The organism is Halodesulfovibrio sp., from assembly GCF_025210605.1.
GTDB lineage: Bacteria > Desulfobacterota > Desulfovibrionia > Desulfovibrionales > Desulfovibrionaceae > Halodesulfovibrio.
In genome coordinates, this window is the sequence record NZ_JAOARI010000002.1 from 230,686 (window position 1) to 288,356 (window position 57,671).

Below are 57,671 nucleotides of genomic sequence, written 5' to 3' on the forward strand. Positions count from 1 at the left end.
CTATCGGAATAGCATCCGCCACAGGAATAAGAGCTGCTGATTGCATTAAATCTCCTTCAAAAATGCACTGCACTAACACTGTAAACTGTTTCATGCAGCTTTATTTGTTTTTTCTCTTTTTTGTTCTCTTGTTTTATTCTATCAAAGAGGGTACGTGCCGCTACAGCACTTGTCGTTGGTTTCATTGAACCCACAAAAGTGTCGTGTACAAACAGCAGTGCGGTGGACTGAAACCCGCGCAGCATTTTGCCGAAAAAACAACGCATCCCCTTGTATTTCTCGCGTGTGTTTCAAAGGGCTTCTAATAATATGTCGATGTCACATGGTATACTACTATGTATTGTCTGTATTCATATGAGATTTGAATACTCTTTTCAGTCAAAACACATGATGTAACTGAAAAAATCAATGCATATTGTATCCATACAGCATCAAAAGACTCTTGATTGCATGCTCAGGCGTTGAGATTCAACCAGAGGAAAGAATGACTAACACTGTTTTATTATTCGACATTGGGAATACCAATATTAAAATTGGTATTACACAAAAAGAAGATCTCGCCACAACATATGTCTTACCCACAGACCCGCACCAGACTTCAGATTCTATCGGGTTTCGTATTTTAGACATTCTCTCACACCTGTCTGTCTCTCCCGATGAAATCAGAGCATGCATCGGCAGCTCTGTTGTCCCTGATATGAACCCGATTATCCGCAAGGCAATTAAGCGCTATCTCAATCAGGAATTGCTGCTTGCGCCGGAAGATATCCCGATTCCATTAGAAAATCGGTACACAAGACCAGAACAGGTTGGAGCAGACCGCCTTGTTGGTGCGTATGCAGCCCGCAGGCTTTACCCTGATGCACGCTCCATCGTGTCTGTTGATTTCGGCACTGCAACAACATTTGACTGCGTGCAGGACAACGCCTACCTCGGTGGACTTATTTGTCCCGGCGTAAAATCCGCTGCTTCTGCTTTAGCAAGTAACACTGCAAAACTTCCACAAATCAGCTTGGAAGTACACAGCGACATGCCCGTATTCGGGCGCAGCACATCAACCAGCATTAACCATGGTTTTATCTTCGGGTTTGCATCAATGACGGAAGGGTTATGCAAACGCCTTTCCGGCACTCTTGAAGGTCCTATGCAAATTGTAGCAACTGGCGGTTTTGCAAAAGATATCGCCCGCGTTACAGAATGTTTCGATCACGTCCGCTCTGACCTTTTAATGGAAGGTCTGCGGTTGTTATATTTGGAAAATGGCATCCGGTAATGAGCCACTGCCATAATGTTTTTGGCTATTTGTTAGAAAAGAACGGTCAATTGACCGGACTACAAGGAGTTATAGAATGAGTACTATTGTTTCCGTATGGGCAAGAGAGATTTTGGATTCCCGCGGCAATCCAACTGTTGAAGTAGAAGTTTCCCTCGAATCCGGTCATTCCGGTCGTGCAGCCGTACCATCCGGTGCATCTACAGGCACACGTGAAGCGCTCGAACTTCGTGACGGTGACAAAAACCGTTACCTCGGTAAAGGTGTTGAAACTGCTGTTAACAACGTAATGGGCGAAATTGCAGAAGGCATCATCGGTCTCGACGCAACTCGTCAGGTTAACATCGATAACATCCTCATCGAGCTTGACGGCACAGAAAACAAAGAACGTCTCGGCGCTAACGCAATGCTCGGCGTTTCTCTCGCAGTTGCCCGTGCAGCAGCAAGCTTCCTCGGTCAGCCTCTGTACCAGTACCTTGGCGGCATCAACGCTAAAGTTCTGCCAGTACCAATGATGAACATCATCAACGGTGGCGAACACGCACCTAACAACCTCGATATTCAGGAATTCATGATTATGCCTATCGGTGCTCCTACTTTTGCAGAAGCACTTCGCATGGGCGCAGAAGTTTTCCACGCACTTAAAAAACTTCTCTCCGCAGACGGTCACGTAACTTCTGTTGGTGATGAAGGCGGCTTTGCTCCTAACCTTTCCAGCCACGCTGAAGCATTCGACTACATCATGAAAGCTATCGAAGCTGCTGGTTACGTTCCTGGCAAAGAGATCGCTCTTGCTATCGACGCTGCTGCTTCTGAATTCTACAAAGACGGCAAGTACGTTCTTTCCGGCGAAAACAAATCCCTTTCTTCTGAAGAAATGGTTGAGTGGCTCGCAGAATTCACTGAAAAATACCCACTGATCTCCATCGAAGATGGTCTTGCAGAGCAGGATTGGGACGGCTGGAAAGTTCTTACCGATCGTCTCCCAAGCACACAGATCGTTGGTGACGACATTTTCGTAACCAACCCTAACATCCTTGCTGAAGGCATCGAAGCAGGTTGCGGTAACTCCATTCTGATTAAACTTAACCAGATTGGTACTCTTACTGAAACCCTCGACACCATCGAAATGGCTAAAGGCGCTGCTTACTCTACCGTTATCTCTCACCGTTCCGGTGAAACTGAAGACAGCTTTATTGCAGACCTCGCAGTTGCTGTTAACTCCGGTCAGATTAAAACAGGTTCCCTTTCCCGTTCCGACCGTCTTGCTAAATACAACCAGCTCCTGCGCATTGAAGAAGACCTTGATGATGATAGCATCTTCTTCGGTCCTTTCATGGCAGCTCACTTCGGTCTTGGTGACTAATCACCACATCGAAGATCACAACAGTAAAGCCGGAGCGCATCGCGCTCCGGCTTTTTTTATGCGATAAAACTGTTACAAGAATTAATGCAAGTACAATACACAATAAGTTCATGCAGTACAGTCGCACTCAAGAGTAGTACAAAAACACTGCACAGCAAGTCTATTAAGCATACCTACCTTACAGTCTTCTTTACCGAATAGATACTAACCATATGTAATCAGTACAAAAATAAGAAGCACGTCACCCTTTTATGCTACACTTTTTACTATAAAAACAGTCAGCAACAATGTGCATGGCAGATCAAGCTACTATAAAAAAATCGTATTTCAAACTGTTCTACCTTCATAGTGTTAAAGGCAAAATACATACAACTATACATACTTACACATGCATGAGCGCAACATAAAATCATTTTTCTTATATAACGTATCAACTTGTACGTATCATTTACTATTGTTTGATTCTAAATCCATCTTTCAATTGCACGATATCATGCTGAATTATAATAAAAATACATAGTATAAGAGTAAATATAATACGAAAATAAACAAGTAATAAGACACATTGCAGACGCTATCGTATATACAACATCTAGATCACACGACGATACCGGAGGAGTATATGAGGCAATTCGCTACGGTTGTTTGCATTGTTACCATTCTATCTCTCATCACCGCGTGCTCAATTTTTAGACCTGCGAATCAAAGCCAGCCTCCAATGACGACCGCTGCTGCTTTGTGGCAGTATATTACGACAGAAGATTTATACACAGAGTGGGAGCCATTCGGAGATACTGAAGGGCTGCTAAAGGGAGCACCGCCGCATGGTCCTAAAATAAAGATTTATCCAAACAGGCTGGCTAACGAGTCTGTGTACACAGCAAAAGAAAATTCCATCATCGTCATGGAAAACTACGACAAAAATGGAACAACACTCCTTACCATAAACCTCATGCAAAAACGCTCAGGCTACGCCCCTTCCGCTGGAAATTGGTTCTGGGCAACGTATGAGCCGGACGGAACGGTCATTGAGGAAGGTAGAATTAAAAGCTGTGTTGAATGTCACGTAAGCATGGCTTTTGATGATTACACATTTATTCACCAATGGTGATTACGCGAAAATTTGTAATTCTCTCCTACTTTCCGTCGAAACTGCTCAAACTCCCCCAAGTGAGCAGCCAACTCCCTAGTTTACTGTGCCATACCACGATGCAGTAAACAAAAAAGGCAGAAACGTAGCTGCATCACTACGTTTCTGCCTTTTAGCATTTATTCTACAGTAACCTGCTATTCAGCAGATTCTTTCTTAATTTCACGCAAACGCAGGCTTAAATCACGCAGCTGATTGTTAGAAACAGCAGATGGAGCATTGGTAAGCATGCAAGTTGCTTTCTGAGTTTTAGGGAAAGCAATAACGTCACGGATGGAAGCAGAACCGGTCAGGATCATAACAAGACGATCAAGACCAAATGCAATACCGCCGTGAGGAGGTGCACCGTACTCGAATGCTTCCATGAGGAAGCCAAACTGTTCTTCTGCTTCTTCTTTAGAGAAACCAAGTGCGGAGAACATTTCTTCCTGACGCTCACGGTTGTGCATACGGATAGAACCACCACCCACTTCGCTACCGTTCAGTACGAGGTCGTACGCACGAGCTTTTGCGTTAGCAGGATCAGTTACCATCACATTCTCTTCGCCGTCCTGAGCGGAGGTAAACGGATGGTGACAAGCTACGTAGCGTTTTTCGTCTGCATCGTACTCAAAGAGAGGGAAATCAGTTACCCACAGGAAGTTGTAAGTGTTCTCTGGAATGAGATCAAAACGTTTTGCAACTTCGATACGCAAGTAACCAAGAGCGTTGTTAACCATTTCGGCAGGACCAGCCTGGAAGAATACGATGTCGCCAACTTCAAGACCAAGCTCTTCGGTAAGACCTTTACGTTCTTCATCAGAAAGGAATTTAGCAATTGGAGACTGCCATTCGCCTTCCTTAATTTTGATCCATGCAAGACCTTGTGCGCCGTAAATTTTTACAAAGTCGGTGTACTGGTCAATTTCCTTACGGGAAAGCACAGCACCACCCGGCACGCGCATTGCTTTTACAAGCTCCGCGCTTGAGAACAGACGGAAGCCAGAATCTTTTACAACGTGGCTTACGTTTTTAAGACGAAGATCAAAGCGAGTATCCGGCTTATCAAGACCGTATTCTTCAATTGCCTGATCGTATGTCATACGCGGGAATGTTGCAGGAATGTCTACATCGAGGCAATCCTTAAACACGCGACCAACAAGACCTTCTGCCATAGTCTGAACCTGTTCTTCATCAGCAAAGCTCATTTCGATATCAACCTGTGTAAATTCAGGCTGACGATCAGCACGCAGGTCTTCATCACGGAAGCAACGAACAATCTGATAGTAGCGATCCATACCAGCAGCCATCAGCAGCTGTTTAAAGATCTGCGGAGACTGTGGAAGTGCGTAAAATTCACCTTGGTTCACACGGCTTGGCACGAGGAAGTCACGTGCGCCTTCAGGAGTGGATTTGGTGAGGAATGGAGTTTCCACTTCAAGGAAATCCAACTCATCAAGGTAGCGACGGATGGACTGTGCAGCACGGTTGCGGATGATAAAGTTGTTTGCAAGCTTAGGACGACGAAGGTCTAGGTAGCGATATTCGAGACGAAGGTTCTCGGATGCTTCTACGCGGTCTTCAATCTGGAACGGAGTAGTTTTTGCTGTGTTCAACAACTTCCACTCAGTTACATAAATTTCTACTTCACCGGTCACCATGCTGGTATTTGTCATACCTTCTGGACGATGGCGAACTTCACCTTTAATCGCAACAACATATTCAGTACGCAAAATGTGAGCAAGCTTGTGTGCTTCTTTGTTCACGTCTGGGCTGAAAACTACCTGAGTAAGGCCTCTGCGGTCACGAAGGTCGATAAAAATCAGGCCACCATGATCGCGACGGAACTGCACCCAACCCATCAGGCATACTTCAGAGCCGATATTATCGGCATTCAGCTCGCAGCAATTATGGGTGCGAACCCACCCGTTAAGAGGCTCGATGTACTGCTGATGGTCCTGCTGAATATCCAGATTTTGATCGCTCATTCTCGTTTCCTTTAAAAAATACATTCAAGACAGCAGCGCTGTCCAAAGGTTAGGGGTTCTACACGAATGGTGTTATCAGATGGTAGAAAATCAGGACGGCGCATCATGCACCGTCCCGTTATATACTACTGATTATTATATATGTTCAATAAGTTCAGATTGCGAAACAGTTACCTGTTCGCCTGTTTCCATATCTTTTACTACAACAGTCTTTGCTGCAAGCTCATCTCCGCCCAGAATAAGAGCCTTGCGAGCACCTTTTTTACCAGCCTGTCGCATCTGCGCTTTCATGGACTTGGAAGCAAAACTTACATCGCCTTTTTTGCCTGCCAGACGCAACGACTGAGCAAGCATAAGACCTGCTTCAAGACCTGCCTCATCAAGAATTGCAATATAGAAGTCCGGCTGTTCTACTTCACGTTCGCCCAGCGTAAGAGCAAGACGCTCCATGCCGCACGCAAAGCCGATACCCGGTACATCTGCACCGCCAAGCTGTTTGATGAGTCCGTCATAACGACCACCACCGGCAACAGAACTCTGTGAACCGATAGCATTGGACACTACTTCGAATGTAGTACGATTGTAGTAATCAAGACCGCGCACAAGGCGATCATTTTGTGTAAATGGTACGTCTGCGGCACGCAATGTAGAAAGCACTTTATCATGGTGAGTACGACAGGTCTCACATGTGTGTTCGATAATTGTCGGAGCATTCTCAGTTAATGCTTTACATGCAGGAACCTTACAATCGAGTACTCGCAATGGATTTGTTTCCATACGGCGACGACAGTCTTCACAAAGCTCTTCTTTATTGAGATTTGCAAGGAAGGTACGCAATGCTTCATTATACTGAGGACGACAGTCGCGGCAGCCAAGAGAGTTAACTTCAAGAACCAGCTCTTTAAGTCCGATTCTAGTAAGGAACGTCATCAGCATAAGGATAACTTCTGCATCCGCATGCGGCTCTACTGGTCCCAGACATTCACAGTTAATTTGGTGGAACTGGCGCATACGTCCTTTTTGCGGACGTTCGTACCGGAACATAGGACCGAAGGTAAAGAGCTTGGAAATCTGCTCTGATGCATTCACATTGCCTTCAATGTAAGCACGCATAACACCTGCGGTTGCTTCCGGACGCATAGTAAGAGAACGACCCTTACGGTCATCAAAAGTGTACATTTCTTTCTGTACAACATCTGTTTCATCGCCGATAGAGCGTTTAAACAGCTCTGTGCGCTCAATAATAGGCGTACGCAATTCTTTATAGCCAAAGCTGCCAAAAACTTCCCGTGCAGCAGTTTCCATAAAGGTAAAGGTGTCGCTCTCCGGAGAGAACATATCGGCAAAACCTTTGATTCTTTTTACTTTACTCATGCCCGTTCCTAAAAAATTGTAATTTTTTCCATGCGCTACGTTATGTACCATCATAAAATAACGGTACGCATCGCACGCAAAAAAAGCTGTGTCGGCAAAATTGTGCCGAAACAGCTTTGCGTAGTCTAAAGTTGGCTATTTGTCAAAAGTTGATGCAGAATTTCTGGCAGCCAAATTAGTGCGGCAAGCATTCAAAATAGATGGTTTTGCACTGCATTTTTTGACCATAAGAGGAATCGTCATTTTTGTATCATTCTTGTCGATACAAACTCCAGAGAGCGCTCCGAAACCATACGGCAAGATGCTTGAATTCAACCAGTTGCACACAGGCGCATCTCTCCACGTGCAAACTGGTCCTAGCAGAATAGACCGGCGTGTGAATAACCCTGTTTCAACTTGATTACGCAACATGCGGTCTACAGCAAACGGGCTTAACCATGTTCTGTCATCAGCAAAATCAGCACCGGAACAATTGCGGGACAAGTAATACAGTGACCATTTAGAATAGACTGTAACAATCACGCCTCGCGAAGCAACCCGCAACGCTTCTTCAAGAACAGCTTCTGGGTCATCCACAAATTCGAGAACAGAACCGACACCTACATAGTCAAACTGCCTATCTTCAAACGGTAGGTGCTCTGCTTTTCCTAAAAAGAACTCAGCTCGTTGACCAAGCAATTCTCTTGCTGCTTCAAGCATAGAAGGAGAGCAATCCAGACCTGTCACATCGAACCCTGCATGATAAAACATTTCTGTCATACGTCCGGCAGCGCACCCAACTTCCAAAAAACGCCGCCCGCGCCTTGGCCATCCTGAAATCAAATCGGCAATAAGTTTCATTTTCGCCCGCAATGCAAAAATACCTGCGGGCGACTCATTCCACTGTGTATATTTGTCCACAGTTTCCTTGCTTGTCCAATTAGTCATTTCAAAACACCTTTGTGCAACAGGCTATACTAAGTATTGATTAAACGTACTGAAAAGCCTTTACCACCAGATTTAAAAAGCAACTCTCGGAAAAATAAACAGTTCAGAATGCACCAATATATCCCTAATCAGAATGTAACAGTGCAGACACGGCACAAACTAATCTCATTTTATGGGATTATTACGTTCCTGTCGTAGGCAAAATAATACGCGAATCACAACGGCACAGGCAACTACAAATTACACTAAGCGTTGCCATTGGCTAAGCGACATATACTTGTCTATTTCCGCTCCTCCCGCTGTGAGCCGCACTGGTATTTTTTACTCTCAACATACTACAGCTGCGACCATTGCTCAAAATTCACTTCTAAAAAGTCCAGTTTCGCACAAAATATCGTTCACAGACGAGCAAAACCCGATAAAATCAGAGAATAAGTATATAACAACCACCATAGATTTACTTGCATATTTCGCTATTCAACATTATGACTTTAATTAGAACTTAGCGAAATACAAGCATCTAGATTAATTTTATATACCAACGGATATAGACCCACAAAAAACATCAGTCATGGAGACTATATGGAAGGTCGGAGCGTAGCCAGTAGTGAAACACTTATGACTCACCGAGCTTTACCGGGTGACACAAATGCAGCGGGCAATATTCACGGTGGCGTGATCCTGAAACATATTGACCTTGCCGGAGCAGTATGCGCCATGCGTCATGCACGCGGTTGCTCCGTTGTTACTGCCTCTATAGACCGTATGGAATTTAAAGCACCCGTGCATGTCGGGGAGCTTATGGTGCTCAAAGCAAGCGTCAATTTTGTAGGCTCTAAGTCAATGGAAGTTGGCGTGCGGGTGGAGTCTGAAGACTTGCTGACGGGAAACATCCGGCATGTTGCTTCAGCGTATTTGACCTTTGTCGCAATGGATGCCGAAAAAAAAGCAACCGCAATCCCGCCACTTATTATTGAATCAAAAACACAAGAACGTAGACTGCAAGAAGCAACTCTGCGCCGCGCAGCACGGCACGCAGAACGCAAACGGGAAAAACAGGCGCAAGCTCAGATGGAGCAAAATGCTATTTACAGTCCCGAAGAAGTCTACTGATTACAACATCTTTTTTAAGGGCAAGCATGTCTATAGATCTTTAGGCGTCATGCTGCCTGCAAAATGCAAGGTAAAAATCGCCACCTTGTTACAGAGGCTTTGGGCTTCAAGCTGCGCGATTTTGTTCATCAGTGACCCAGATTCGCAGATCCCTACCCTGCCGAACAAGCTTATGAACAAAATTGCCCTTTCTCTTACGCTTGTCGCCCATAGCCTCTAATCCTTCTCTTCGACGGTATCTCTTCTTTCTTTATTTTTCTTTTCCACAACTCTTCCCTCTACAAATTCACCTGCACAGCTTTTTTGCAATACATTCTGTCATTTTTCGGCAATAAAAAAGGGTAGATGATCTCTCACCTACCCTGCGGAAATGTGCATTAATTATGTGTCTGACAAGCGTCACATACACCTTCAAACTCAACATATGCAGCATGTATTGTAAAGCCGGGCGCTACCGCCCCCTGTGCTGATACAATGTACTCTGCGTTCATTACATCACCTACTTTACCGCATACACTGCAACGTACATGAGCATGAGGATTAGTATTACCGTCAAATCTTTTCTGTGACCCTGCATGTTCAAGTTTGAGAATATCTCCACTTTCTGCAAGTACATCTAAGTTACGGTACACTGTGCCCAGACTAATGCGCGGCAACCGCTGTCTAACCATGTCGTACACTTCATCTGCTGTTGGATGTGTAGTAACCTTGCAAAGCTCTTCAAGGATAACCTTGCGTTGCTTGGTCATACGTGTCTGTACAGCCATATGTGCACCCCCTGTTATTAGTAATAGTTTTTACTATCGGCTTATTTATTCTATGTCAACAATCTTTAAAATCTTATCAACCCATTCAATATATAAAGAAAAAGCCCTCACATTTCTGTAAGGGCTTTAACTCTTTGTCCTGTGTCCAGTACAACTATTCGGCCTGAAACACGCCACTCTTACCGCCTGCCTTATACACAAGGCGGCAATCGCGAATGATAATATCTTTTTGCACAGCCTTGCACATATCGTAAATTGTCATGGCTGCTGTCTGAGCAGCCATAAGGGCTTCCATCTCAACACCTGTTTGAGAGGTGGTGCGGGCTTCCGCCTCGATATTAATGCAATTTTGTGCTTCATCTACTGAAAAACGTACGTCAACGTAACTCAAAAAGAGTGGATGACACAAGGGGATAAGTTCCCATGTGCGCTTAGCAGCCTGAATACCAGCCACCTTGGCTGTAGTCAGCACATCCCCTTTGGGCAACGCCTGACGAAGAAGCAGATCAAGGGTATTCGAAGAGACTTCAACCACAGTCCGGACAATTGCGGTCCGGCGCGTATCATCTTTATCGCCAACATCCACCATTGTGATGGAACCGTCTGTGTCCATGTGGGAAAAACTCTTCTCGTCCATTAATCAACTCCCATTGCTTTTCCAGCTTTTTTAAACATCTTTTTTACTTTGGAAAAAGGCTTATCTTCTTCGAGAGCAGCAAACTCTTCAAGCAATTCTTCCTGACGTTTAGAAAGCTTGGTCGGGGTTTTTACGATGACTTCAACCATCAAATCACCCTTCTGTGCACCGTAGCTCAGGTTCGGCAAACCGTACCCTTTCATGCGGAACACTTCACCACTCTGGGTTCCTTTCGGAATATCCATGGTGATAGGCTCATCCAAAGTAGGTACTTCTATCTTATCGCCCAGTGCAGCCTGAACAAAAGAAATTTCTCTACTTAAAACCAGGTGATGTCCTTGGCGCTCAAAGGTTTTATCCTCTTCAACGCTAATAACGACATACAAATCACCCGGAGGGCCACCATGAATTCCCGGCTCCCCTTCCTCGCGCAGGCGCAGTCTGTTACCAGTATCAACACCGGCAGGTACTTTCACCTGAAGCTCTTTTGTTTCCTTAACAATGCCGACACCGCGACATTTTGGACAAGGATTAGGAATAATCTGCCCAGAACCACCACAGACAGGACAAGGTCGGGAAATAGAGAACGGTCCCTGACTTTGTCTAACCTGACCAGCTCCATGACAGTGGGAACATGTTTCGGCAGAAGAACCCGGCGCAGCACCGGAGCCGTCACATTCATCACAAACAACGTTTTTAGGTATTTTCAATGTAACTTCATCGCCGTGCGCAGCCTGACGGAAAGAAATCGTCAGATTGTAGCGCAAATCAGCACCGGCTTGAGCACGAGGACCACGAGAACCGCCGCCCATGTTAAAGCCGAAGAAGTCACCGAAAATATCCCCGAAAGAGCCGAAGATATCTTCTGCGTGATTGAACCCACCAAAACCGTTACCGTCAACACCGGCATGACCAAACTGGTCATAACGGCTGCGCTTTTCGTCATCATGCAACACTTCATACGCTTGAGAAGCTTCTTTGAAGTTTTGCTCAGCTTCTGGATTATCCGGATTTCTGTCCGGATGGAACTCCATAGCTTTCTTACGATACGCACGTTTGATTTCGTCTGCTGAGGCTGATCGGGAAACCCCGAGAACCTCGTAATAATCTCTCTGGCTCATAGGAATTATTCAGCGTCGTCCTGTTCGTAACCAATCTTCATATCTACACCATCTGCAAGCACTTTACCGGCAGCGATTTCACGAAGAGCAGTTACAACTTCTTTGTTTTTGCTTTCAACGAGAGGCTCGTAGCCTTCACGGAACTGATGAACACGTTTAATTGCCATCTGTACCAAAAGGAAACGGTTGTCTACGCGTTCCTGACAGTCTTCTACTGTAATGCGGGCCATTGAGGACTCCTTATGTATGAATGCGGCTAAGCCGTTTTTTCAACAAAAATGTTACTGATTAAAAGGAAGACGTGCACGCAGGTCGTACAATAGCTTGCTCGACACGGGATACCACACGCTTTCCCTTTGCAATCTGACCCAGCAAACTCCTTCAGGAAGCTTGGGATCGGTGTAAAAATACAATTCAACAAGCGGAACATCTTCCGCCGCATAAATATTCCAACTCAAAGACAGCAGTGCACTTTCCGGTCTATTGCGAACCGGCAATTTCTGATACTGCAACTCTCCAAGTCGCCAAATAAATAAATCCATCCCCGTAAGCTCTTGGTTAGTCAGGTCATCAACCCAACCATCCGCCGTCTTCGTGATGGTAATATTCTGTACTTGCTTACCGTCAATGCGTGTAAGCTTCTGACGTACTGCTTCGCCAAAATTGATGGTAAAAATCGGCTTTTCCTGCAAAGCAAAAGCAGTCAATCTCAGCTGTTTCACCAGCTGAGGAGAAATTTCTATAGGATTAGGCTGGCGTGTGTCTTTCGCCTTGTATGCCCCGTCATCTTTCTCACGCTTAAACACAACCAGCGTTGTCGGCTCAGAAGTTCCTTCCTGCCATATAGTAACAGAAAAATCTGCAACCGCACCCACCAGCATATCCGTGGATTCACACGAAGCACCGCCATTCACTAGCGTATGAATAAATAATTCTGCGGAATTCTGGTCAACAACGTGCTTAACAAGCGTTTCCGGATACGTAAAAATAAAGCCGTCGTCAGTGCGCTCTATTTCCCACGTTCCTGTTTTATCACCCTGCATCCGAATCTTTGTTATTCGCTCAGCAGGAACAGCAACAAGTCTGGAATCAATAAAATTTGCTACGGGCTGATCGAGCATGGATATATATTCCGGCGGAACCATGCACACCTGCCCATCACCCTTCTTGGCATAAATAACGTCGCCTCCCGGCGCAGTCTGCCCTATACCAAGGTGCCAAATTTCTGTTCCAAACAAAGTAATTCGGATTCCGGGGTTGTCCAGCCCATAGTCAAGCATCTTTGCAGGCTCAACCTCAGCGCAATTCTGCGGTGGAACTTCCCGAAATTTATCAAGAAGACTGTCTAAAACATCCTGTCGTGCAAGACATTTTTTTCCATTAAACAAAACAAACCAGCGTCCTTTTTCCCGTATAAAAGAAAAATGGCCGCTGTTATTCGTTAGATCAATCTTCTCTACAACCTCGGACGATTGCGTAAACCAAGAAGCATTGCTCGTGCGTAACGTACTTGTACGCTGATATTCTTGAACTCCTGCTACAACTCCGGCAGAAAGGAGGAGCAGAGCAATTGCAACTAGTACTGTTCTTTTCATAAACAACCGTTCGACGGTATAATTAATGATAACGTCTGACACCATCGCCATCATCACAAAAAATTAGCCCGTCCACGCTTGCAGGAAATCCTGCTGAACTCAGCAATAAAAAAAACGCAGACTATCTGGCAAGCTTTGCAGTATACTTCGCGCCACAATGTCTGTCAAGAACTGCAACTAGTTTTTGAAACACATCTCTACGTACCTTCAGTACCACCATTTTTTCGACAAACACCGCAGCCTCGCAATTTAAAATATGTAAATCGCACTTGCGCGACACTGCACAGCCCTGTTAATGCCTGAACACCCCTGAACACTCCGCTGCCACATCGGAACACCACAGGGCGTAAAACAACAGACAGACCTGCACTGCGCACCGTTACGCTCTGACAGGTCAGGAGCATACATGGCAAAAGAAAAATTAAGCTACGCCCAGAAACAGTGTATCGGCAGCGCAGGCAAGCTGATGCAGCAAACCGAAATGATCCACCCGGGCGCACGTATCGGCGTAGCAATGTCTGGTGGTATGGACAGCTGGGTACTCATGAAAACCTTGCTGCATCGTCAAAAGATAGTCCCGTTCACATTCGAAATGATGGCGCTGCACATCAACCCCGGTTTTGACGATACTTGCCATGCACCGCTCGCTCCTTGGCTTATTGAACACGGCATTCCGTACCACATTGAAACAACCACAGACGGCCCAGATGCGCACTCCGATGTGAATCGCAACAACTCACCGTGCTTCTACTGTGCAATGAAGCGTCGCACACGCCTGTTTGAACTATGCAAGCAATACGAGTTAACACACCTTGCGTTCGGACATAACGCAGACGACCTCGTGGGAACGTTTCTTTTGAATTTATACGAAGCAGGCAATGTGCGTGGAATGTCCATGAAGGAAGAGTTCTTTGACGGCGACCTTACCGTCATTCGTCCGCTGCTCATGGTGCAAAAAGATGTTATCCGCAAATGCGTCCGTCAATGGAATTTACCACTGTGGGACAACCCTTGCCCATCTGCATTTGACTCCCGCAGAAAGGATGTAATGGACGATTTTCAAGCACTGACGAAGAAGTATAAAAATGTAAAACAAAACGTGTTCAATGGACTTACCAGATGGCAACTTGCCTTGACACTGGACTCGAAAGAGAAGTAACCTCGCAAATTATTTTTTCACCCTCAACTACAGAGTAACTGACAGACACTATGCTGTTTAATCGCTACCACGTTGTTGTCTTCAAGGACAATCAGGGACACTGCAATAAAATAAGCCTGCGCGGCTGGTTTTTTGCCAGTGTACTGATTCTTATCCTCGCACTATCCGCAGGTAACATATACCTGTGGAAGTACTATCATCAGTCCCAGACTCTTGCACAAGACCTTGCAGACTCTGAGAAAACAATCTTTGAACAGAACAGCCAAATCTTAAGCATGGTCGACAAATTACGCATCGTGCAGAAAGATTTACAGCGCGTGCAGCAGTTTGACACCAAACTGCGCATCATGATTAATCTGGACAAAGATCAGGGTGACACTGCATCCGCAGTAGGCGGAGCAAAAGCAAAGGATTTTGCAGACAATTATCTCCCAATCCATAGGCAGGAACTCCTCGCCCGCAAAATTCATAGCTTCCTGAAAGATCTTAATACCGACGTACAGCTGGAAGAAATGAATCAACAAGAGCTGATTCAGACATTCCGCAAAAACCAGCGACTTCTTGCTGCAACCCCATCCATCTGGCCTACAGAAGGCTGGGTTGCCTCCCCTTTTGGTCCTCGCCGTTCTCCTTTTACAGGACGTAAGGACTTCCACAAAGGTATCGATATCGCTAACAGAATCGGCACACCTATTTACTCAACAGCAAACGGGCGCGTCTCCTTTACAGGAACGAGTGGTGGATACGGCATCAACCTGATGGTGAACCACGGCTCTGGCGTTGTGACCCGCTATGCCCACATGAACCGATACGTGGTAAAGAAAGGACAGAAAGTAAAACGCGGCGAGCTGCTAGGCTACATGGGCAACACAGGGCGCTCGACGGGTCCACACCTTCACTACGAAGTTAAGCTGAACGGCGTGGCTCTGAACCCTAAAAAGTTTATCTTAAACTAGCCAATAAACATCAAAAAGGAAGTAATGTACACATTACTTCCTTTTATTATTTATAACGCATCTAATCTTTTTTTTTCTTTTTTTCCGAGTACATTTTCCCGCATGAAACGTACTCTCTTGATTGCATCGCAAAACATCCTCGGCAACACCGGCTCTTCAAGAATCATTCTGGCGAACATCAAGCATCTCACCGACGCTGGACATACAGTATGGACGATTAGCGAAAAGTGCGACAAAAAACGTGTCGCTCAAGCTGGCGGTAAAGCCATTACTGTTCCCAAAATCAAATTCAGCAAATATTCACGTCGCGTTATCTTTTCAAAATTCGTAGACATTGCCGCTACTATCCTGAAACCAGACATAGTCTGGGGGCAGGGAGAAAATCTCAATTCTGATATCATCAGCATGCACAACTGCGTTCACCTAGCATCAGAGCTCCTGAACGGCAAAAACGCCAAGGAAGGCAGCGTACATCGGCTTCATAAAAACTTCCTTTCTGCACATAATTTCAAATACATCATCGCTAATTCACAACTTATGAAAAGAGATCTGTGCCAACGCTTTGGTATAGATTCCAGCAAAATTACCGTCATCTATCCCGGATATTCGCCAGATCAATTTTCACTTGAAAACAGAGCAGAAAACCAAAAAACACTTCGAGAACAACTCGGCATTTCGGACGATAAAAAAGTCATCGGACTTATCACATCCGGTGATTTCAAAAAGCGCGGAATAACCACACTTCTCACCGCAATATCACTTGTGCCACAAAAACTTCGTGACACCATTGCCATTGTCATTGTCGGGAAAGAAAAAAACAAAAAACAGTATGCGGTTGAGGCAGAAAAACTAGGACTAGCAGAGCAGACACATATTCTTCCTGCTACACCGGAAGTACACAAGCTCTACCACGGGCTTGACCTTATGGTTCACGCAGGACCTATAGAAGAGTTCGGACTCATCATCCTTGAAGCGATTGTCAGCGGAACACCAGTACTCGCCAGCAAAGGCGTCGGCGCTATGGAGCTTGCCGACACCTCTAACACTGATTTTATCATCCCTGAAAAACCGGATGCACAAATATTTGCAAACGAGCTGGAAAAATTCCTTAAAGACCCAAGCTACACTGATAGATGGCTAGCGCTTAATCGAGATCGATTCACAGGCTCTACCGACAGCAAGCACTTTGCAGAAACAATCAAGTTTTTCGAAGACAAGGTCTTTGCATAACGCGCTCTCTACCTCGCAAAAGATAGCATCTTCGCACATTGCGAGCACGTAGCGAACCACCACGGCACTGATTCACAGCACCAACAAACTTACCTGAACGATTCAACAAGCTGCACAGCTTCGTCAGCACCAAGGTATCGTTTAAGCGTCCGTAACGGTGTTTCCGAAAGATCAATCATAAGAAACGCATCCAGACTGCCAAACGCGCTGTCAACGTGGAACGCACCTATTTTCCCTGCTAGACGCAAGTAGTGTTTAAAGAGAATCGGCATGGTTCTTCCGTCTTCCATATCCCTGACCAGCCCGTTAAGTCCGGTAAAACTAAGGTCTGAAATATTTAACGCTGACGGGATACCCTTCGGCAATTTCAATTTCGGAGATTTTTTTCCTGCCACGAGTGATGATAGCTCACCATCGATATGATGCTCTTTCAAATAATTCACGGCTGTTACAAGCGTAAATGGATTGAACTCAAGTGGCAGACTGCAAGGACCAAATAGATAGCGGGAACCCGGGCGACGTAAAATATATTGCCCAATGCCTTTCCAAAGCAGCATAAGAGGACTGTAGTCACGCTGATACTCAGGATGCACAATAGCGCGTCCTAGCTCCACAGCATGCTCAAAGCGCTTGAAGAATTCTGGCTTAAACTTGAACAACGTGCTGCAATACATACCTTTCACACCACTGCGTGGCACTATCTTATCCGTACAGCCAAGACGATATGCACCAGCAATACATTCTTTTACATCATCCCAAAGAATTAAATGATCGTATTCATAGTCATAGGTATCGAGGTCTAAATCAAGCCCCGTCCCTTCCCCTACAGGGCGGAAGGTAAATTCACGAAGTCTGCCGAGATCATGCAGCATATTCGGAATTTGGAACGCCTGCGCTTCAAAAACAGTAAATCCATTCTCTTTGACGAGAATTTGCTCTTCAGGAAGATTTGCAATCTCTCGCAACAACAAATCATGTGGACGCGCTTCAGCAATCTCCATCTGATCTTTTTCTTTTTTAAACGGAATGAAGAACTTTTTTGCAGCCGGTTGTTTGGCAAGAGAATAGCTGCGAACGCGCAAGTAATTTATCACATCATCTTCAGTGGCAAATGTTTTTAGCATGTTAGACGGAATAATATTGCCGACGCTGTAGGTAATTTTTTTATTACGCTTATTGTACAGCTGAGCTGGCAGCAGAGCTGTTCGTGCAAAGGGATGCACCATCCCCATCATATTAAAGAACAGACTATTTCGCCCGTGGAAATAGAGCGGCAAAACATCTGCATTCGTTTTACGGATGATACGCGCTACACTTCTATTCCAGACAGGATCAACAATACCGCCCATCTTTGGCTGAAGATGGGAGACCTCTCCGGCAGGAAAAACAGCAAGGCTTCCGCCTTCCGCAACATGTGAAATAGCACTGCGAAGCCCCCGAATATTGGATCGTCGCGCTTCCTTTGTCTCAAAAGGATTGACTTCTATCATACAAGGGCGCAGTTCAGGCATGACACCAAGCATAAAATTAGCAAGAAACTTACAGTCTGGACGTAGCGGCAGCAGCTCCGCCATAAGCGCAAGCCCGTCGATACCGCCAAACGGATGGTTAGAAACAATCACCAAAGGCTTGTTTAACGGTATATCACTCAAGCCTTTGCCAATGGCCTCAACTTGAATATTGAGTAATTCAAGTCCATTCTGACAAAAATCAAGGGGATTTTCCCTTCTTGATATGCTATCATAAACATTAACCAAACCATCAACACGAGTAACATGCATCAACGGCTTTTTGATCGGCGCCAAAACTTTTTTAACCCTAGGCGGGATAAAATTAAGGTCAATATTTCCGTGCTCAATGCTCCGTCTCATCATAGCCAACCTCTCAAGGCTAAATTCACTAACGACACTGCGGTTACTAGATGTGCTTCCATCATATACTATATTTCAGGATAATAGAGTAAAATTATTACACCGCTGTTCCATTTGTGTAGCGGTTTTTAGTATTTTAATCGATAAAAAATCTTTTATTACAAAGCATTACAAGTTTGAAAAAAATTAGCCCATGCATTTTCTTTGTTACGCTCAAATGCACTTTGCCCCATATTTTTTATAAAGTACCAGCCTGTTATTTGTATAAATAACAAATTTGTAATTTAACAAACACACAAGCACGACCTATAGACACTACATTTGACAATATTGTCAAAACAGCTGATTTCAGAGTTTACTTTATTACAAAATTGTCATAAAAACCTTTTAACAGGAAAGGGCATTTTCTGTAACAACTTGATTTTACAGGATTGGCACTATCCATGCTTTATATTTTCGCAAAGCAAAACGCACACGCTTACAAGCAGCGTGTACCATTATATTGCGCGAATCAGTCCAAAGGAGAGATTTTCATGAGTGGATCGTTAGCAAGACTTAATGCCATTTCGGCAGTAAACAACACAACATCAACAAGCAAACCTTTAAACTTCATGGAAGAAAAGCCAACCAACCTTTTTGGTTGTAACGTGTTCAATGACAAAGTCATGCAGGAACACCTTCCAAAGGCTGTTTTCAAATCTCTCAAACGCACAATTGAAAATGGTGAACAGATGGACCCATCCATTGCGGATGCGGTAGCTTCTGCAATGAAAGAGTGGGCACTCTCACGCGGAGCCACACACTACACACACGTATTTTACCCGCTGACCGGTCTTACTGCTGAGAAGCATGACAGCTTCCTTGAGCCAGACGGACGCGGTGGCGCAATCGCTCAGTTCTCCGGCTCTACTCTTATTCAGGGTGAACCTGACGCATCCAGCTTCCCTAACGGTGGACTGCGCACAACATTTGAAGCACGCGGTTACACAGCATGGGATTTAACGAACCCTGCGTACCTTCTGGAAAATGACAATGGCGTTTTCCTGTGTATCCCTACTGCGTTTGTTTCATGGACAGGCGAAGCACTGGATAAAAAGACTCCACTTCTTCGTTCAAACCAGGCAGTACATACACAGGCAAGCCGTCTGCTGAAACTGCTCGGTCACGACGATTTCGGTCGCATTCAGAACTACGCCGGTGTTGAACAGGAATACTTCCTTGTAGACCGCAACTTCTACTTCTCACGTCCAGACCTGTACCTTGCCGGACGCACACTCTTTGGTGCAAAGCCTGCCAAAGGTCAGGAACAGGATGACCACTACTTCGGTACTATTCCTAAGCGCGTACTCGCATTTATGATTGAAGCAGAGCGCGAACTCTACAAACTTGGTGTACCTGTTAAAACTCGTCACAACGAAGTAGCACCGGGGCAGTACGAAATTGCACCGATGTTTGAAGATTCCAACCTTGCAAACGACCATAACCAGATGATTATGAGCGTGATGAAAAGCGTTGCAAAACGCTACGGTATGGCGTGCCTCATGCACGAAAAACCGTTTGCAGGTATTAACGGTTCCGGTAAACACCTGAACTACTCCATCGGTAACGGCAAATTCGGCAGCCTTTTTGAGCCGGGTGAAACCCCGCATGAAAATGCTCAGTTCCTGTTGTTCTGCTCTGCAATGATCCGTGCTGTACACAAACACGGTTCCCTGCTCCGCTCCAGCGTAGCATGCGCAAGTAACGACCATCGTCTCGGAGCTAACGAAGCACCGCCTGCGATTATGTCTATCTTCCTCGGCGACCAGCTTGCTGACATTTTTGAGCACATCAAAAAAGGTGATGAAGTTACTTCTAAAGCCAAAGGTATTCTGCGTGTTGGTGTTGATACACTCCCACCACTGCCTATGGATGCTGGTGACCGTAACCGCACAAGCCCGTTTGCATTTACTGGCAACCGTTTTGAATTCCGTGCAGTTGGCTCCAGTCAGTCTATCGCAGGTGCACAGCTGGTATTGAACACCATTCTTTCTGATTCACTGGATTACATTGCTAACCGTCTTGAAAATCTCATGTACAGCGAAAACTGGGAACTCAACGACGCAGTAACTAAAGTTATTCAGGAAATTCTTCAGGAACACGACGCTGTTGTATTTAATGGTGACGGCTACTCTGAAGAATGGGCAGAAGAAGCTAAAACTCGTGGTCTTGCAAACCTGAGAACCACACCGGAAGCACTGCCAGCACTGAACAGCCCATCCAGCGTAACATTATTTGAAAGCTTCGGCGTTCTTTCAAGTCGCGAACTCGACAGCCGCGTTTCCATCTTCTTTGAACAGTACATCAATACTATTCAGACAGAAGTTGAACTGGCTATCAAACTTGCGCGCACTTCTATTCTCCCTGCTGCTGTTCGCTACCAGACAGAACTTGCGCGTAACTGCCTGAACATGAAAGAACTCGGTCTTGGATGCGTTAACGGTCCACTGACCAAGCTTACTGAAAATCTTAATGGATTAGAATCCGCTGCAAACGAACTCGAATCAATGCTCACCCAGTCACACAGCGGCGAGCAGGAACATGCACACTTCCTGTGCAACGATGTATTGCCGGTAATGTCCGAGCTTCGTGAGTACGCAGACAAGCTTGAAGAAATCGTTGCTGATGACCTCTGGCCTCTGCCTACCTATCAGGAAATGCTGTTCATTAAATAATCATCCCACATAGTTTGCCTCCTATTGGCAATCTTACTCCCCTGTCTTCCACGAGGCAGGGGAGTTTTTTTGTATATTCAGGAATAAATTATAGAAAAAAATTCTATTATGTGACAATTTTGTAAACAAGGATGCTTTTAACTTCTTGCTATTCATTTGGATGCTGTTTAAAGATGCGCCCGTGAATATCAGGGAAGAGCCTTAAAAAGACGTACTTTTTTTAAGATAGCTCAATGTATCCCCTTTACGATAAAATTTTCAGAAAATGGCAATCACTCCTGTCGTCCACCATTAGCAGGTTAGCCTTATCGGGAGGTATTTTGTGATGGAAGAATATACAGTGTTCAACTGCAAAAACGGCGATGATGTTATCCGTGCAGTCAAAGAGCACAACATCAGCTTCGTTCAATTTTGGTTTGTAGATATCTTAGGTACGCTCAAAAGTTTTCAGGTAACCCCTAAAGAACTTGAGGCTGCTTTTGAGGAAGGTATGGGTTTTGACGGATCTTCCATTCTCGGATTTACCCGTATTGAAGAGTCAGACATGGTTGCATATCCAGATGCAACAACATTTCAGATTTGTTCATGGCGTCCATCCGACCGCCCTGTAGCGCGCATGTTCTGCGACATTAAAAATCCGGACGGAACTCCGTACGAAGGCGACCCGCGCTACATTCTGCGTAAGCTCATCGAAAAAGCAGCGCAAAAAGGATACACCTACTACGTTGGGCCGGAGCTTGAATTTTTCCTCTTCACCGATTCTAAAAACCCGCAACCTGTTGATTCCGGAGGATACTTTGACGCACCTCCGCTCGACATGGGTAACGATGTACGCCGCGAAATCATTTTCTCTTTGGAAAAAATGGGCGTTGATGTTGAATACTCCCACCACGAAGTAGCGCCATCACAGCACGAAATCGACCTGAGATATTCCGAAGCACTCCGCATGGCTGATATTGCTATGACCTACAAAGTTGTAGTGAAGGAAATTGCTCGCAAGCACGGCTACTACGCGACCTTTATGCCTAAGCCGCTTTTCGGTGAAAACGGCTCCGGCATGCATGTGCACCAGTCCTTGTTTAAAAACGGCAAGAATGCTTTCTTCGATGCAAACGACCCGCATAACCTTTCTTCTGAAGCACGCAGCTATATTGCAGGGCTTTTGAAACATGCAAAGGAATACACCTGCATCACCAACCAGTGGGTAAACTCCTACAAACGCCTGCTTCCGGGATACGAAGCACCTGTGTACATTGCATGGGCGCAATGCAACCGCTCCTCCCTCATCCGTGTTCCAATGTATAAACCGGGTAAAGAACAGGCTACACGTATTGAACTCCGCAGTCCTGACCCAGCAGCCAACCCTTACCTTTGCTTTGCAGCAACATTGGGTGCAGGTCTTGAAGGTATTGAGAAAGGATACGAGCTACCTGCTGCTGTTGAAGAAAATATTTTCTCTATGGAAACAGAAGACCTCACAGCAAAAGGCATTGATTCTCTCCCTGGCTCACTCTTCGAAGCAGTCGAGTTGCTGAAAAATTCAGAATTGATGAAAAATATTCTCGGCGAACACATGCATTCCAACTTTGTGAACAACAAGCGCATAGAATGGGATGAATATCGAACTCACATCTCTGAGTTTGAACTTCGCAAGTACTTGCCAATTCTATAACCTAGTACCTACATAAAAGAGCAGCCGGTGTCTTAACAGATACCGGCTGTTTTTTTGCTATAAAATCTCTGATCTAAAAAATATACGTACACTACCGTGACGCAGCACTCTTACATGCTGTGTCAACTAGCAAACATACTACAAATACACGGAGACATCATGATTGAATACGTAGTAAGCGCCTGCCTTGCTGGCTGTAAATGCAGGTACGACGGCGAACATACCGCAAACGAAGAAGTACAGCAGCTCATCAAAGAGGGGCGTGCTCTTCCTCTATGTCCAGAGCAGCTAGGAGGCTTCGAAACTCCCCGCACACCATTTGAGCTAAAAAATGGACAGGCAATAACCAAAGATGGCGTTGATATTACAGAGAAGATGATGAACGGCGTCCACGAGGCTAGCAAGCTTGTAGCACTGGCAGGCTGTACCAAAGCCATCTTAAAATCACGGTCACCATCTTGCGGCGCCGGAATAATTTATGACGGATCTTTTTCAGGAGTGAAGATTGAAGGAAACGGGCTTTTTGCAGAAAAAATGCTTTCAATGGGGTTGGAAGTAACAAGTACAGACTAGCAAAAAGCACCTCTGCACTGGCGTGCGTTGTGCACATCTTAAAATCAAATTGCACTTGTGCATTTTTTGCACATATTGCATTGCACATCCTTTCCAGATTACGTGCACATTTTGCACATAAAAAAGTCACCGACACTCAATAGAAACCATAACATACTAATTTTAATGCCTTTTAAAGTTTGGCACGGTGTATGCTTTAAAGAAAAGTAACAGCATAGAGAAAGTAGATAACATTTCAACTACATAGTTTGCTCCTTTCCGCATTGTGGCAGATGCGAAAAACAACGTAGTACAACACTCCTCGTTATGATTATGTTATTTCATTCAGCTCCCCTTTACACCCCGGGGTGACTGAATAGCCTCCAGCAAAGGCAAAATAGCTGTATCCCCCACACTGATACAGCACAGGGTTAAAAAGAGAAATGGATATACCTCCTCACCATTTCTAATCAGGTCCCAACGGGGGGTGAATTTTTTCAACCCCCGCTTACTGAGCAATTAACAGTACTTACTGTATTTATATATAGAGACTATAAAAACACACTCACTCATACAAACCCACATCATTTCCTCCTTTAGCAAGGCCTCTTCGCTCCCCGATCACACGTATCGGGGAGCACTTTTTTTATCTGCTGTTCCCTTGCACAACCTTACTCTTGGCTGCGTGGTTAATAATGCCATTTACAAAAAGGCATTTTGGATTCGATAGAGAGTATTCTCGGGATGTTGCCAGCACCATAAAATAAACTCCTACTGAATACCCTCAGAGTAATCATGGAAGTTATAAAAACTGGCTGTGTACCATAACAAAATGGAACAGAATCTATACTACATGATGCACTCGACCCACGACCACAAGACAGAGCTATTAAAAGCACTGTCTTCGCTAAGTAACCAGTACACGGGTATTTTACGGCGCAAGCCACCGGGGGAGGAACGGTGGTCGCCTATCATGGTGCTTGAACACATCATCCTGACCGAGCGCTCTTTATTAGGGAATCTGCCTGACCCAGAAGACATGGAAGCAGTTTCTAGAACCTTCGGTAATAAAATTTCATACGCCATTGCCTCATACGCATTCAATTTACACTTGTTGCTTCCAGTCCCTGAATTAGCATTGATACCCAAAGGTGAATACGACATTGATGAGCTTTCTACCATGTGGTCAGAAAACCATACATGGCTCCGCTCGTTCATTACTCAAGCCCCGCGGGATTGCCTTGCAGAAAATTACTTCAATCACAGGATAGCGGGACCAATGAATATTGAGCAGGCTATGAGCTTAAACCTTGCCCACATTGTTATGCATGAATTCCAACTTTCACAAATATTCATGGAACTAAATGTTGAAACCCCATATTTGCCGTATGAACCATCCACGTAACAACGCACCAATTTTTTTGTCACCACAAAGAAAAAGCCCTGCTTCACTTGAAACAGGGCTTTTCTTTCGGCAAATCGACGTAAAATTTAATTAATCAGTGTGACAAACTATAGGTGGAGCGCAAACAAACATTGCCCACGCTAACTCATCATTGTTTCAATGACACCTGCATGCTTCGTTCATCAACAAAAAGAGCCTATAAAACTTGGCATGCCTTGCTACACAAATATCACATAAAGCCATGTACAAATATTTGCGGCAATAGCAACCCCGACGGCGGCAGAACCTGCATCTTTTGCACGTTTTATAAATTCGTTCTTCTCAGGCATCACTAAATCTGCAATATTTTCAATCGCGGAATTGCATAACTCAAAAGCACAGACTATAAGCCACATGCTAGTCAGCAATAACGCGGATGGAAAACCGAAGAGAAGCCAAGCAACCAGCAGTATAACAGGAAGGAGTAACACCTCCTGTTTAAATGCTATTTCAGAACGATACGTGCTTTTCAGCCCTTCGATAGTAAAACCTGTTGCTTGAAAAAAGTGTGTAACACCTGTTGCAATTGAATCTTTTATCGGCACAATGCCCCCTGTTCGGTATTATATCCATGTAGTTTACTGCAACATTGCTAAACTATTATGCTATCATAGTTTGTGCACTGTCAGGACAAATTTCATATTGACGGCAAGATACTCCAACTTGCCGTATTACATATAACTTTTACATTTCAGAATTTACATACTGTTTGTATCGTAAACATGCAAACAACGTTAGATAAGGCAATATATGGCAAAGGTATCACCAAATAAAGCAATCCGACGGTTCTGTCTCACATGTCAGGGTGGCTCCTCCAAACGAGTGGAGGAATGCGAAGATAACGAATGTTTCTTTTTCAATTATCGCCTTGGAACCGAACCGGAAACACCTGAGCGCAGTACTGTCCAACAAATCCGTCAATACTGCCTTATGTGCTCTGACAATAGCCGCTCCGAAGTACGATCTTGCAGCGCAAGAACTGATTGCGACCTGTGGTCGTTTCGCTTTGGATGCACTCCCAAAACGTGGACACGAGTTAAAAAGCGTGTAAATCAACCCCGCAAACTGCTGCTTCCGGGGTTGGGATAATTGTAGCCAAATTTTGACTTACGTTGGTATTGCATATTTCATTCACAACGTGAGATAAGCATTTGCCAGCATAGTTTCTTTCTACAATCAGAAATTGTGCGCAAGCTATACGTGCTCAACACATATCCCTTTAGTACAACTATCATTTATCACGAAACAAAGGATGCAAGGTAACTGCTCTTGCATCCTGAATTTACGAATTCTACTTTCTTATGCTGCATCCTTAAGCTGCATTCCCACAACTGACTGGTCATATGCAGCCAGCACATCCTGCTCTCGTAACGTCCCGATTAGTTTGCCTTCGACATTAACCACTGGCAGCTGGGATATGCTGAATTCTGCCATTCTATGCAATGCATCAAGCACCGCATCATCACTCGCAACGGTTTCAATACACGTCGTGGCAATATCCTTTGCTATCAACAAATTCTCCAAATACTCTTCTGCAAGCACACTCCGCAAATCGCGAAACGAGATTATTCCACTCAATTCACCTTTTTTATCTACAAGATGAAGATACGGTGCGTTTTTTCTGCGAAATGTTTCAAACACCTGCTGCAATGTCGCGCCCTCATACAAAGTATCCGGCATTATCTGCATTAAATCACGCACACGATATTTTTTAAGAATATTTTGCTCCATGCCATCCCGCAGATCAACGCCTCGCCGCATAAGTTTTACCGTATAAATTGAACCGGGGCTTATGGATGAGGCAATCAGCGTACTGATAATGCATGTGAGCATAAGAGGCAGAATAATATGATAGTTACTTGTCAGTTCAAAAATAATCAGGATAGCAGTGATGGGAGCATATGTTGTCCCTGCCACCAGACCGCCCATCCCAATAAGAGCAAATATCCCCGGAGAAGGAACAACAGCCGGAAATAGATAATGCACAGCAACACCGAACACTCCGCCTGTCATTGCTCCTATAAACAATGATGGAGCAAAAATGCCTCCGCTTCCTCCACTACTGATGGTAAGTGATGTTGCAAAAATTTTGAGGAAGATCAAAATAAGCATTGTTCCCCATGCCATTTTATCCATCAGCGACAACGTAATTGCCCCGTACCCTACCCCCATTAGTTCTGGAAAAAGGAGCAAAATCCCACCGATGCACAAACCACCAAGAGCAGCTTTAAGCACTGGTGGAATATGTATAAGATCAGAAAGATCTTCCATTTTATACAGTGTAGCAACAAACAATACAGCAATTAGTGCAGAAGCAATCCCGAGAATAGGAAAAAGTCCAAGCTCCCATATAGAGCCAAGCTCGTACACGGGGGAAATAAACGCTGGAAAATCTCCAAAGTAATATCGAGAAATTGCAGTAGCCGTGACACTGGAGAGAACGACAGGCGAAAATGATGCGAATCCGAAATCTCCGAGCAAAATTTCCAAAGCAAACATAATTCCTGCAATCGGAGCATTAAACGTTGCCGCAATGCCAGCTGCTGCGCCGCACCCCACCAGCGTTCTCTGATTACTTCTATTTACTTTAAGTAATTGTCCTAAGGTAGAACCGATGCTGGAACCAATCTGCACAATGGGACCTTCGCGCCCAACAGAGCCACCGGAGCCGATACATATTGCAGAAGCTGCTATTTTTACAGCCGCTACCCGCTTTCGAATTACGCCGTCACGTAACGCAACAGCCTCCATAACTTCCGGTACGCCATGCCCTTTTGCTTCCGGCGCTCCTTTGGAGGTCAACAGCCCTACTATAGCACCGCCAATTGCTGGCGGCAGCACAATCCCATACCAAGGGAGCGTATGATAAAACGCTAAAAAATCTGAACCATTATGATAAAAAAGAATCTGAACACCATCAATGGCGTAGCGAAATAATACTGAACCATATCCAGCCAGTACACCAACCCCAAGAGCCAAGACTAGCATTGGGGTATGCGCATTGATTCTAGATGAAACACCAAACCAAGGACGGGAGTCGCACACATTCTGCTGTGGCATAGTTCTCCTCCGGTGCTGTGAATAGAAATTAGTCTAAGCATAGCAAAAATTAGCACTTACTTCTATAGGTTCGATATTTTTTCATAAAGAATAGAATATGTTGAATCCAGCTTCCTTCCTAGCATCGTGCTTTGAACGTACCTGCACGCCTTCTCACAAACCAACTGAAATAGTCGTATGATACTTTTGCTAAATCTGATGGTTAAAAGGCGACACAGAGCACAGTACGTATTGCGGTTTTTAACTTGCAATAGATGTTTTCAATGCGTAAAAACAAGCTACAAACTTCCAAATCATATTATTTCCATACAAATATAAAAATCACAGTCTGTTATCGCATTCAAAACGATACCGCTGTCCAGAGGGATACATGGCGTTTCCAACTCCTGAATGGGATTTAGCCCTTTTTAAACTGATTAATATGCAATGGCGCAACGGCGTGCTCGATGTGCTTATGCCTATTGTTTCAGACCGAAAACTTATTTGGCTTATCGCAACCCCGCTTTTTTTAATGATCGGGAAAAAAAGTAAAAAATGGCGCCAACTGTTACTCGGATTCGCATTTATCGGTATCGCGGTTGGTATAAATGATATTGGCACCAACATTGTCAAAGACATTGCCGGACGTGTGCGTCCTAAAGACGCAGTGGCACAGTCATACCATTATGACTACAAGAAAAGTGAATGGCTGCAACGCCCCGCAAACTTTATCCAAACAGACACACACGGCTCATCATTTTTTTCCGGACATGCGTCCAACTCAACCGCAGCAGTTGTAATGGCAATGCTCATCTGGCCTAAGCTGAGATCTTTTTTGTGGATACTGCCTTTGCTCATCGGGTACTCGCGCATTTATCTAGCAAAGCATTACCCGTTAGACGTGATTACAGGTTGGTGTTTCGGGTTATGCGTCAGTTATCTCCTTTGGAAGCTGATACTCAAACGGCTCTACGAAACGTGGGGCGCACCAAAAGAATACCGGATACCATATCGACCATAATAAAAAGGGTGGAGTTACTAACTCCACCCTTTTTATTGGCTTTTCAACTTGTATCCATCCGTTCTGACTCCACACCACTATAAAAAAGGTGATTAGGAGCAGGCTACCCTCTGCAAGAAATTAACCCGTTTTCTCACAACCTAGCAACTCAGCAAAATCCATAGCTGCTTTCGGTTTGGACAACAGATACCCCTGTGCTTCTTCGCAATTATGCTGCTGTAAAAACATAAGCTGCTCTTCTGTCTCAACACCTTCTGCCACCACAGATAATTTCATCTGCTTTGCCATGGAGAGAATCGCAGACACAATGTTTCCATCATTTTCATTTTCAGGGATACCATCAATAAACATGCGATCAATTTTCAAAATGTCGATCGGGAACATTTTAAGATAATACAATGAAGAATAACCGGTGCCAAAGTCATCAATAACAATCTTAACACCTAGCTCGGCTAGTTCACGTAAAATCTGCGCTGTCTTTTCAACATTCTTCATCATAATTGTTTCGGTAATCTCAAGCTCCAGTTTGAGCGGATCAATTTGAGATACCTTGATAGCATTGCTGACAGTATCGTATAAATCTTCAGTGAACTGTACAGCAGAAATATTCACAGACAATACTAAGTTTGCGTATCCTTCAGTATGCCATGCATGCATTTGTTTGCACGAATCAAGTAATACCTGCTCTCCAAGCTCACGAATAAGCCCTGTTTCTTCCGCCACCGGAATAAAATCAGCTGGATTGCCAATACTGCCATCCAACCGAACCCAGCGAACAAGAGCCTCTGCACCTACTATTTCGCCAGTATTCACATCAAAACGCGGTTGATAGTATGGAGTAAATTCGCGTTGCTCCAGCCCTTCACGAATTAACCGCTCTAATTTCAGGCGCTCTGTCACCTGCTCCAGCATGCAACGATCAAAGCGCATCCAACTGGAACGCTTATCTTCCTTGGCGCGATACATAGCAATATCGCTTCGAGTCAGCAGTGTATTCGCATCATGTCCATCATCAGGATAGCAAGTAATCCCCACAGTTACAGACAGGTACAACTCATGAGACGCCACAAAAAATGGTTCTTTAAATATGGCATTAAGATGTTCAGCATGCTTTTCAATAATTCTTTCTTCCGTAACTTCAGGAAGTAAAGCAATAAACTCATCGCCACCAACACGAGCAACTTTCCCTTTTTCAAGAAAAACTGTTTTCAAACGCACAGCAACAAGCTTTAACAGCTCATCCCCAAGGTCGTGTCCAAGGCTATCATTAATACGCTTAAAGTTATCTACATCGATGAAGAGGATACAAAATTTGGTATTACCAGAATCCTTCTCTAGCACTTCGTGCAGATAATTCATCATGTATAAGCGGTTAGGCAACGTTGTAAGCTCATCATGATAGGCTTGGTGAGCGACAAGTTCTTTTTGAATTTTAAGCTCTGTAATATTGTATAATATACCTAAGGTGCTCAATTCGCCTTCAGTTTCACTAATCACAGAGCTACGATACAGCATATAATAAGATATCGTATTATCTTCATTTATATAGGTAATCTCACAATCACCTGTATTATTGTTCTCTATAACATTGCTGCATAAGGCATCCACACAAGGTTGGTTTGCGGAAAGTAAGTCAGGAATACGGCTGTTTATAACCTGATGTTTCTCACGCTGGAGCATCTCGCAAAAAGCTTTATTGCAATCAATGCATACAAAGTTTTTATCACTAATATATAAAGGACTTGGAATTGCTTCAACAAGGTTGTTTACAAAACTGCTATTTGACCGCAATAATTGTTGGTAGCGATTAAGCTGGTCATTTGTCGACTTTAATTGAGAAGAATGTGTTTCTAAACGAGATTCCAGCAACGCATGGTACTGGCTGCGTTCGAGTAGAAAGTTAGCCCGTTCAAGGCATTTTTTAACGGCATGGTCTAAAACACCATGATCTATTATCGGCTTGGTGATGAATTCCCACGCACCGTTTTTCAACGCCCGCACGGCTTCATCAACTAAATTTACACCGGAAATAACTATTACAGGCACATACGGCGCAACTTTTTTCACATACTCAACAACCTCAAGCCCCCCGGTTTCCGGCATAATTAAATCAGCAATAACTATGTCCGGCTGCTGTTGTGAAAAAAGTTTTATCCCTTCGGTACCGTTGCAGGCCTGCGTCACTAAAAAGCCGCTGTCTTCGAAATAAACCGAAATATTGCGGCGTAATATTGTATCATCATCTATGATTAGTAGATGCAATGTTTCCCCTTGCATGCGTTTCACCCCTCTGTCTCTCTCGCTACGTAGCAATGAATAGAGCAACCATCGCTGCAACAACATACATATGTACAGAACAATCGTGCGAAAGCTATTTCGCGCATATTACATGGAATACTAGACACTGAAAAGAAATTGTTACACGCAATTCTTATACTGGAGAAAATATGGCACACAGCGTACTGCGAAAGCAAATTGGATTAAAAAAGCGTATTGATGAATTTTTAGACCAAGTCAGTGAAGCATCTTTGTTGTTCAAACAAGGGGTGGGGTTCTACATTGACGAAAAACATGACCAGTTCGAAGAAAAGCTTGAACAGATTTCTACTGTTGAACACCACGGAGACGAGATGCGACGTGCTATTGAACGTCAACTGTATCTCAAAACACTTATTCCAGAGTCCCGTGGTGATGTTTTACAACTTTTAGAACAGATGGATACGCTGTTAGATTGTTGTAAAGAAGTTCTATGGCAATTTCAAATTGAGCTGCCGGAAATTCCGTACAAATCACACGATGACATGCAAGAACTCGTTTTGTATTCTGTAGAATCAGTAGAAGCAATCGTACGTTCTGCACGCTCTTTTTTCCGCAGCTCAGACGTTTCCGACCATCTCCATAAAGTATCTTACTGGGAAAGTGAGTCGGACAAAGTCACAACCCGCATGCTTATGAACATATACCGCCGTGACGATTTGAGTCTGTGCCATAAAGCCCAGCTGAAAGATCTAGTCCGTCAGGTTGCTCAAATTGCTGATAAAGCAGAAGACGTGGCAGACAGACTCACCATTTACGTTATCAAGCGCATGCTCTAAGGACGGTTGCCTATGTTGCCTGTATTCTTATCCAGCGGGCTTTTTCTTGGCTGGTCGCTGGGCGCAAACGATGCTGCAAACGTCTTCGGGGCTGCTGTAGGCTCGCGTATGGTGCGGTTCAGAACCGCTGCAATCATCAGCTCTCTCTGTGTTATCGTCGGCGCTGTCTATAGTGGTGCCGGTACTGCCCATACACTTGGTAAGCTCGGCGCAGTAAATGCTCTCGCCGGTGCGTTTATGGTTGCTTTCTCCGCAGCAATTACCGTGTACATGCTTGTAAAAGCTGGCTGCCTTGTTTCAACATCGCAAGCAATTGTTGGTGCTGTCGTGGGCTGGAACTTCTTCAGCGGCTCTGCCACCGACCCGACAGTGCTTAGTAAAATCATGCTCACATGGGTTGCGTGCCCTGCCCTTGCTGCTGTCTTTTCAATCCTGCTCTATAAGTGTATCGCCGGAATAATTAAAGCCGCTCAACTACACATTTTTACGCTGGACGGAATGACCCGATGGGGACTCATTCTTGCTGGTGCATTCGGCTCCTACGCCCTTGGTGCAAACAACATGGCGAACGTTATGGGGGTATTTATTCCCGTAGCAAACTTGCAGCCAATACAACTTTTCCCCGGCGTGGTGCTTTCCGCTACTCAACAGCTGTTCTTCCTTGGTGGACTCGCTGTTTCCGTTGGTATTTTTACGTATTCTCACAGAACAATGATGCTTGTCGGCGACGGCATTGTGAAGCTCTCTCCTGTTGCATCATTTGTTGTGGTTATGGCGAACTCCCTTGTTCTGTTCATGCTGTCATCGCAAGGACTCTCAGATTTCTCTGTGTCACTTGGGTTACCAGCAATTCCGCTTGTTCCGGTTTCCAGTTCACAGGCTACCATCGGTGCAATTGTCGGAATCGGTCTTCTAAAGGGCGGCAGAAGCATCCGCTGGCGATCACTTTCAAACATCGCTTTTGGATGGATTCTTACCCCACTGATGGCTGCAACAATCTGCTTTGTTTGCCTGTTCTTCCTGCAAAACGTTTTCCAGCAGACAACGTTCAAGCCTGTGTCATATGAGCTTACATCAAGCGCGTGGGACAAAATTACAGAAGAAGATGGCATAACACAGGAAACACTCACTCAGATTGACGACCTCTGGCTAGAACGGTTCCCGAATGCTGCTGCCTTCCGCAAAGCTTTAGTAGCCAGACTCGGCGAACAGCCAGAAGCTATCCGCAAAATTATGTTCTATTCACGACGTGACTCCTTGCGGCTTTCACCAAAAATTATCGGCAGACTTGATACAAAAAAACTCACAGAAGCTGAATTAACCGTACTCAAAGAGCTTTCTGGACAAGTCTTTGTGCACAGCTGGAGACTTAAAGAAGTGTTAGGTGAAATGTCTCCGCTATGGCGCTATTCCAGCACAGATGAGGAGCATAACAAAAGACTTGATGCCAAATTCAAGTACCTTGATTCAAAACTGCATAGTCAGGATGCAGACGGCTTATAACCCTTGAGTATCACCAGCCACTCCACTGTGCCCTCTTCAAACTGAAGAAATGCCAAGCGTGGCTTACTCAATGCTACCTGCAAAAAAAAGACTCTCCTCAAATGAGGAGAGTCTTTTTTTACCTATGGAAATACTATGGATAGCAGCTGCGCATCACCAACATAGTTGCTTATGCACCACCAGTACCACGCAACTGACGTTTGTCACCAATGCGCATTGTCACGCGCACACGGTCGAAATATTCAAGCAATGGAATGGCATACTTACGAGAAAGCCCCGTAAGGTCACGTAATTGCGCTGGTCCCATATCATCATGGCTAGAAAGATATTCACACACCATTGCTTTTACTTTTTCTAACGCCGGAGCATGGTAGTACAGCGTGTCTTTCACCTTAACCATCTCGCCTTTTTCTTCCATAAGCCGAAGTACAGGAAGTGCTTCTTTAACCTCTACTTCAAGCGGCTCAAGAACCTCTTTGAGATTTGGCGGAGTAATTCCACCTTTCTCATACGCTTCAAGAATAGCTTTCCGTAAGCCTTCCTGATCTGCTGCCATAGAAACTTTGTGTGTCGGCAAACGAAGAACATCACCATCAACGGCAATCTGTTTACCTTTAATAAGACGTTCTACAAGGAAATGTACCAACTTAGGCGAAAGATGTTTACCCCAGCCGGATGCAAGCATACCGCGGGAAAGCCCCGCCTTCATTGGTTCATTTTTATGGAATGTCGCCATAAACTCGATGCAACTTTCTGAAAGTTCGGTCAGCACCGAACCTGCAATATATTGGCGTTCCTCTTTATCAAAACAAAGAGCTTCCTGCTTACCGCCAAATAGATTGAGAATCTTTTCAAGCTTCTTCGTTTCAATATCAGTAAAAATACAAAGGCGTGTGAAGGACAGTCCTTTTTCTGCTGCCATTGCAAGGTGCAGACGCACCCTGTCTTCCGGCTCTGCCTTCGGTAATTCTTGCAAGCTGTTCCAGATCACATCGTAATGTGGATTTTTCTTACGCAAACGTTCTGCTTCCGGATGCAACAATTTGCCACCTGCAACGGTACGTAACGGCGAAAATGACCGCACAACACAACGGTCATTCGCAACACCGACCATTGGTTCAGGGAATCGCACTTCACAGATAGCTGTTTCACCCGACATAAGCTTATCACGATCAGGGAAATACAAACGCGCCAGAACATCCCGCGCACCATGATGGAAGTGAATTTCTGTACGATTTTTTAGCGGCGATGGAGAAGAAGAAAGGCACGTCAGCTCAATGTGCCATGTATCGGAAGGGAACAGCGTTTCAGGTAAGGCTAAGACATCACCTCTATGAACATCTGCAACTTCAACACCAGCAATATTTATCGCGGTTCGTTTACCAGCCGGAGCAACTTCTACAGCGCTGCCGTGACTCTGCAAACCGCGCACTTTACCTGTGCGCTCGTGAGGGTAAAAACGCACCTCTTCGCCAATTTTGAGAGAACCGGAAACCATCGTGCCCGTCACAACAGTTCCATGACCACGCATGGTAAAGGTTCTATCTACAGGCATACGGAAGAGGTCGGAGCGGCGCTGTGGTTTTAACTCCTGCTCCATCTGAGCAATGTGGGCGCGTACTGTGTCCAAGCCGTCACCTGTTTGTGATGAAACAGGGAAAATAGGCGCGTCTTCAAGGAATGAACCTTCTAAGAACGCCTTTACATCTTCTTGAACCAGCTCTAGCCACTCTTCATCCACCATATCGGTTTTTGTGAGCGCAACAAAACCTGTCGGTATACCAAGGAGAGAACAAATTTCCAAATGCTCACGCGTCTGCGGCATTACACCTTCATCAGCAGCGATAACAAGCATCACAAAATCGATACCTGATGCACCTGCAACCATGTTCTTAACAAATTTTTCGTGCCCCGGAACATCCACAATCCCCATTTTGCCCCCATCAGGCAAATCGAAGAATGCAAAACCTAATTCAATGGTTATCCCGCGCTTCTTTTCTTCTTCCAGTCTGTCACAATCAATTCCGGTAAGAGTTTTAACAAGCGTCGTTTTACCATGGTCAATATGTCCGGCAGTGCCCATTACAACAGGCATAGATACTCCTTGGGATAATTCCTGATTGATGCTGATAGCAGAAATTCAATCTACTCTCAGCAGCGCAAACTTTTGTTGTATTGCTTCCAGCAGCGGCGCGTGCTGCCAAAAGGATTGTATGTTGTATTGAAAAAAATCCAACTCCTCAACTATTCGCCGCTAATGGTAAATTTCGCACCATCATGCTATGTCTAGAGCAACACATTCAACGCATCACAGAGAGAGACTCTATGGAATTACTTGAAATACGCACAACCACCCGCGAAGAACTTATTGATATAACATCAAGGGTACAGACCCTTGTTACTGAAAACAACTGGGAAGACGGTATTCTTCTGCTCTATTGCCCGCACACAACTGGTGCTGTCACCGTTAATGAGGGAGCCGACCCCGATGTGGCACGGGATATCACAGTAAACATGCGAAAGCTTGTGCCGCATACTGGGGACTATCTGCACATGGAAGGCAACAGCGATGCTCACATCAAATCAAGTATGTTCGGCTGTGAACAAATGCTTATTGTTGAAGACGGGCGAATACAGCTCGGCACATGGCAATCTATCTATTTCTGTGAATTTGATGGAGCAAGAAACCGGAAACTCTGGATTAAATTTATGGGCTAGCAATCAAAGATAAGACGTGCCCGACAGCGTACGCTCTATCCCTGCCCAGCAACATAAATCCCCTCGTTCCACCGATATTGCCAACATATTCGACAGAACATATACTCAAATAATGAATAGATTTTTAGCATCCGAACTTAAAGAAACAACACCGGAACAGTGCCGCTTTCAAATTGTTCCTGTTCCTTTTGAAGCAACAGTATCCTATGGCGGCGGCACTTCCAATGGTCCCCGTGCAATACTTGAAGCGTCCGATCAACTCGAACTATGGGATGGTGAATCCATTCCCGCAGATGAAGGGATATTCACCCATACACCAGTAGATTGCACAGGTCCGACAGAACAAGTGCTTGCCCGGATTGAAGCAGCCGTAACAGCAGCTTCTGAACATGGACTCCCCGTTATGCTTGGTGGAGAGCACTCAGTAACACTCGGCGCACTGCGCGCCTTAAAAAAGAAGCACGGTTCATTCGGCATCGTCCAGTTCGACGCCCATGCAGACTTGCGCAAGGCATATGAAGGTGATCCCTACAGCCATGCATCTGTTATGCATCGTGCTCTTGAACTCGATATACCAATATTTCAGCTTGGCGTGCGGGCTTTCTGCACAGAGGAAGTTGCTGTTCGTGCCAAACACAATATTCCACATATTGATGCCAAAGAATTAGCGCGCGAACCACTGCCTGAACGACTATTACCGGAAGATTTTCCAGAAAATATCTATATCACCTTTGACGTAGACGGGCTTGATCCTTCTGTTATCCGCGCAACAGGCACTCCTGTCCCCGGTGGCATCCATTGGTGGCAAGCTCTTACGTTACTTGAAAAGGCTGTGGAGAACCGGAATGTTATTGGATGTGATGTAGTTGAACTTGCCCCGCAGGAGGGCGACCACGCATCAGACTTTGCTGCTGCACAACTTACATATTCTATGCTGGGTATCATTCAACGATCAAATAAATAACATTGTGGAATGTCGTTACTACTTTTAAGCCGAACCCTTTTACTTTTGGTGGTGACAATATGAAGTTTGCTATTATTTCTGACATTCACAGTAATGTGTTTGCCTTAGAGGCAGTTCTCAACGACATTCTTGCTCACGGTGCCGACCACATAGTCAACCTCGGCGACACCCTGTATGGACCGTTAGCTCCAAGGGCTACCTATGAGCTGATAACAGCATGCAATGTTACGTCTATTTGCGGTAATCAGGACAGACTTCTCTATGAAGCCACACCAGAAGAAATTGCTAAGAATCCAACACTTCAGTTTGTGTTAAACGACCTTGGAGAGGCTCCCGTCGAATGGCTTGATACTCTTGGGTTTGATTGCCAGATAACAAGGGAAATCTATGCCTGTCACGGTTCGCCGACAAACGACCTGACGTATCTGCTTGAAGATATTTCCAACGGAAAAAACCAAGTACGCTCAGATGACGAAATATTGCGAATGCTCGACGGGGAAGATTCGGAAGTAATTCTATGCGGGCATACCCATGTTCCGCGTGTTGTGGAACTCTCCTCAGGGCAGCTTATCGTTAATGCCGGAAGCGTCGGTCTGCCTGCATATACGGATAATCATCCCGTTGTGCATTCCATGCAAACGTATTCTTCCCATGCGTCATACACAATGCTGGAACAACTCTCCGAAGGGTGGAAAGTACAACAAATGAATATTCCCTATGCAGTAGAAGATGCTGTTGCGGCAGCAATCCGACAGGAGCGTTTCGACTGGGTGCGCTACCTTGCAACAGGAAGAGGGGACAACGTCTAATAAATAGCAGTACCGTACTTTTTATTCGAAAATATTTCACTCATACAATATTTACACAAACAATAAGCGAAGCTGCCTCTCAGCAGCTTCGCTTTTATTTTTGCTATCTCATCCGCAATAACACTTTCGGATGAAGAATTCTTTCTGCTACAAACGCTCTACAACAAGATTCCCCATAGTGTTGCAGCCAACAAGTGTACCACCGTTCGACATAATATCGCCGGTTCTGTAGCCTTCACGCAACACCTTCTGGACTGCTGTTTCGATAGCGTCTGCTTCTTTCATAAGGTTGAAAGAATGACGCAGCATCATTGCCATAGAAAGGATTGAGGCAAGCGGGTTCGCTTTGTTCTGTCCTGTAATGTCCGGTGCTGAACCATGAATCGGCTCAAAAAGACCGGAACCGGATTTATTCAATGAGGCAGAAGGAAGCATACCGATTGAACCAGTAATTACAGCTGCTTCGTCCGAAAGGATATCACCAAACAAATTTCCGGTCACAATAACATCGAACTGATTCGGGTCACGAACAAGCTGCATTGCAGCATTATCAACATACATGTGTGAAAGCTCTACTTCAGGATATTCAGCAGCAACCTCTTCGACTACTGCACGCCACAAGCGGGATACTTCCAGCACATTGGCTTTATCCACAGAGCACACACGCTTATCGCGCTTCATAGCTGCTTTAAAAGCAGTATGAGCAATGCGGCGCACTTCATCTTCATTGTAGACCATGGTGTTGTAGCCGTATCGTACGCCATCACGCTCTTCCTGCCCCTGCGGCTGACCAAAGTAAATACCACCTGTAAGCTCGCGCACAACCATTACGTCAATGCCGTCTTCAACAATATCCGGACGCAAAAAACATGCACTGGAAAGCTCTGGGAACAATTTAGCAGGGCGCAGGTTCGCAAATAACCCAAGTTCTTTGCGGATACCAAGTAATCCGGCTTCTGGACGAGTTGCTCCATCAAGATTATCCCACTTAGGACCACCTACAGCACCAAGGAATACTGCGTCTGCATTTTTACATGCCTCCACAGTCTCCTTTGGCAGAGGTTTGCCTGTGGCATCAATGGCGCAACCGCCAATGAGTTCTTCAGTCAATGTTACCTTATGACCGAATTTATCAGCCACTTTTTGCAAAACAGCCACTGCCTGCTCGGTGATTTCCGGCCCAATGCCGTCACCCGGCAACAAAACTATATTCATATCCATGTTTCTTTCCCTCGATGAAATGTATATCGCACGTCCACAAGATATCGAACCTTCGACTGATTCCATCAGCAATACGCCAATGTTTATATCCTATCCTGCAAACTACACGCTTTTGTGATGCATAACGGATAAACTCCACTGCCTTGCAGCACTCGGGAGCCGACCAACACAACGCTTACTTATCTTCCAATTTTTCACTTACGAATGGAATAAGTCCGCCGTTATCGACAAAGTCACGCATAAACTGCGGCAAAGGAGGAAATTCTACCACCTTCCCAGTTGTTACGTTAACAACCGTACCTGCTTCGATATCGACAGCAACAATATGTCCGTCCTCAAAGTGTACAATTTCTTCGCCGATTTCGATAAGTAACAAGCCCATGTTAAAGCTGTTCCGATAAAATATACGGGCAAAAGAGTGCGCTACGACAACCTTCATGCCTGCACCGAGGATAGAAATTGGTGCGTGCTCACGTGATGAGCCGCAGCCAAAGTTTTCACCGGCAACCATAATGTCGCCTTCCTGCACACGTTTTACCCAGCCTTCTTCAAGACCTTCCATGCAGCTTTCACCAAGCTCTTTTTCATCTGTGGTTACAAGAAAACGCGCCGGAATAATGGCATCTGTATCTATATGATCGCCCACTTTGTGAGCTTTACCTTGCAAAGTCATGGTCATTTCTCCCAAAAAATATAGTTACCTTTTTTCCGCAACTCTACGAAGCCGAGGATTTCCATCACTATCCAGATGAACTCGCTTATAAAAGTTTTTGGAAAGGGGTCTGGGGAAGAACCTTTTTACAAAAAGGTTTGCCCCAGCCGCCGGAGGCAAAAAAAGTCTCACTACACCTTACGCGGATCAGCGATTTCACCTGCCAACGCACTTGCCGCAGCAACGGCAGGGCTTGAGAGGTATACTTCTGATTCGAGGCTACCCATACGTCCTTTAAAGTTACGGTTAGTGGTAGCTACTGCCACCTCACCGTCTGCAAGGATGCCCATGTGTCCACCAAGACAAGGACCACAGGTTGCAGGCCCTACAATACAGCCTGCTTCCATAAAGGTTTCAATCAAGCCTTCGCGCAATGCCTGCTTCCAAATATTCGGAGTTGCCGGAAGCACAATGGTACGTGTGTGAGATGCTACGCTACGTCCTTTGAGTACCGCTGCTGCTTCGCGCAGATCGCTTATGCGACCATTCGTACAAGAACCGATAACCACCTGATCTACTTTTTTAGGTTCAACGTCCTCTACCGGATGCACGTTGTCCGGCAAATGCGGACAGGCAACCATTGGTGACATTTTTGATACATCAAACGTAATCACCTGCTCGTATTCTGCACCTTCATCCGGTGTGAGAGCTTCATCGGTGCGACCGCGTGCGGCTGTGTATTCGAGTGTCTTTGCATCCGCAGGGAAAAGACCGCATTTACCGCCAGCTTCAATTGCCATATTTGCAATAGTCATTCGACCTTCAACATCGAGAGAATCAACTGTGGAGCCACCGAACTCCAACGCTTTGTACAATGCGCCGGATACGCCGATTTCACCGATAAGACGCAAAATGAGATCTTTTGCGCCGACGAACTCTGGAAGTTCGCCATTAAATAATGCACGAATTGTCGGCGGCACTTTAAACCAAGTTGAGCCAAGCGCCATACCGCCTGCAACATCCGTTGATCCCAGACCGGTCGCAAAGGCACCAAGTCCACCGTAGGTGCACGTATGGGAGTCTGCACCGATTACGATATCGCCTGGACCTACAAGTCCGAGTTCCGGCAAAAGAGCATGCTCTACGCCGCAGTCGCCGCCTTCGTAGTAATGTGTAATCTTCTGCTCCTGAGCAAATTCACGGGTGTTCTTCACCTGAATTGCTGAAGCAATATCTTTTTGCGGAGTAAAGTGATCCATCACCAGTGCCACTTTATCCTTATCAAACACAGACTTTGCCCCCATTGCCTTGAATGATTTAATAGCAAGTGGTGCTGTGATGTCGTTTGCCAGAACCAGAGACACATCACATTGTACGATCTGCCCGGTTCCTTCAATTTTCTGGTCTGTGTGTTTCTGTAAGATTTTTTGTGCGAGTGTGTGCGCCATGACTGTTAACCCTCCGAATTCATTTTATCGAGTCTGTTTAAAGCGTTGAGGAATGCTCTTGCGCTAGCGGCAATGATGTCAGGATCGGAACCACGCCCTACAGTGTTGCATCCATTTTCTTCGAGGCGCACGGTTACCTCGCCCTGTGCATCCCCGCCACTGGTGATGGCGTTGACATGATATCGTTTCAGCTGTGGTGAGCGTCCAACGATCTGGGAAATGGTTTTAAATACTGCATCAATAGGGCCTGTGCCGAATGTAGTGTGCTCTCTGCGAATGCCGTTGATCTCCATAACAACAGCGGCACTCGGTGGCACTCCCACATCACTTGACTGAACGGAGAGATGCACCAGTCTGTATTTATCAGGGATACGGTAGACCTCTTCAAGGATAATTGCCTCGATGTCTGCGTCGTAAACCTTCTCTTTTTTGTCTGCGAGGCGCTTAACAGCCTCGAAAACAATCTGTAATTCGTCATCATTCAACGGATATCCAAGCTCTGTCGTTTTGCCTTTGATGGCATTGCGACCAGAATGCTTGCCGAGAATGATATCTGTTTTTTCGCGTCCTACGGATTCCGGTGTCATAATCTCATAGGTTTCGCGGTTCTTCAGCATGCCATCCTGATGAATACCGGATTCATGCGCGAATGCGTTTGCACCGACAATAGCTTTGTTTGCTGGAATCGGCTGCCCAATGATTCTAGAAAGCAGGCGACATGTCGGGAACAATTGCTCCGATTTCACATTTGTTTCAATATCGTAGTAATCAGCGCGGGTGCGCAATGCCATAATCAACTCTTCAAGCGCTGCATTGCCTGCACGTTCGCCGATACCAGAAATTGTCACCTCTGCCTGTCGTGCACCTGCTTTGATCGCGGCAAGTGTGTTTGCAACGCCAAGACCGAGATCGTTATGACAATGGACGCTGAATACAGCCTTATGGCTGTTGCTGGTGTTTTCAATCACATGGCGAACCATAGCGCCGAATTCCTGAGGTTGTGCATACCCTACGGTATCAGGAATATTGATTGTGGTTGCACCAGCATTGATGGCTGTTTCTGCTACTTTTGCAAGAAAATCCCAGTCAGATCGGGATGCATCTTCCGCAGAAAACTCAATGTTAGAGGTATACTTGGCAGCGTGTTTTACTGCCGCTTCAGTCATTTCTAAAACCTGCTCCGGTGTCTTACGGAGCTTGTATTCCATATGTACCGGACTCGTTGCCAGAAACGTATGAATCCGTGGATGCTTTGCGTCTTTAATTGCATCCCAGCACCTATCAATATCCGCCGCCATTGCGCGGCACAAACCTGCAACCTGTGAATGCTTAATGGTCTGTGCGATTTTGCGCACTGCCTCAAAATCCCCTTGGCTTGCAGCAGGAAACCCTGCTTCCATAATATCGACACCCAAATTCTCAAGTTCCCGTGCGAGGCGAATCTTTTCGTTCTGGTTCATTGTTGCGCCTGGAGACTGTTCTCCATCTCTCAAAGTGGTATCGAAAATGTATAAGCGATCGGACATTGTTTTCTCCTGTGGAGTTACTTTTTTATTCTATTTCATAAACTAATTTCACAAAAACCTCACTTAGTTCGCTAGTAGGGTGCATAGTAGTGGACCATATGGGCGATATTCGGTTTTCCTTCGGGTCATCTTCGTCGAGACATCAACTGAGTCCATAATTATATCTCCTTTTTATGACATAATTGTTAACTTTTATACTGGATATAAAAAAAGCTCCGGTTCCTTCTTTGTAGAAGAAACCGGAGCTTTGGTTTGCTTATACTTTATTGGAGTAAGGCTTTGGGGCGGTGTGTTACTCGCCGTGCCTTCCCTCCGTGTTGTTAGCTCTCGGAAAGGTCACCCAGTAACTTTGTAGACCTGCGTGATAGAAATAGGAAAGTATACACAGGTCCGCTAATCATGTAGCCGCCAATAATAATGAAGCCTAGTAGCTTCGGCTCGCTAATAATTAGAGTAAAGATAAGGATAGCAGATACGAGAGTGCTAAATGGACGAGCTTTTACGAAACCGTACTCTTTAAAGGAGAAGTAACGCACGCGGCTGACCATTGAAAATGCTGCAACAAAGGTAAGACCCAACGCAAACGCAGGGACAATACCGCTGAATTCAGCAGGAATGTACTGAGTAAAGAAGACGAAAGCGGCAAGAGCGCAACCGCCCGCAGGTGAAGGAAGTCCGATAAAGAACTTTTTAGGAACCACAGCGGTGGAGACATTGAAACGTGCCAGTCTGAGAGCAGCACAGGCTGCAAACAAGAAGGCAACGGCAATGCCAAGACGGTTGAACTGGTGGAGGTACATTGAGTACATCATAAAAGATGGTACAAGACCAAACGCCACAAGGTCACACAAAGAGTCGTACTGCACACCAAATTCACTGGCAGTACCAGTAAGGCGCGCAACCTTACCATCTAATCCGTCCATGAGAGCCGAAAATAAGATAGCGGTAGCACACAATTCAAATTTACCCGCAGATGCCCACACCAACCCCATAAAGCCTGCAAAAAGGCTAGCGGTAGTGAAAAGGTTAGGTAAAATATAGATTCCCTTACGGGCTTTTGAATGGTCCATGCTCTTATGCTTCCTTATTAAAATCGAAACGAAAACCGATGGTAACAGTTCTACTCAGAATCTTATTTTTCTGTTCGGCTGGCAATTACAGTTTCACCTGCAAATACCTGTTCGCCTACAGCAACAGCAGGAGCATAGTCCTCTGGTAAGTAAAGGTCAACCCGAGAGCCAAACTTGATCATTCCGTAACGTTCTCCACGGTTTAACGCATCACCTTCATCCACACGACATACAATTCTGCGAGCAATAAGTCCGGCAATTTGCACCATAGTCCAGCGGCTGCCGTCTACATGCTCAAGGTCATATGCACAACGTTCGTTATCGGTAGAAGCCTTGTCCCATGCGGCGTTCAAGTACTTACCTGAATAGTATTTAATACCGCGCACAACACCCTGAATCGGGGAGCGGTTTACATGTACGCTGAATACGTTCATAAAAATACATACACACATACGGCGCTCGCCAGTGAACGGGTCTTCCATTGGTGTAATTTTGATGACCTTACCATCCGCAGGGCTTACAGCAAGCCCTTCTCCAGTTGGAGTCACACGTTCCGGATCACGGAAGAAATGCAGACTGAACCAGAAAAGGATAAAAAATACAGTCGAAAGTACCCAGCAGCCCATAATTGCAAATGCAAGAGTGCCGAGACCTGTTAAGACTAAAGAAGGAATGCCTTCGGGAGTAAGACCGCTTGAAGCTTTTCTCATATGGTATATGCCGGAATTATGGCTCCGGACTTGCTTGTTAGTTAAAAATCAGCGGGTACGTTATGCAATTTTCTTCTATAACGCAACATTTGCAGCAAGCACCACTCTCACCGCCTTTTCCCCGAACAGCAACATCAGAAGTAGTCTACCAAGCAGACTACTACTGACAAATTACTCACTAAAAAATTGTGCATATCTAACTGATTGTTCCCCAAAAAATCACCAGCTAGCGCACACTGTACGTAGCGTATTTATATTGCAGGAAAAATAAGATCAGGAAACAATTCCTGCAATTGCTTCAGCACCTTGTCATGCTCATCATAAAGCAGAGTCTGCATTCCAATATCGGTTGCGCGCAGCAGGTTAGAAGGGTTGTCATCCACAAACAAGGCACGCTCAGGTACAACATCCATAGCGCGGAGAGCATGATGAAAATAGTCATGCGAGCGCTTGGAAATACCTTCACGGAAGGAGTTGAACACTCTGTCGAAGTGAGAATAAATGGAATGCTCAAAGTCAAGGGATTCCAACCAGTTCGTATGGTCGCTCAGAATAGCTGTTTTGACGCCGCTTGCACGGATAACGTCAACGACTTCAAGCATCCACAATCGAACATCAAAACCTGTCATAATTTCTAAATGCAGCAGTTCCGTCTGTTCAACCAGCCCTGTTTTCTTGCGCACTTCTTCCCAAAATTCAACTTCAGTCGCTGTGCCGGTCGCGTATCCGCCTTCGTAACATATTTCTGTTGCAATATGCTGAAACTCATCAGGGTCAAATCCATTGCGCACAGCTATTTTACGCAATCCATTAACAAACCCTTCGTCAGCAAGTACACCGCTGAAGTCAAAAAACACTACCTCTATCGGTTGAGCCTGTTCCGTAGTCATAAAGCAACTCCAAATGCACGCAAGGTGCTTCTAAAAATTCCGAACACATTTCATTCAGAGTACAAAAAATAATCCCATACAATGAGTCAACCATATGTATGCACTATCACTTCACAAAAGAACACAATACAGATGCATCAGCAACCCAATACACCCTGTAATTTTATATTTGCATCCATCGATCAAGTAAGTCACTCTGAATAAAACGAGTTATCCATAATAGTATATCCCAGTAAGGAAAGCGCAACATGCAAAACGAAAAAAAAATTCGAATCGGTATCTCCTCATGTCTTCTGGGCAACCCTGTACGCTTTGACGGCGGTCATAAAAAAGACCAGTGGCTTGTAAATGTTCTTGGTGAATATGTTGAATACGTACCTGTTTGTCCGGAAGTTGAAGTCGGACTTCCCATACCCAGAGAAGCAATGCGACTTGTCGGTGATCCTGAAGACCCGCGCTTGGTCACAGTAAAAACGTATCAGGAAATCACTCCAAAAATGAAGGAATATGCTGCCAAACGAGTAGTTGAGCTTGAAAAAGAAAATCTCTGTGGATTTGTTTTTAAACGCTCTTCCCCTTCCAGCGGAATGGAACGCGTAAAAGTATATAAAGATGTAGACCCGAAAGAAGCTAAAAATGCAGGAGCACCAAGCCTGAAAGGCGTCGGTATTTTTGCCAAAAAATTCATGGAACATTTTCCGCTTCTGCCAGTTGAAGAAGAAGGCAGGCTCGGCGATGCTCGTCTTCGGGAGAATTTCATTGAACAAATATTCGTCATGCAGCGCTGGCGGGAATTACGCGAGCAGCCATTTTCACTGCATAACCTGCTAGAATTTCATGCACAGCATAAATTACTTATTATGTCGCACAGTGTGGAACACTATCGCTCAATGGGAAATCTTGTAGCACACGGAAAAAAAGTTGATCCAGAAACACTCATGGAGCAATACCAGACTGAGTTACTTACTGCATTGAAGATAAAAGCCACTGTAAAAAAACATACTAATGTATTACAGCACATTGCAGGGTACTTTAAAAAACAACTTTCTCCTGATGAAAAGCAGGAGCTTCAAGAAGTAATATCACAATACCATGCGAACCTTGTTCCGCTTATTGTTCCGATAACATTGTGTAATCACTATATACGAAAGTATGATGAAAAATACTTACGCTCACAATGGTATCTCAATCCACATCCGGTTGAGCTTAAATTGCGAAACCATGTTTAAACACTGATGCAACGAATTATTATACTCTATCATACAGTTTAAAAATTGCTTTTTTGTTCACTTCTAATCGTACTTTTGATTATATATTACAAACAACACTATAAATTGAACTATTTTTTCACTGTTGAAATGTACAAACATTACACTTTATTGGTAGCTTGCTTTATAGTTTTATAAACAAAAGGTCTTTGAATAAAACAAGAAATAACCATCACCCCCTTGTCACCGGAACGGTGAATAGGTACTACTCTAATATCGTGGACTAAATTACGAATTGAGATTCCATAGGGGGTTCTTGTGAATAAAAGCGAACTTGTTAAAGTAATGGCTGAGGATCATAATCTGTCTAAAGATGAGGCAGTCATGCTTGTAAACGTCTTTTTTGACAGTATCCGCGAAGCTCTTGTCGAAGATGGTAGAGTTGAAATCCGTGGATTTGGTTCTTTTAAAGTTAAAGAATACAAAGGTTATAAAGGGCGCAACCCTAAAACAGGCGAAAGTGTAAAAGTTTCTCCTAAAAAATTACCAGTATTCCGTGCAGGAAAAGAACTCAAAGAACTGGTGAATAAATAGAGCTTCTTTTCCTACTGAACTTTGCAAATTGAGACACACGCTCCGGTTTGATTGCGCCGTGCAGTATATGCACGAAGGTGCGGTTACCAGCAATATCGCCGGACACAATCTCACATTCGTATTAGCGGTAGCCTTCCTGTGGAATTCGCAACTATACGATGCAAAGAAACCAAAAAGAGTGGAGCATAAGCCCCACTCTTTTTTTATTGTCTATTGAAAATAAAGAACACTACACGCTGGTAGTGCTCAAAATCCTATTCGCTATCACTGCCAGCACTCTCTTCTTCGCGCAGATCAAGTGTGAAATGATAGGTATCGTCATCGAAATCCTTTGAAACCACAAACCCCAGCGAACGCGCCAGTTCAACCATATTTTTGTTATCCCCAAGGGCTTCGCCTGTAATCTGCATTGTATTTCGGGAACGAAGATATTCCACAAGATGACTCATCAACATGCGCCCCAATCCTTTGCGTTTCCAGTCGCTACGTACCACAACGGCAAATTCAGAAGTCGCATTATCCGGTGAAATCATAGCTCTGGCAGACCCGACAGTCAGCGGTTCTTCACCCTCTTCTGGAATAGTCTGAGCGATAAATGCCATTTCCCTGTCGTAATCAATCTGTGTCAGCTTAACCATTTCTGAACGCGGCAGTTCACCAACATTACCAAAGAAGCGGAACCGTCTATCCTGTGGGCTCAAATGTTCGATAAAATCCCAATGCGCTTTTTCATCTTCAGGACGTATCGGGCGTAATCGTAATGTCAGGTTATCACCAACCTGTACAAGTTCTTCCAGCTCCGCAGGGTATGGACAAATTGCAAGCTGGTCTGCACCGCCTACGTCTGTCCACGCCACACGAATGGCAGCATCCAGAGCAAAAGCGCCGCTTGAATCTGCCTGAATCGGATTAATTTCAAGCTCAAAAATTTCCGGTATATCAATAAGGAGTTGTGATATCGCAACAAGCAGTTCGTATACCGCCTGCGTATCTACACCAGCAACGGTTTCACTGCCTGCAAGCTGTTTACTAACATGTGTTGTTGCAACAAGCTCTTTGGCAAGACTCATATTTAGCGGCAAAAGCTCAGTCTGCTTGTCGTGTAAAAGCGGAGCAAGCGAGCCACCGGCTCCAAAACGGATAACAGGTCCAAATTGCGGGTCAGTTTCAACTTCGACAGCTAACTCAACACCACGCAGCCGTCGTGTCATCTTCTGAACATCAAAACCATAAATACGGGCTGCTGGCTGATACTGCGCCACATTTCGCAAAATAGCTTCCGCTGCTGCGGTAGCTTCACCGCCATTTTGCACATCCAACACAACCCCGCCAGCCTGTGATTTACGGAAAATATCCGGTGATACAACTTTGATGGCGAGTGGATACCCAACTTCGTCTGCCAATGCTGCTACATCGGCAACAGACTCTGCACTACGTGTTGTAATACAGTTTATCCCATACGCTCCCAGCAAAGCCTCTGCTTCCTGCGCTGTAAGCATCTGCCTGTTTTCTTCAAGAGCCTGTAAAACAATCGCTCTGCTTTTCAGCACATCTGTTTTGCTATCAGGACGAGACTCAGGAGCTTCTGCCAACTTGATCTGGTTACTACGGTACTGCACAAGATTCAAAAAGGTACGCACAGCGCTGTCAGGCGTAAAATACGATGGAATTTTAGCTTTAGAAAATATGCTGCGGGCATTCTCTGCATCAGTTGCACCAAGCCAGCTTGTAAGAATAACTTTTTTACTGCGCTTGCAGGTTTTCGCAACCTTCTCCGCAATGCTGGCACTATCAACACCCGCTGTCGGTACATGCAGGATAAGAATCCCATCCACAGAACTATCTCGTAGCAACGGCTTAATGGCACTTGCATACATATCCGCGTCTGCCTTGGCTTCCATTACCAGCGGATTCCAGTAAGACCAGCCGCTTCCCAAAGCTTCATCAAGATGCAAACAGGCTTCATCTGTCAATTCTGCCAGTTCTCCACCTCCCTGCAACAACAAGTCAGTTGCAATAAAAGCAGGAGCACCACCGTTTGAAACTATAGCAAGCCGTTTACCTTTAAGGGGCTTTGACCATGCAAGCGCCTGAATAGTATCGAAAACAGAATCAATAGAATCCATGCGAAGCATACCTGCACGCTTGAAGGCAGCCTCGTACACATCATCCGCACCGAGAATCATACCCGTATGTGCTGCAACTGCCTGCTCTGCGGCATGCGACTTACCCGCTTTAACAACGAGTACAGGCTTAGAACGCGAAAGCGCACGGGCGGCAGACATAAACTCACGAGCATTTGTAATCGACTCAACATACAATAATACAGCCCGTGTATTCATATCGCGGTGCAGATAATCCAGTACTTCACTGAATCCGACATCAAGCATGTCTCCAAGGGAAATAACATGAGAAAAGCCAATGGATTTGGATGCTGCCCAATCGAGCACAGAGGTAAAAAGGGAGTCAGACTGCGTAATAAAAGCAACTTTGCCTGTAGAGAAAGAAGAAGATGCAAGGCTGGCATTAATGCCGAGGGAGGGATTTATAAAGCCAAGTCCGTTTGGACCAAGAAGGCGGACAGAGTATTTATGAGCGAGCGCGAAAAGCTTTTCTTTTTTGCGGGCTGCTTCCTTGGTGTTGAATCGTGAAAACCCCGTAGAAAACAAAATAGCATTCTGCGTACCGCGTTTCCCAAGCTCTTCGATATAGTACGGAACCTTATCCGCAGCCACGCAAACAATGGCTAAATCCGGCGTGATTGGTAGTGTATCAATTGCCGTATACACAGGCTGACCGAAAATTGTATCCGGTGAATCCGGCTCTGTCACTACAGGCAACACAGGTCCCAGAAATGTTCCGCCAAGCAAATTTTGCATACATTCACAGGCGGCAGTTCCAGCCTCTTCAGAAGCACCAATTATCACCACAGAGGTCGGTCGAAACATCTGTTCCAGCATCGAATAGCTCACACAGACTCCTACGATTGGTTCCAGTTAGGCGTATACAGCAACACGTATTACATACTGTAGTTGAAACGTAAATTAAGTTCAAACAGTAGTGTTGCTTTCCAGCTGTCAGCCATAGTCCCATCGCTTTTCCGCCTGCCGCTCACCGTACCAGATTCTACCGTTTACCGACACCGTTGCTGCTCACCTTGGAATTCATACCGTTCACCGAAAATGAATACTCTTTTTCACTCGGATAGTTGCATAGTGCAGTTGTTCATTAACAAACCGAGCTTGATCTCGCAGAGGTCATAAAAAACATTTCCACCTTTCCCTTATGGTTTGTTTACGGTTGTGGTGCTCACTCTTCCTTGCAGCACGAGATGACGCCACAACCGGAACATGCATTTTCCGGTTTATCATGCGGTTTGGTAAAATAAATACAACCGCACCGTTTGTTACCGATACTTATTTCGAGGAGAGCATCATGAGTCAACATAACATCATTTCAATGCAAGAAGAGCAGCGCATGTTCACCCCTTCTGCTTCCCAAAACGCAGGCACTCATATCCAGTCCCTGAAAGAATATGAAGCGCAGTACAAGCGTGCAGCCGAAGATTACGAAGGATTTTGGGCAGAGCGTACAAATGAGTTACTCGACTGGTTCTCCCCGTTTACCAGCGTGCTTGAAGCAGATATGGACACTCCGGAAATCCGTTGGTTCAACGGCGGCACACTGAATGTTGCCCATAACTGCCTCGACAGGCATCTGGAGCTTGGGCGCGAGGACAAACCAGCACTCATCTGGCAAGGGGAGCCGGAGGAAGATGTTGTGACATACACATACAAGCAACTGCATGAAGAAGTATGTCGATTTGCTAATGTTTTGAAAAAGTACGGAATCGGCAAAGGTGACCGTGTAGCCTTGTACATGCCTATGATTCCGGAACTGACCATTGCCATGCTTGCCTGCGTTCGTATTGGCGCAGTTCACTCCATTGTTTTCGCAGGCTTTTCAGCCCTCAGTCTGCAAAGCCGTGTAGTAGATTGCCAAGCTAAAGTGCTTGTCACCGCAGATGCTGTATTACGCTCCGGTCGCGTGATTCCCCTTAAAGCAAATGCTGACGAAGCACTGGTGTCCTGCCCGAGCATTAAACACGTAATTGTTGTTGACCGTGCAGGACTTACGAAACAGGGCAAGATGGAATGGCAGGAAGATCGCGACATTTGGTGGCACCAAGCAATTCAACAATCGGACATTACATCTTTCTGCGAATGTGAGCCTATGGAATCAGAGGACCCGTTATTCATCCTCTATACCAGCGGGTCTACCGGAAAACCAAAAGGCGTAGTGCATACCACAGGTGGGTATCTCACCTACGCAGCACATACCGCACAGTGGGTTTTTGATATTCAGGAATCAGACGTGTACTGGTGCACCGCTGATATTGGATGGATTACCGGTCACTCATACATCGTTTACGGCCCAATGGCGCTTGGAGCTACGACTGTTATGTTCGAAGGCGTTCCAAGTTACCCAAGTCCAGACCGCTTCTGGAGCATCGTAGAAAAATTCGGCGTAACTATTTTCTATACTGCGCCAACTGTTATCCGCGCTCTTATGCGTGAAGGAATTGACTGGACGCAGCGCCATGATCTTTCCTCCTTGCGCGTTCTTGGCACGGTGGGTGAACCTATCAACCCGGAAGCATGGATGTGGTATCACGAGCAAATTGGCAAAGGTACCACACCTATTGTTGATACATGGTGGCAGACAGAAACCGGCGGAATCATGATTGCGGCTCTGCCGTTTGCAACCCCGCTTAAGCCGGGCTCTGCAACACTTCCGTTACCGGGTATTGATGCACGTATTGTTCGACCTGACGGAAGCGATGCTGAGCCGAATGAAGGCGGACACCTTGTTATCCGCAAACCATGGCCGGGCATGCTGCGCGGGGTATTTAACGACCCTGAACGCTATAAAAGCACGTATTTTGAACGTTTTCCGGGAATGTATGAATCAGGAGACGGAGCGAGAGTAGACAACGACGGCTACTTTTGGATTATGGGACGCCTTGATGACGTTATCAACGTATCTGGACACCGTATGGGAACAGCTGAAATTGAATCAGCCCTTGTTGCTCATCCAACGGTTGCAGAAGCAGCAGTGGTTGGAATGCCACATGCCATCAAAGGCGAAAGTATCTATGCCTACGTTACCTTAAAGGCAGATGAAGAAGAAACAGAAGAATTGCGCGCACAACTTCGCACATGGGTTCGAAAAGAAATCGGTCCAATCGCTACACCGGAAGTTTTGCAGTTTGCGGAAGAACTGCCAAAAACCCGAAGCGGTAAAATTATGCGAAGGATTTTGCGAAAGATTGCTTCTGGAAGTACAGGAGACTTTGGTGACACTTCCACTTTGGCCGACCCTAGTGTCATCTCAGAACTCGTTGAGGGGCGCACTGAACTGACAGGAAGCTAACTTTTTCATTCTGCCGGTCTTCCATGAGCTTCAGGGGACAATCAGTTGTACGTTTATGCAACCTACTTAACAGTTGGAGAGCAGCCGCACCTGATTGCCCCTTAGGCTCTAGGGATGCAAGATAAATAACTAAATGCTCTTTCCCCCAGATATAATTGACATGCACTGAACAAGCATTCATTGTTCAGTGCATTTCTTTTGACAGCAGCCACGATATAGGAGGAGACGCTCCCGTACGCGGCTGCTGTCAACCATGAACACTGCCAGCGCGGGCGTAACGCGGGGCTGTGTTCAAACTCACCAGCGATGCATGAGTAATTTTACGGTCAAACTACGCTATACCAATCAAAGAACTTTATAGAAAAAAAGCTGAGTATCGAGACAGATACTCAGCCTTTTTTCTATAGCACTCACTAGCGGCTATTCAGCCAATAACATTCTTAGCAAGATGCCTCACTGCGGTAAGCATGCAATCTGTCAGTTTTCCCCCGCAACGATAAACTCAATCGATTATTTTGCGAAACCAAACAAAACATAACTTACAATACGTTCGGTATAGTCTTCAGAGTACTATACCCCCCCGTGCCCCGATGAAGACGAGCTTCACCCGGCTTCCCCCCGATCTGAACCTCAAAGATTCAGACAATCCTGTAAGATCACCCTGAAGCCGTACTATTCCCCAGCGTGGCTTAGCAATCTTTTCCCCAAGATTACCGGGAGATCTTACATCTTTAGGCGTAGTACAACATCTGTATAGGATGTTGTGACCAAAATTTTTTATCTGCCATCAATGTGCATTGTGATGTGCAGGTATTCTTCGCATGTACTCTTTACAAAGCAAGGACAATGCCAAACCACACTTTTTATATAAATAAATATATTTCGAATAGTTATAAACCTATCGAGAATGGAGGTGCACAAAAAAAGTGTCTCATGAGACGTTTCATGAGACACTTTGAGACGGTTCGAGACAGTTATCTTATTAGAAAAACATTTAAGCCAACCCAAGCTCTTTTAACTTTCGGTACAACGTAGCTCTGCCCATACCAAGCAGTTTTGCAGCTGCGGTTTTATTCCCGTTTGCAGAGGCAATTGCAGCCTGCACTTCCTCTGCGGTAACTGTATGACAAGGAACACGTACTTGCTGCATAGATGCAGGCATGTAGGCATTTGGGCTAATGAGAGGCTGAGGCGCATAGCCGCCGCCGTAAGCGGCACCGTACCCACCACCATATGGAGGGTGACGAACAACATCAGAAGTAGAAAGAGGGTCTGCGCCAAGGATTTGTACTGGCAAATGATCCAACGAAATACGACCAGAGCGGGCAAGAATGGATGCATGCTCAATGGTATGCTTTAATTCACGGATATTGCCCGGCCATGGGTGATTCATAAAAACTTGCATTACTTGTTCTGATACACCAGAAATCGAAACTCCAAGCGTGTCATTAAACATATCGATAAAGAACTGAACCAGCAGTGCCATATCATCAAGGCGCTCCCGCAATGGCGGCAAATGCACGTTCATTACGTTCAGACGATAAAATAGATCAGAACGGAATACACCTTGTGCCACGCGCTGCTGTAAATCTGCGTTGGTAGCAGCAACAATGCGCACATTAGCTTTGCGGGTAACAGTATCACCTACCCGCTCAAATTCATGGGATTCTAAAAATCTGAGTAACAACACCTGAATCCGCAATGAAATATCGCCGATCTCATCAAGAAAAATTGTGCCGCCTTCCGCAGCTTCAAACCGACCAACCTTATCTTTGGTTGCACCGGTAAATGCTCCACGAACATGACCGAACAGTTCGCTTTCCAGCAAGTTCTCTGACAAGGCAGAGCAGTTAACACGAACCAGTGGTCCATTTGCGCGTGCACCGTTGTGATGCAATGCTTCTGCCACCAGCTCCTTACCTGTACCAGACTCACCAGTCACAAGCACGGTTGTGTCCAGATCAACAAGGTTCTCCAGCATTGAGTACACATTAAGCATACTCTTGCTTGTCCCGATGATGTTTTTGAATGAGCGCCGCTCCTGCAACTGCTCTTCAAGAGAAACAAGGCGGGTAATGTCACGCAGCATGAGCATAGCACCACGCTGACCGTTAACTCCTGATGCAAACGGCGAACAGTTAATCATAAAGATATGCCGTGCATCAGAGTCCAGTAACAGCTCAACGCGCTCCTCAACGATACGCTCCCCGTACGAAAGCACATCATGGAAAAATTCATCACAGCGCAATGCCAGATCAGGCATAACCTGCGGCAACATTTTTCCAACAACATCGTCCTGCTTAACCCCGAAAAGGTCTTCTCCTGCACGGTTGATACTCTGCACGATAAGCTCAGGATCAACTGAAATCATCACGTCCTGCATAGAAGAAAAGAGAAGCTCGAGATGCTGCTTATAGCGATCTTTTTCCTGAAGGGTTCGCCTGAGCTGCATATTGGATGCACTCAGTTCTTCTGTCCGGCTGGCAACCTTCTCTTCCAACGCGCTGTTACTTTCAGAAAGTTGTTTGTAGAGAAAGAAATTTTCAATAGCGATGCTTGCTGCGACAAGCGTCATAGAAAGCAGATAATATGAAACATCTTCCGCAGGCTTATCGCCCTGAAGAACTCCGACAAACATTCCCACCGGTCCAGAGGATGTTTGCAAAGGGTGTAACAGCACGTCTCCAAGTTCTTCGAGAGTAACCGTAGTAGGATGGTTGCGACGCAATGCCCATGAGAACATGTGGTCTTCCATCAGCTGGTGGCAAGCTTCAGTAATACGTTCTGCTTCAGGGCTTGAAGAACACCACGACAACACAAAGTCATGCGACACTTCATCTACCAGCAAGAACGCCATCGTTTTAAAGGGATGGATGGCCTCTACGTTGGCTGCAATTTCTGAAAGCATCGTTGAAACATCGGCAGCTTCGCTAAGCCGATACCCAAAATGCCCCATACCTGTTGCAGCCTCCAGAATTTTTAACAATGCCTGTCTATTTTCCGGCGTGTTTGTCTTCTCTGGAGAACCAAAAGATTCATGCTCTACCATCTCACCCAACTTTGCTTATAAGTACGACCTAACCAGCCGAGAGCGTTATCCTCTACGGCTCACTTTCCACGACAGCTCGAAAACGGCGTAAACGCTGTCCGCTGCCTTTCCCTACTTGAATTACACCAGCAGCAACAAGGCTGCAACTCTCGGCACCCTACATACCATCAGTCAATATTTCATGCGTATCTGCAAGTTGCCTGTCATACTGTGACAGAATAGGAACAAGCGCAGAAGGCGAAATAGTTGTCTGCTCCAGAGTGTCTGGAAAAAAGTCAGGCAAATGAAACGTGCAGAAATCTTTTCGACGCAAGCCAGTAGCCATAATAGTTGCCAGATGCACAACGCTTGTATCAAGCGGTGCCGGTGAAGATGATGGACTGTAACAATACCGCACAATGTTAATAAGAGGTTCAGGAATATTCCATGACTCTAACAACAATGCCCCCACTTCGGCATGATTGAATCCAAAAACAGCACGTTCAGCCACGGGCAACGGTATGCCTTTTTTTCGACTGAGCAACACCGCTTTGCACATGGAAGCCGGATCATAACTAATCATAAGCAGCATACCGACAGGCTGAAGCAACCCACCAACAAACAGGCGCTCTTCCATAAGTCCATCGCACTGCGATCCCAGAAGACGTGAGAGGATACCGCAAGATATCGCGTATTCCCAAAAATCCTGAACATTAAATACAGTATCCGGAACACCAGGGAAGTGATGTACAACACTTAACCCAAGCGTTAGCGTCGTCAATTCGTTTGAGCCAAGGATTGTCAACGCACGTTCAATGCTTTCAATGCGCGCAGGAAATCCGTAAAAAGGACTGTTAACCAATTTTAAAATACGCGCAGCAAGACCGGTATCCTTGGCAACAATGCCCGCAAGCCTGCGTGAGGTTGTGAATGGAAAATTCAACTCACGCACTATTTCATAATAAATATCAGGAAACGATGTAAGCTCGAGTTGCTTTTCCACCACATCTTCAAGAGTAACCATACCCGGACGGAGAGTACTTTTGCTTGCGTAATCATAAAGATCACGCATTGACGCAGTGTCCATAATAGAAAATCTGTGACTTCGGATAGCCCGCGTAGTGCGCTTTATACAATGCGTCTTAAATTGGCGCAAAAAAGGTGATCCAGACTCCTGCCCCCGAAAAGCCTGTGTCACATAGCGCTTGGCAAGCAAATGTGCTTCATCCTCGACGGACTCTCTTTCCAACTGAGCCTGACGGGATGTTACACGCGTTCCTCCCATGATATCAGCCTCAACAACCCCCCATGCTTTAAGAATCATTATCTTTTGTTCATCTAATTCAACACCGGCCGGAAAAAGACGTTTTCCCTTCAGCCCCCGAACTTCACTTTGAAGCACCATACCGGATTGAAGCAGGTCAATACTTAATTTTCCCACAAACAACTCCTGCTATTAATAATCACAATGCAACTTAACTAATCTATCCAAAATATGATATAATTCATAGCCCTCTTTGCGCTAAAAAACTCTATACACTATTTGTAAAATCATACATAGATATAACAGTAACACCTTGTAACTTGTATGCTACAATTCAACATCTACTAATACAGTAACTAACACTGAGCGTGGTGCAGCAATGTCAGAATACAACAGTAAAGCTAAAGAAATCGTTATTCTAGGTGGTGGATTCGCCGGACTTTGGGCAGCAAAAGAATTCGGTAAAAAGGAAGGATACAACGTCACAGTTGTTGACCGGAACAACTATCACCTCTTCCAGCCCCTTTTATATCAAGTAGCATCCGCAGGGTTAGAGCCGGAACAAATTTCGTATCCACTCCGTGGCACTT

General features: G+C 45.3%; 45 protein-coding genes (2 of these 45 only partly in view). 21 read left to right on the top strand and 24 right to left on the bottom strand.

Annotation, left to right across the window (positions count from 1 at the left end):
• A protein-coding gene (locus N4A56_RS01070; protein ID WP_295544425.1) for a hypothetical protein crosses the window boundary here: on the bottom strand, positions 1-46 show its beginning. 1,016 nt of this gene lie to the left of the window's left edge; 46 of the gene's 1,062 nt are visible here — the first part of the coding sequence; it begins with the start codon at positions 44-46; the stop codon falls past the left edge of the window.
• Positions 47-484: 438 nt separating this feature from the next.
• Between N4A56_RS01070 and N4A56_RS01075 the strand changes: the two genes are divergently transcribed.
• The 3 genes from N4A56_RS01075 (at position 485) to N4A56_RS01085 (ending at position 3,750) form a co-directional block, all read left to right on the top strand.
• Entirely contained in the window at positions 485-1,273 is a 789-nt protein-coding gene (locus tag N4A56_RS01075; RefSeq protein ID WP_293671781.1) for a type III pantothenate kinase, read from the top strand.
• Between the two features lie 76 nt (positions 1,274-1,349).
• Positions 1,350-2,639: a phosphopyruvate hydratase gene (gene eno, locus N4A56_RS01080; protein WP_293671780.1), complete on the top strand. Its 1,290-nt coding sequence runs from the start codon at positions 1,350-1,352 to the stop codon at positions 2,637-2,639.
• A 622-nt stretch (positions 2,640-3,261) separates the two neighbouring features.
• Positions 3,262-3,750 carry a cytochrome P460 family protein gene (locus N4A56_RS01085; RefSeq protein ID WP_295544428.1) on the top strand — a complete coding sequence of 163 codons (489 nt, stop codon included), beginning with the start codon at positions 3,262-3,264 and terminating at the stop codon, positions 3,748-3,750.
• Between the two features lie 176 nt (positions 3,751-3,926).
• Here the strand turns inward: N4A56_RS01085 and aspS are convergent, their stop codons facing one another.
• From aspS to N4A56_RS01100, 3 genes are all read right to left on the bottom strand, one after another.
• Entirely contained in the window at positions 3,927-5,756 is a 1,830-nt protein-coding gene (gene aspS / locus N4A56_RS01090) for an aspartate--tRNA ligase (RefSeq protein ID WP_293671777.1), read from the bottom strand.
• 135 nt (positions 5,757-5,891) lie between these two features.
• Positions 5,892-7,130, bottom strand: a complete 1,239-nt coding sequence (gene hisS / locus N4A56_RS01095) for a histidine--tRNA ligase (RefSeq protein ID WP_295544430.1) — start codon at positions 7,128-7,130, stop codon at positions 5,892-5,894.
• 135 nt (positions 7,131-7,265) lie between these two features.
• Complete coding sequence (locus N4A56_RS01100; protein ID WP_295544432.1) at positions 7,266-8,057, bottom strand: class I SAM-dependent methyltransferase; 792 nt, start codon at positions 8,055-8,057, stop codon at positions 7,266-7,268.
• A gap of 582 nt (positions 8,058-8,639) precedes the next feature.
• Here N4A56_RS01100 and N4A56_RS01105 point away from each other — a divergent pair.
• Positions 8,640-9,170, top strand: coding sequence for an acyl-CoA thioesterase (locus N4A56_RS01105; protein WP_293671771.1), 531 nt, complete (start codon positions 8,640-8,642; stop codon positions 9,168-9,170).
• 377 nt (positions 9,171-9,547) lie between these two features.
• Here N4A56_RS01105 and N4A56_RS01110 read toward each other — a convergent pair whose 3' ends face one another.
• The 5 genes from N4A56_RS01110 to N4A56_RS01130 form a co-directional block, all read right to left on the bottom strand.
• Positions 9,548-9,937, bottom strand: a complete 390-nt coding sequence (locus tag N4A56_RS01110) for a transcriptional repressor (protein ID WP_295544434.1) — start codon at positions 9,935-9,937, stop codon at positions 9,548-9,550.
• Positions 9,938-10,091: 154 nt separating this feature from the next.
• Positions 10,092-10,574, bottom strand: coding sequence for a cyclic pyranopterin monophosphate synthase MoaC (moaC, locus tag N4A56_RS01115; RefSeq protein WP_293671767.1), 483 nt, complete (start codon positions 10,572-10,574; stop codon positions 10,092-10,094).
• The gene (gene dnaJ, locus N4A56_RS01120; RefSeq protein WP_295544437.1) at positions 10,574-11,695 is read right to left on the bottom strand and encodes a molecular chaperone DnaJ; all 1,122 of its coding nucleotides are present in this window, start codon (positions 11,693-11,695) and stop codon (positions 10,574-10,576) included. The genes moaC and dnaJ overlap by 1 nt, the downstream gene beginning before the upstream one ends.
• Positions 11,696-11,700: 5 nt before the next feature.
• A complete protein-coding gene (gene rpoZ, locus N4A56_RS01125) occupies positions 11,701-11,925 on the bottom strand; it encodes a DNA-directed RNA polymerase subunit omega (RefSeq protein WP_293671763.1) in 225 nt (74 codons plus the stop codon).
• 51 nt (positions 11,926-11,976) lie between these two features.
• The gene (locus N4A56_RS01130) at positions 11,977-13,290 is read right to left on the bottom strand and encodes a DUF4340 domain-containing protein (RefSeq protein WP_293671761.1); all 1,314 of its coding nucleotides are present in this window, start codon (positions 13,288-13,290) and stop codon (positions 11,977-11,979) included.
• Between the two features lie 406 nt (positions 13,291-13,696).
• Here N4A56_RS01130 and N4A56_RS01135 point away from each other — a divergent pair, with 406 nt between their 5' ends.
• From N4A56_RS01135 to N4A56_RS01145, 3 genes are all read left to right on the top strand, one after another.
• The gene (locus N4A56_RS01135) at positions 13,697-14,449 is read left to right on the top strand and encodes a tRNA 2-thiocytidine biosynthesis TtcA family protein (protein WP_295544440.1); all 753 of its coding nucleotides are present in this window, start codon (positions 13,697-13,699) and stop codon (positions 14,447-14,449) included.
• Positions 14,450-14,499: 50 nt separating this feature from the next.
• On the top strand, positions 14,500-15,405 hold the full coding sequence (locus tag N4A56_RS01140) for a M23 family metallopeptidase (RefSeq protein ID WP_293671757.1): 906 nt from the start codon (positions 14,500-14,502) through the stop codon (positions 15,403-15,405).
• Positions 15,406-15,507: 102 nt separating this feature from the next.
• Positions 15,508-16,635 (top strand): glycosyltransferase family 4 protein, encoded by a 1,128-nt coding sequence (locus N4A56_RS01145; protein WP_295544442.1) that lies wholly within the window; start codon positions 15,508-15,510, stop codon positions 16,633-16,635.
• Positions 16,636-16,724: 89 nt separating this feature from the next.
• Here the strand turns inward: N4A56_RS01145 and N4A56_RS01150 are convergent, their stop codons facing one another.
• On the bottom strand, positions 16,725-18,509 hold the full coding sequence (locus N4A56_RS01150) for a GNAT family N-acyltransferase (RefSeq protein ID WP_295544443.1): 1,785 nt from the start codon (positions 18,507-18,509) through the stop codon (positions 16,725-16,727).
• Positions 18,510-19,039: 530 nt separating this feature from the next.
• Here N4A56_RS01150 and N4A56_RS01155 point away from each other — a divergent pair.
• The 4 genes from N4A56_RS01155 to N4A56_RS01170 all read left to right on the top strand — a co-directional run bounded on the left by N4A56_RS01155 (position 19,040) and on the right by N4A56_RS01170 (position 24,849).
• Entirely contained in the window at positions 19,040-21,220 is a 2,181-nt protein-coding gene (locus tag N4A56_RS01155; RefSeq protein WP_295544445.1) for a glutamine synthetase III, read from the top strand.
• Positions 21,221-21,545: 325 nt separating this feature from the next.
• Positions 21,546-22,892, top strand: coding sequence for a glutamine synthetase family protein (locus tag N4A56_RS01160; protein WP_293671749.1), 1,347 nt, complete (start codon positions 21,546-21,548; stop codon positions 22,890-22,892).
• 159 nt (positions 22,893-23,051) lie between these two features.
• A complete protein-coding gene (locus N4A56_RS01165) occupies positions 23,052-23,465 on the top strand; it encodes a DUF523 domain-containing protein (RefSeq protein ID WP_295544447.1) in 414 nt (137 codons plus the stop codon).
• An 811-nt stretch (positions 23,466-24,276) separates the two neighbouring features.
• Entirely contained in the window at positions 24,277-24,849 is a 573-nt protein-coding gene (locus N4A56_RS01170; RefSeq protein WP_293671745.1) for a DinB family protein, read from the top strand.
• 218 nt (positions 24,850-25,067) lie between these two features.
• Here N4A56_RS01170 and N4A56_RS01175 read toward each other — a convergent pair whose 3' ends face one another.
• Entirely contained in the window at positions 25,068-25,433 is a 366-nt protein-coding gene (locus N4A56_RS01175; protein WP_295544450.1) for a diacylglycerol kinase, read from the bottom strand.
• 754 nt (positions 25,434-26,187) lie between these two features.
• Positions 26,188-27,948, bottom strand: a complete 1,761-nt coding sequence (locus N4A56_RS01180; protein ID WP_295544452.1) for a chloride channel protein — start codon at positions 27,946-27,948, stop codon at positions 26,188-26,190.
• A gap of 370 nt (positions 27,949-28,318) precedes the next feature.
• Between N4A56_RS01180 and N4A56_RS01185 the strand changes: the two genes are divergently transcribed.
• Positions 28,319-28,948, top strand: coding sequence for a phosphatase PAP2 family protein (locus N4A56_RS01185; protein WP_293671740.1), 630 nt, complete (start codon positions 28,319-28,321; stop codon positions 28,946-28,948).
• Positions 28,949-29,068: 120 nt separating this feature from the next.
• Here the strand turns inward: N4A56_RS01185 and N4A56_RS01190 are convergent, their stop codons facing one another.
• On the bottom strand, positions 29,069-31,225 hold the full coding sequence (locus N4A56_RS01190) for an EAL domain-containing protein (RefSeq protein ID WP_295544454.1): 2,157 nt from the start codon (positions 31,223-31,225) through the stop codon (positions 29,069-29,071).
• Between the two features lie 170 nt (positions 31,226-31,395).
• Between N4A56_RS01190 and N4A56_RS01195 the strand changes: the two genes are divergently transcribed.
• Both N4A56_RS01195 and N4A56_RS01200 read left to right on the top strand, forming a co-directional pair.
• Entirely contained in the window at positions 31,396-32,043 is a 648-nt protein-coding gene (locus tag N4A56_RS01195; protein ID WP_293671737.1) for a DUF47 family protein, read from the top strand.
• A gap of 12 nt (positions 32,044-32,055) precedes the next feature.
• Positions 32,056-33,546 (top strand): inorganic phosphate transporter, encoded by a 1,491-nt coding sequence (locus N4A56_RS01200; protein WP_295544457.1) that lies wholly within the window; start codon positions 32,056-32,058, stop codon positions 33,544-33,546.
• A gap of 169 nt (positions 33,547-33,715) precedes the next feature.
• On the opposite strand, the gene selB is transcribed toward N4A56_RS01200, so the two are convergent.
• On the bottom strand, positions 33,716-35,641 hold the full coding sequence (gene selB / locus N4A56_RS01205; protein WP_295544459.1) for a selenocysteine-specific translation elongation factor: 1,926 nt from the start codon (positions 35,639-35,641) through the stop codon (positions 33,716-33,718).
• Between the two features lie 230 nt (positions 35,642-35,871).
• On the opposite strand from selB, the gene N4A56_RS01210 reads away from it, so the two are divergent.
• The 3 genes from N4A56_RS01210 (at position 35,872) to N4A56_RS01220 (ending at position 38,037) form a co-directional block, all read left to right on the top strand.
• Entirely contained in the window at positions 35,872-36,264 is a 393-nt protein-coding gene (locus N4A56_RS01210) for a secondary thiamine-phosphate synthase enzyme YjbQ (RefSeq protein ID WP_295544461.1), read from the top strand.
• A 112-nt stretch (positions 36,265-36,376) separates the two neighbouring features.
• Positions 36,377-37,228, top strand: a complete 852-nt coding sequence (speB, locus tag N4A56_RS01215; RefSeq protein WP_295544504.1) for an agmatinase — start codon at positions 36,377-36,379, stop codon at positions 37,226-37,228.
• Between the two features lie 59 nt (positions 37,229-37,287).
• Entirely contained in the window at positions 37,288-38,037 is a 750-nt protein-coding gene (locus N4A56_RS01220) for a metallophosphoesterase family protein (RefSeq protein ID WP_295544463.1), read from the top strand.
• A gap of 147 nt (positions 38,038-38,184) precedes the next feature.
• On the opposite strand, the gene leuB is transcribed toward N4A56_RS01220, so the two are convergent.
• The 7 genes from leuB to N4A56_RS01255 all read right to left on the bottom strand — a co-directional run bounded on the left by leuB (position 38,185) and on the right by N4A56_RS01255 (position 45,554).
• Positions 38,185-39,258 (bottom strand): 3-isopropylmalate dehydrogenase, encoded by a 1,074-nt coding sequence (gene leuB / locus N4A56_RS01225; protein ID WP_295544466.1) that lies wholly within the window; start codon positions 39,256-39,258, stop codon positions 38,185-38,187.
• A 175-nt stretch (positions 39,259-39,433) separates the two neighbouring features.
• Positions 39,434-39,931, bottom strand: a complete 498-nt coding sequence (locus tag N4A56_RS01230) for a 3-isopropylmalate dehydratase small subunit (protein WP_293671726.1) — start codon at positions 39,929-39,931, stop codon at positions 39,434-39,436.
• 170 nt (positions 39,932-40,101) lie between these two features.
• On the bottom strand, positions 40,102-41,358 hold the full coding sequence (gene leuC, locus N4A56_RS01235) for a 3-isopropylmalate dehydratase large subunit (RefSeq protein WP_295544468.1): 1,257 nt from the start codon (positions 41,356-41,358) through the stop codon (positions 40,102-40,104).
• A gap of 5 nt (positions 41,359-41,363) precedes the next feature.
• Positions 41,364-42,884, bottom strand: coding sequence for a 2-isopropylmalate synthase (locus tag N4A56_RS01240; RefSeq protein ID WP_295544470.1), 1,521 nt, complete (start codon positions 42,882-42,884; stop codon positions 41,364-41,366).
• A 320-nt stretch (positions 42,885-43,204) separates the two neighbouring features.
• Positions 43,205-43,954 (bottom strand): CDP-diacylglycerol--serine O-phosphatidyltransferase, encoded by a 750-nt coding sequence (gene pssA / locus N4A56_RS01245; RefSeq protein ID WP_293671722.1) that lies wholly within the window; start codon positions 43,952-43,954, stop codon positions 43,205-43,207.
• 62 nt (positions 43,955-44,016) lie between these two features.
• On the bottom strand, positions 44,017-44,664 hold the full coding sequence (locus tag N4A56_RS01250; protein WP_293671720.1) for a phosphatidylserine decarboxylase family protein: 648 nt from the start codon (positions 44,662-44,664) through the stop codon (positions 44,017-44,019).
• 251 nt (positions 44,665-44,915) lie between these two features.
• The gene (locus N4A56_RS01255; RefSeq protein WP_295544472.1) at positions 44,916-45,554 is read right to left on the bottom strand and encodes an HAD family phosphatase; all 639 of its coding nucleotides are present in this window, start codon (positions 45,552-45,554) and stop codon (positions 44,916-44,918) included.
• 248 nt (positions 45,555-45,802) lie between these two features.
• Here N4A56_RS01255 and N4A56_RS01260 point away from each other — a divergent pair, with 248 nt between their 5' ends.
• Positions 45,803-46,783, top strand: a complete 981-nt coding sequence (locus tag N4A56_RS01260) for a DUF523 and DUF1722 domain-containing protein (protein ID WP_293671717.1) — start codon at positions 45,803-45,805, stop codon at positions 46,781-46,783.
• Between the two features lie 297 nt (positions 46,784-47,080).
• Positions 47,081-47,356: an HU family DNA-binding protein gene (locus tag N4A56_RS01265; RefSeq protein ID WP_293671715.1), complete on the top strand. Its 276-nt coding sequence runs from the start codon at positions 47,081-47,083 to the stop codon at positions 47,354-47,356.
• 254 nt (positions 47,357-47,610) lie between these two features.
• Here N4A56_RS01265 and N4A56_RS01270 read toward each other — a convergent pair whose 3' ends face one another.
• Positions 47,611-50,328 carry a bifunctional acetate--CoA ligase family protein/GNAT family N-acetyltransferase gene (locus N4A56_RS01270; RefSeq protein ID WP_295544476.1) on the bottom strand — a complete coding sequence of 906 codons (2,718 nt, stop codon included), beginning with the start codon at positions 50,326-50,328 and terminating at the stop codon, positions 47,611-47,613.
• Positions 50,329-50,791: 463 nt separating this feature from the next.
• Here N4A56_RS01270 and acs point away from each other — a divergent pair, with 463 nt between their 5' ends.
• The gene (gene acs, locus N4A56_RS01275) at positions 50,792-52,789 is read left to right on the top strand and encodes an acetate--CoA ligase (protein WP_295544478.1); all 1,998 of its coding nucleotides are present in this window, start codon (positions 50,792-50,794) and stop codon (positions 52,787-52,789) included.
• A gap of 994 nt (positions 52,790-53,783) precedes the next feature.
• Here acs and N4A56_RS01280 read toward each other — a convergent pair.
• Positions 53,784-55,838 carry a sigma 54-interacting transcriptional regulator gene (locus tag N4A56_RS01280; RefSeq protein ID WP_293671710.1) on the bottom strand — a complete coding sequence of 685 codons (2,055 nt, stop codon included), beginning with the start codon at positions 55,836-55,838 and terminating at the stop codon, positions 53,784-53,786.
• A 157-nt stretch (positions 55,839-55,995) separates the two neighbouring features.
• Positions 55,996-57,258, bottom strand: a complete 1,263-nt coding sequence (locus N4A56_RS01285; RefSeq protein ID WP_293671708.1) for an HDOD domain-containing protein — start codon at positions 57,256-57,258, stop codon at positions 55,996-55,998.
• 202 nt (positions 57,259-57,460) lie between these two features.
• Between N4A56_RS01285 and N4A56_RS01290 the strand changes: the two genes are divergently transcribed.
• A protein-coding gene (locus N4A56_RS01290; RefSeq protein ID WP_295544481.1) for an NAD(P)/FAD-dependent oxidoreductase crosses the window boundary here: on the top strand, positions 57,461-57,671 show its 5' end (the start). Its footprint extends 1,142 nt past the window's final position; the window shows 211 of its 1,353 coding nt (coding positions 1-211); its start codon is at positions 57,461-57,463; its stop codon lies off the right edge, out of view.

Excerpts from the sequence above, each read along its gene's own strand:
- N4A56_RS01185 (WP_293671740.1), top strand. The coding sequence starts at position 28,319 with ATGGCGTTTCCAACTCCTGAATGGGATTTAGCCCTTTTTAAACTGATT.
- eno (WP_293671780.1), top strand. The coding sequence starts at position 1,350 with ATGAGTACTATTGTTTCCGTATGGGCAAGAGAGATTTTGGATTCCCGC.
- N4A56_RS01210 (WP_295544461.1), top strand. The coding sequence starts at position 35,872 with ATGGAATTACTTGAAATACGCACAACCACCCGCGAAGAACTTATTGAT.
- rpoZ (WP_293671763.1), bottom strand. The coding sequence starts at position 11,925 with ATGGCCCGCATTACAGTAGAAGACTGTCAGGAACGCGTAGACAACCGT.
- N4A56_RS01200 (WP_295544457.1), top strand. The coding sequence starts at position 32,056 with ATGTTGCCTGTATTCTTATCCAGCGGGCTTTTTCTTGGCTGGTCGCTG.
- N4A56_RS01220 (WP_295544463.1), top strand. The coding sequence starts at position 37,288 with ATGAAGTTTGCTATTATTTCTGACATTCACAGTAATGTGTTTGCCTTA.
- N4A56_RS01165 (WP_295544447.1), top strand. The coding sequence starts at position 23,052 with ATGATTGAATACGTAGTAAGCGCCTGCCTTGCTGGCTGTAAATGCAGG.
- N4A56_RS01190 (WP_295544454.1), bottom strand. The coding sequence starts at position 31,225 with ATGCAAGGGGAAACATTGCATCTACTAATCATAGATGATGATACAATA.
- hisS (WP_295544430.1), bottom strand. The coding sequence starts at position 7,130 with ATGAGTAAAGTAAAAAGAATCAAAGGTTTTGCCGATATGTTCTCTCCG.
- selB (WP_295544459.1), bottom strand. The coding sequence starts at position 35,641 with ATGCCTGTTGTAATGGGCACTGCCGGACATATTGACCATGGTAAAACG.
- N4A56_RS01250 (WP_293671720.1), bottom strand. The coding sequence starts at position 44,664 with ATGAGAAAAGCTTCAAGCGGTCTTACTCCCGAAGGCATTCCTTCTTTA.
- dnaJ (WP_295544437.1), bottom strand. The coding sequence starts at position 11,695 with ATGAGCCAGAGAGATTATTACGAGGTTCTCGGGGTTTCCCGATCAGCC.
- N4A56_RS01105 (WP_293671771.1), top strand. The coding sequence starts at position 8,640 with ATGGAAGGTCGGAGCGTAGCCAGTAGTGAAACACTTATGACTCACCGA.
- N4A56_RS01155 (WP_295544445.1), top strand. The coding sequence starts at position 19,040 with ATGAGTGGATCGTTAGCAAGACTTAATGCCATTTCGGCAGTAAACAAC.
- N4A56_RS01240 (WP_295544470.1), bottom strand. The coding sequence starts at position 42,884 with ATGTCCGATCGCTTATACATTTTCGATACCACTTTGAGAGATGGAGAA.
- N4A56_RS01130 (WP_293671761.1), bottom strand. The coding sequence starts at position 13,290 with ATGAAAAGAACAGTACTAGTTGCAATTGCTCTGCTCCTCCTTTCTGCC.
- N4A56_RS01170 (WP_293671745.1), top strand. The coding sequence starts at position 24,277 with ATGGAACAGAATCTATACTACATGATGCACTCGACCCACGACCACAAG.
- N4A56_RS01180 (WP_295544452.1), bottom strand. The coding sequence starts at position 27,948 with ATGCCACAGCAGAATGTGTGCGACTCCCGTCCTTGGTTTGGTGTTTCA.
- N4A56_RS01280 (WP_293671710.1), bottom strand. The coding sequence starts at position 55,838 with ATGGTAGAGCATGAATCTTTTGGTTCTCCAGAGAAGACAAACACGCCG.
- N4A56_RS01140 (WP_293671757.1), top strand. The coding sequence starts at position 14,500 with ATGCTGTTTAATCGCTACCACGTTGTTGTCTTCAAGGACAATCAGGGA.
- pssA (WP_293671722.1), bottom strand. The coding sequence starts at position 43,954 with ATGGACCATTCAAAAGCCCGTAAGGGAATCTATATTTTACCTAACCTT.
- acs (WP_295544478.1), top strand. The coding sequence starts at position 50,792 with ATGAGTCAACATAACATCATTTCAATGCAAGAAGAGCAGCGCATGTTC.
- N4A56_RS01150 (WP_295544443.1), bottom strand. The coding sequence starts at position 18,509 with ATGATGAGACGGAGCATTGAGCACGGAAATATTGACCTTAATTTTATC.
- N4A56_RS01145 (WP_295544442.1), top strand. The coding sequence starts at position 15,508 with ATGAAACGTACTCTCTTGATTGCATCGCAAAACATCCTCGGCAACACC.
- N4A56_RS01110 (WP_295544434.1), bottom strand. The coding sequence starts at position 9,937 with ATGGCTGTACAGACACGTATGACCAAGCAACGCAAGGTTATCCTTGAA.
- leuB (WP_295544466.1), bottom strand. The coding sequence starts at position 39,258 with ATGGATATGAATATAGTTTTGTTGCCGGGTGACGGCATTGGGCCGGAA.
- N4A56_RS01230 (WP_293671726.1), bottom strand. The coding sequence starts at position 39,931 with ATGACTTTGCAAGGTAAAGCTCACAAAGTGGGCGATCATATAGATACA.
- N4A56_RS01100 (WP_295544432.1), bottom strand. The coding sequence starts at position 8,057 with ATGACTAATTGGACAAGCAAGGAAACTGTGGACAAATATACACAGTGG.
- aspS (WP_293671777.1), bottom strand. The coding sequence starts at position 5,756 with ATGAGCGATCAAAATCTGGATATTCAGCAGGACCATCAGCAGTACATC.
- N4A56_RS01260 (WP_293671717.1), top strand. The coding sequence starts at position 45,803 with ATGCAAAACGAAAAAAAAATTCGAATCGGTATCTCCTCATGTCTTCTG.
- N4A56_RS01160 (WP_293671749.1), top strand. The coding sequence starts at position 21,546 with ATGGAAGAATATACAGTGTTCAACTGCAAAAACGGCGATGATGTTATC.
- leuC (WP_295544468.1), bottom strand. The coding sequence starts at position 41,358 with ATGGCGCACACACTCGCACAAAAAATCTTACAGAAACACACAGACCAG.
- moaC (WP_293671767.1), bottom strand. The coding sequence starts at position 10,574 with ATGGACGAGAAGAGTTTTTCCCACATGGACACAGACGGTTCCATCACA.
- N4A56_RS01255 (WP_295544472.1), bottom strand. The coding sequence starts at position 45,554 with ATGACTACGGAACAGGCTCAACCGATAGAGGTAGTGTTTTTTGACTTC.
- N4A56_RS01135 (WP_295544440.1), top strand. The coding sequence starts at position 13,697 with ATGGCAAAAGAAAAATTAAGCTACGCCCAGAAACAGTGTATCGGCAGC.
- N4A56_RS01085 (WP_295544428.1), top strand. The coding sequence starts at position 3,262 with ATGAGGCAATTCGCTACGGTTGTTTGCATTGTTACCATTCTATCTCTC.
- N4A56_RS01195 (WP_293671737.1), top strand. The coding sequence starts at position 31,396 with ATGGCACACAGCGTACTGCGAAAGCAAATTGGATTAAAAAAGCGTATT.
- N4A56_RS01075 (WP_293671781.1), top strand. The coding sequence starts at position 485 with ATGACTAACACTGTTTTATTATTCGACATTGGGAATACCAATATTAAA.
- speB (WP_295544504.1), top strand. The coding sequence starts at position 36,377 with ATGAATAGATTTTTAGCATCCGAACTTAAAGAAACAACACCGGAACAG.